This window comes from Galbibacter sp. L-19, assembly GCF_056857615.1.
Genome location: NZ_JBSXNL010000031.1, coordinates 1 through 57,671, shown reverse-complemented (window position 1 = coordinate 57,671; position 57,671 = coordinate 1). Strand labels below are relative to the sequence as shown.

52 protein-coding genes and 1 riboswitch (1 of these 53 running past the window's edge) are annotated in these 57,671 nt (G+C 33.1%); of the genes, 6 read left to right on the top strand and 46 right to left on the bottom strand.

From position 1 onward, the window contains the following. The 12 genes from ftsA to mraZ all read right to left on the bottom strand — a co-directional run. On the bottom strand, nucleotides 1-1,160 hold the 5' portion of the coding sequence (ftsA, locus tag AC13CQ_RS02795) for a cell division protein FtsA (protein ID WP_008612394.1). It extends 175 nt beyond the left edge of the window; only the first 1,160 of its 1,335 coding nucleotides appear in the window; the start codon lies at nucleotides 1,158-1,160; the stop codon falls past the left edge of the window. 3 nt (nucleotides 1,161-1,163) lie between these two features. Then, nucleotides 1,164-1,787 carry a cell division protein FtsQ/DivIB gene (locus AC13CQ_RS02790; RefSeq protein ID WP_335588463.1) on the bottom strand — a complete coding sequence of 208 codons (624 nt, stop codon included), beginning with the start codon at nucleotides 1,785-1,787 and terminating at the stop codon, nucleotides 1,164-1,166. Nucleotides 1,788-1,866: 79 nt separating this feature from the next. Next, nucleotides 1,867-3,222, bottom strand: a complete 1,356-nt coding sequence (murC, locus tag AC13CQ_RS02785) for a UDP-N-acetylmuramate--L-alanine ligase (protein WP_474506966.1) — start codon at nucleotides 3,220-3,222, stop codon at nucleotides 1,867-1,869. 12 nt (nucleotides 3,223-3,234) lie between these two features. Beyond that, nucleotides 3,235-4,332: an undecaprenyldiphospho-muramoylpentapeptide beta-N-acetylglucosaminyltransferase gene (murG, locus tag AC13CQ_RS02780; protein WP_335588465.1), complete on the bottom strand. Its 1,098-nt coding sequence runs from the start codon at nucleotides 4,330-4,332 to the stop codon at nucleotides 3,235-3,237. Further along, complete coding sequence (locus AC13CQ_RS02775) at nucleotides 4,319-5,515, bottom strand: FtsW/RodA/SpoVE family cell cycle protein (RefSeq protein WP_337900331.1); 1,197 nt, start codon at nucleotides 5,513-5,515, stop codon at nucleotides 4,319-4,321. The genes murG and AC13CQ_RS02775 overlap by 14 nt, the downstream gene beginning before the upstream one ends. A gap of 13 nt (nucleotides 5,516-5,528) precedes the next feature. Continuing rightward, a complete protein-coding gene (gene murD / locus AC13CQ_RS02770) occupies nucleotides 5,529-6,863 on the bottom strand; it encodes a UDP-N-acetylmuramoyl-L-alanine--D-glutamate ligase (protein WP_474506967.1) in 1,335 nt (444 codons plus the stop codon). A 9-nt stretch (nucleotides 6,864-6,872) separates the two neighbouring features. Further along, nucleotides 6,873-8,105: a phospho-N-acetylmuramoyl-pentapeptide-transferase gene (mraY, locus tag AC13CQ_RS02765; protein WP_337900329.1), complete on the bottom strand. Its 1,233-nt coding sequence runs from the start codon at nucleotides 8,103-8,105 to the stop codon at nucleotides 6,873-6,875. A 38-nt stretch (nucleotides 8,106-8,143) separates the two neighbouring features. Beyond that, entirely contained in the window at nucleotides 8,144-9,607 is a 1,464-nt protein-coding gene (locus AC13CQ_RS02760; RefSeq protein ID WP_008612383.1) for a UDP-N-acetylmuramoyl-L-alanyl-D-glutamate--2,6-diaminopimelate ligase, read from the bottom strand. Then, nucleotides 9,604-11,613 carry a penicillin-binding protein gene (locus AC13CQ_RS02755; RefSeq protein WP_474506968.1) on the bottom strand — a complete coding sequence of 670 codons (2,010 nt, stop codon included), beginning with the start codon at nucleotides 11,611-11,613 and terminating at the stop codon, nucleotides 9,604-9,606. The genes AC13CQ_RS02760 and AC13CQ_RS02755 overlap by 4 nt, the downstream gene beginning before the upstream one ends. A 3-nt stretch (nucleotides 11,614-11,616) precedes the next feature. Beyond that, nucleotides 11,617-11,934 carry an FtsL-like putative cell division protein gene (locus tag AC13CQ_RS02750; RefSeq protein WP_008612381.1) on the bottom strand — a complete coding sequence of 106 codons (318 nt, stop codon included), beginning with the start codon at nucleotides 11,932-11,934 and terminating at the stop codon, nucleotides 11,617-11,619. A gap of 7 nt (nucleotides 11,935-11,941) precedes the next feature. Further along, nucleotides 11,942-12,838 carry a 16S rRNA (cytosine(1402)-N(4))-methyltransferase RsmH gene (rsmH, locus tag AC13CQ_RS02745; protein ID WP_008612379.1) on the bottom strand — a complete coding sequence of 299 codons (897 nt, stop codon included), beginning with the start codon at nucleotides 12,836-12,838 and terminating at the stop codon, nucleotides 11,942-11,944. Continuing rightward, the gene (gene mraZ / locus AC13CQ_RS02740; protein WP_008612377.1) at nucleotides 12,825-13,304 is read right to left on the bottom strand and encodes a division/cell wall cluster transcriptional repressor MraZ; all 480 of its coding nucleotides are present in this window, start codon (nucleotides 13,302-13,304) and stop codon (nucleotides 12,825-12,827) included. The genes rsmH and mraZ overlap by 14 nt, the downstream gene beginning before the upstream one ends. A 289-nt stretch (nucleotides 13,305-13,593) precedes the next feature. Between mraZ and AC13CQ_RS02735 the strand changes: the two genes are divergently transcribed. Beyond that, the gene (locus AC13CQ_RS02735; RefSeq protein ID WP_008612375.1) at nucleotides 13,594-14,358 is read left to right on the top strand and encodes an alpha/beta fold hydrolase; all 765 of its coding nucleotides are present in this window, start codon (nucleotides 13,594-13,596) and stop codon (nucleotides 14,356-14,358) included. A gap of 17 nt (nucleotides 14,359-14,375) precedes the next feature. Then, complete coding sequence (gene yihA / locus AC13CQ_RS02730) at nucleotides 14,376-14,984, top strand: ribosome biogenesis GTP-binding protein YihA/YsxC (protein WP_008612374.1); 609 nt, start codon at nucleotides 14,376-14,378, stop codon at nucleotides 14,982-14,984. A gap of 3 nt (nucleotides 14,985-14,987) precedes the next feature. On the opposite strand, the gene AC13CQ_RS02725 is transcribed toward yihA, so the two are convergent. From AC13CQ_RS02725 to gldB, 3 genes are all read right to left on the bottom strand, one after another. After that, on the bottom strand, nucleotides 14,988-15,458 hold the full coding sequence (locus tag AC13CQ_RS02725) for a DUF4252 domain-containing protein (protein ID WP_008612373.1): 471 nt from the start codon (nucleotides 15,456-15,458) through the stop codon (nucleotides 14,988-14,990). Between the two features lie 386 nt (nucleotides 15,459-15,844). Continuing rightward, nucleotides 15,845-16,180, bottom strand: a complete 336-nt coding sequence (gene gldC, locus AC13CQ_RS02720; RefSeq protein ID WP_008612372.1) for a gliding motility protein GldC — start codon at nucleotides 16,178-16,180, stop codon at nucleotides 15,845-15,847. Beyond that, nucleotides 16,180-17,136, bottom strand: a complete 957-nt coding sequence (gene gldB, locus AC13CQ_RS02715; RefSeq protein ID WP_474506969.1) for a gliding motility lipoprotein GldB — start codon at nucleotides 17,134-17,136, stop codon at nucleotides 16,180-16,182. The genes gldC and gldB overlap by 1 nt, the downstream gene beginning before the upstream one ends. Before the next feature lie 167 nt (nucleotides 17,137-17,303). On the opposite strand from gldB, the gene nadE reads away from it, so the two are divergent. Continuing rightward, the gene (gene nadE, locus AC13CQ_RS02710; protein WP_474506970.1) at nucleotides 17,304-18,095 is read left to right on the top strand and encodes an NAD(+) synthase; all 792 of its coding nucleotides are present in this window, start codon (nucleotides 17,304-17,306) and stop codon (nucleotides 18,093-18,095) included. A gap of 159 nt (nucleotides 18,096-18,254) precedes the next feature. After that, on the top strand, nucleotides 18,255-18,884 hold the full coding sequence (locus tag AC13CQ_RS02705) for a response regulator (RefSeq protein WP_008612366.1): 630 nt from the start codon (nucleotides 18,255-18,257) through the stop codon (nucleotides 18,882-18,884). A gap of 63 nt (nucleotides 18,885-18,947) precedes the next feature. On the opposite strand, the gene dnaG is transcribed toward AC13CQ_RS02705, so the two are convergent. The 20 genes from dnaG to AC13CQ_RS02605 form a co-directional block, all read right to left on the bottom strand. Beyond that, nucleotides 18,948-20,951, bottom strand: a complete 2,004-nt coding sequence (gene dnaG / locus AC13CQ_RS02700; protein ID WP_335588522.1) for a DNA primase — start codon at nucleotides 20,949-20,951, stop codon at nucleotides 18,948-18,950. Between the two features lie 653 nt (nucleotides 20,952-21,604). Then, nucleotides 21,605-22,129 carry a hypothetical protein gene (locus AC13CQ_RS02695; RefSeq protein ID WP_474507868.1) on the bottom strand — a complete coding sequence of 175 codons (525 nt, stop codon included), beginning with the start codon at nucleotides 22,127-22,129 and terminating at the stop codon, nucleotides 21,605-21,607. A 121-nt stretch (nucleotides 22,130-22,250) separates the two neighbouring features. Continuing rightward, a complete protein-coding gene (locus AC13CQ_RS02690; protein WP_474507869.1) occupies nucleotides 22,251-23,246 on the bottom strand; it encodes an IS110 family RNA-guided transposase in 996 nt (331 codons plus the stop codon). A gap of 632 nt (nucleotides 23,247-23,878) precedes the next feature. Beyond that, complete coding sequence (locus AC13CQ_RS02685; protein ID WP_482882697.1) at nucleotides 23,879-24,085, bottom strand: hypothetical protein; 207 nt, start codon at nucleotides 24,083-24,085, stop codon at nucleotides 23,879-23,881. Then, nucleotides 24,069-24,302 carry a hypothetical protein gene (locus AC13CQ_RS02680; protein ID WP_335588524.1) on the bottom strand — a complete coding sequence of 78 codons (234 nt, stop codon included), beginning with the start codon at nucleotides 24,300-24,302 and terminating at the stop codon, nucleotides 24,069-24,071. Before AC13CQ_RS02680 ends, AC13CQ_RS02685 begins: the two co-directional genes overlap by 17 nt. Before the next feature lie 344 nt (nucleotides 24,303-24,646). Beyond that, entirely contained in the window at nucleotides 24,647-25,126 is a 480-nt protein-coding gene (locus AC13CQ_RS02675; RefSeq protein WP_335588525.1) for a hypothetical protein, read from the bottom strand. 185 nt (nucleotides 25,127-25,311) lie between these two features. Continuing rightward, a complete protein-coding gene (locus AC13CQ_RS02670; protein ID WP_474507151.1) occupies nucleotides 25,312-26,289 on the bottom strand; it encodes a polyprenyl synthetase family protein in 978 nt (325 codons plus the stop codon). 39 nt (nucleotides 26,290-26,328) lie between these two features. After that, the gene (locus AC13CQ_RS02665; protein ID WP_008612356.1) at nucleotides 26,329-26,736 is read right to left on the bottom strand and encodes a hypothetical protein; all 408 of its coding nucleotides are present in this window, start codon (nucleotides 26,734-26,736) and stop codon (nucleotides 26,329-26,331) included. A gap of 50 nt (nucleotides 26,737-26,786) precedes the next feature. Further along, nucleotides 26,787-27,827 (bottom strand): dual-specificity RNA methyltransferase RlmN, encoded by a 1,041-nt coding sequence (rlmN, locus tag AC13CQ_RS02660; protein ID WP_008612355.1) that lies wholly within the window; start codon nucleotides 27,825-27,827, stop codon nucleotides 26,787-26,789. A gap of 303 nt (nucleotides 27,828-28,130) precedes the next feature. After that, nucleotides 28,131-29,180 carry a tRNA preQ1(34) S-adenosylmethionine ribosyltransferase-isomerase QueA gene (gene queA, locus AC13CQ_RS02655; protein WP_008612354.1) on the bottom strand — a complete coding sequence of 350 codons (1,050 nt, stop codon included), beginning with the start codon at nucleotides 29,178-29,180 and terminating at the stop codon, nucleotides 28,131-28,133. Nucleotides 29,181-29,704: 524 nt separating this feature from the next. After that, nucleotides 29,705-30,931: a 3-phosphoshikimate 1-carboxyvinyltransferase gene (gene aroA, locus AC13CQ_RS02650; RefSeq protein ID WP_474507152.1), complete on the bottom strand. Its 1,227-nt coding sequence runs from the start codon at nucleotides 30,929-30,931 to the stop codon at nucleotides 29,705-29,707. 39 nt (nucleotides 30,932-30,970) lie between these two features. Then, a complete protein-coding gene (locus AC13CQ_RS02645; RefSeq protein WP_008612352.1) occupies nucleotides 30,971-31,297 on the bottom strand; it encodes a nucleotide pyrophosphohydrolase in 327 nt (108 codons plus the stop codon). Between the two features lie 2 nt (nucleotides 31,298-31,299). Further along, complete coding sequence (locus tag AC13CQ_RS02640) at nucleotides 31,300-33,321, bottom strand: DUF3857 domain-containing protein (protein WP_335588528.1); 2,022 nt, start codon at nucleotides 33,319-33,321, stop codon at nucleotides 31,300-31,302. A 2-nt stretch (nucleotides 33,322-33,323) separates the two neighbouring features. Then, complete coding sequence (locus AC13CQ_RS02635; RefSeq protein WP_474507768.1) at nucleotides 33,324-35,243, bottom strand: DUF3857 domain-containing protein; 1,920 nt, start codon at nucleotides 35,241-35,243, stop codon at nucleotides 33,324-33,326. Nucleotides 35,244-35,311: 68 nt separating this feature from the next. Continuing rightward, nucleotides 35,312-35,764, bottom strand: coding sequence for a D-aminoacyl-tRNA deacylase (gene dtd / locus AC13CQ_RS02630; protein ID WP_008612347.1), 453 nt, complete (start codon nucleotides 35,762-35,764; stop codon nucleotides 35,312-35,314). Nucleotides 35,765-35,921: 157 nt separating this feature from the next. After that, the gene (gene rsgA / locus AC13CQ_RS02625) at nucleotides 35,922-36,869 is read right to left on the bottom strand and encodes a ribosome small subunit-dependent GTPase A (RefSeq protein ID WP_474507154.1); all 948 of its coding nucleotides are present in this window, start codon (nucleotides 36,867-36,869) and stop codon (nucleotides 35,922-35,924) included. Nucleotides 36,870-36,955: 86 nt separating this feature from the next. After that, nucleotides 36,956-38,038 (bottom strand): bifunctional 3-deoxy-7-phosphoheptulonate synthase/chorismate mutase type II, encoded by a 1,083-nt coding sequence (locus AC13CQ_RS02620; protein WP_008612341.1) that lies wholly within the window; start codon nucleotides 38,036-38,038, stop codon nucleotides 36,956-36,958. Nucleotides 38,039-38,049: 11 nt separating this feature from the next. Further along, nucleotides 38,050-38,910, bottom strand: a complete 861-nt coding sequence (locus tag AC13CQ_RS02615; protein WP_008612338.1) for a prephenate dehydrogenase — start codon at nucleotides 38,908-38,910, stop codon at nucleotides 38,050-38,052. 219 nt (nucleotides 38,911-39,129) lie between these two features. Then, nucleotides 39,130-40,275, bottom strand: a complete 1,146-nt coding sequence (locus AC13CQ_RS02610; protein WP_008612337.1) for a pyridoxal phosphate-dependent aminotransferase — start codon at nucleotides 40,273-40,275, stop codon at nucleotides 39,130-39,132. Beyond that, entirely contained in the window at nucleotides 40,272-41,099 is an 828-nt protein-coding gene (locus AC13CQ_RS02605; protein WP_337900382.1) for a prephenate dehydratase, read from the bottom strand. The genes AC13CQ_RS02610 and AC13CQ_RS02605 overlap by 4 nt, the downstream gene beginning before the upstream one ends. A gap of 883 nt (nucleotides 41,100-41,982) precedes the next feature. Here AC13CQ_RS02605 and pncB point away from each other — a divergent pair. Both pncB and gldA read left to right on the top strand, forming a co-directional pair. After that, nucleotides 41,983-43,170 carry a nicotinate phosphoribosyltransferase gene (gene pncB, locus AC13CQ_RS02600; protein ID WP_337900383.1) on the top strand — a complete coding sequence of 396 codons (1,188 nt, stop codon included), beginning with the start codon at nucleotides 41,983-41,985 and terminating at the stop codon, nucleotides 43,168-43,170. A gap of 103 nt (nucleotides 43,171-43,273) precedes the next feature. After that, nucleotides 43,274-44,170: a gliding motility-associated ABC transporter ATP-binding subunit GldA gene (gene gldA / locus AC13CQ_RS02595; protein ID WP_337900384.1), complete on the top strand. Its 897-nt coding sequence runs from the start codon at nucleotides 43,274-43,276 to the stop codon at nucleotides 44,168-44,170. On the opposite strand, the gene AC13CQ_RS02590 is transcribed toward gldA, so the two are convergent. The 11 genes from AC13CQ_RS02590 to AC13CQ_RS02540 form a co-directional block, all read right to left on the bottom strand. Further along, the gene (locus tag AC13CQ_RS02590; RefSeq protein WP_474507155.1) at nucleotides 44,171-44,635 is read right to left on the bottom strand and encodes a hypothetical protein; all 465 of its coding nucleotides are present in this window, start codon (nucleotides 44,633-44,635) and stop codon (nucleotides 44,171-44,173) included. A gap of 163 nt (nucleotides 44,636-44,798) precedes the next feature. Beyond that, the gene (locus AC13CQ_RS02585) at nucleotides 44,799-46,076 is read right to left on the bottom strand and encodes an NAD(P)/FAD-dependent oxidoreductase (RefSeq protein ID WP_335588907.1); all 1,278 of its coding nucleotides are present in this window, start codon (nucleotides 46,074-46,076) and stop codon (nucleotides 44,799-44,801) included. Between the two features lie 206 nt (nucleotides 46,077-46,282). After that, nucleotides 46,283-47,536 carry a DUF4331 family protein gene (locus tag AC13CQ_RS02580; RefSeq protein WP_474507156.1) on the bottom strand — a complete coding sequence of 418 codons (1,254 nt, stop codon included), beginning with the start codon at nucleotides 47,534-47,536 and terminating at the stop codon, nucleotides 46,283-46,285. Nucleotides 47,537-48,072: 536 nt separating this feature from the next. Continuing rightward, nucleotides 48,073-49,059 carry an ankyrin repeat domain-containing protein gene (locus AC13CQ_RS02575; protein ID WP_040879611.1) on the bottom strand — a complete coding sequence of 329 codons (987 nt, stop codon included), beginning with the start codon at nucleotides 49,057-49,059 and terminating at the stop codon, nucleotides 48,073-48,075. Further along, entirely contained in the window at nucleotides 49,022-49,792 is a 771-nt protein-coding gene (locus AC13CQ_RS02570; RefSeq protein ID WP_335588909.1) for a head GIN domain-containing protein, read from the bottom strand. The genes AC13CQ_RS02575 and AC13CQ_RS02570 overlap by 38 nt, the downstream gene beginning before the upstream one ends. A gap of 116 nt (nucleotides 49,793-49,908) precedes the next feature. Beyond that, nucleotides 49,909-51,009 carry an acyloxyacyl hydrolase gene (locus tag AC13CQ_RS02565; RefSeq protein WP_008612326.1) on the bottom strand — a complete coding sequence of 367 codons (1,101 nt, stop codon included), beginning with the start codon at nucleotides 51,007-51,009 and terminating at the stop codon, nucleotides 49,909-49,911. A gap of 33 nt (nucleotides 51,010-51,042) precedes the next feature. Then, the gene (gene metF / locus AC13CQ_RS02560) at nucleotides 51,043-51,996 is read right to left on the bottom strand and encodes a methylenetetrahydrofolate reductase [NAD(P)H] (RefSeq protein WP_008612324.1); all 954 of its coding nucleotides are present in this window, start codon (nucleotides 51,994-51,996) and stop codon (nucleotides 51,043-51,045) included. 123 nt (nucleotides 51,997-52,119) lie between these two features. Beyond that, nucleotides 52,120-52,359: a hypothetical protein gene (locus tag AC13CQ_RS02555; RefSeq protein WP_337900390.1), complete on the bottom strand. Its 240-nt coding sequence runs from the start codon at nucleotides 52,357-52,359 to the stop codon at nucleotides 52,120-52,122. A gap of 67 nt (nucleotides 52,360-52,426) precedes the next feature. Then, entirely contained in the window at nucleotides 52,427-55,144 is a 2,718-nt protein-coding gene (gene metH / locus AC13CQ_RS02550) for a methionine synthase (RefSeq protein ID WP_474507157.1), read from the bottom strand. A 71-nt stretch (nucleotides 55,145-55,215) separates the two neighbouring features. Then, nucleotides 55,216-56,223 carry a homocysteine S-methyltransferase family protein gene (locus tag AC13CQ_RS02545; protein WP_008612319.1) on the bottom strand — a complete coding sequence of 336 codons (1,008 nt, stop codon included), beginning with the start codon at nucleotides 56,221-56,223 and terminating at the stop codon, nucleotides 55,216-55,218. Between the two features lie 99 nt (nucleotides 56,224-56,322). Beyond that, nucleotides 56,323-56,452, bottom strand: a riboswitch (SAM riboswitch). A gap of 163 nt (nucleotides 56,453-56,615) precedes the next feature. Continuing rightward, a partial coding sequence (locus AC13CQ_RS02540) for an NAD(P)/FAD-dependent oxidoreductase (RefSeq protein WP_008612318.1) occupies nucleotides 56,616-57,671 on the bottom strand: 1,056 nt, incomplete at its 5' end.

Genomic DNA, 57,671 nt, shown 5'->3' with positions numbered 1-57,671 from the left:
TCTAATTGAATAGCATTCATTACTAATCCAACTGCTGTGGCATATACAGGACTTGCAACTTCAGCATCAGAATCTCCTGCCAAATGTTCGTTTGGATATCCAATTCGAGTATCCATGCCTGTTATATATTCAACAAGTTGCTTTAAATGTTTAAGCTGACTCCCACCTCCTGTTAATACAATTCCAGCGATTAGTTTTTTCTTCTGATCGTCGTGACCGTAATTTTTAATTTCCATATAAACCTGCTCTACAATCTCCACTACTCTAGCGTGAATTATTTTTGACAGATTTTTTAAGGTGATTTCTTTTGGTTCTCTTCCTCTTAATCCAGGTATGGAAACAATCTCGTTGTCCTTATTTTCTCCTGGCCATGCAGAACCAAATTTAATTTTTAAGAGTTCTGCCTGCTTTTCAATAATTGAGCATCCTTCTTTAATATCTTCTGTAACCACATTTCCTCCAAATGGAATTACTGCTGTATGCCGAATTATTCCATCTTTAAAAATGGCTAAATCGGTTGTCCCTCCTCCTATATCTATAAGTGCTACTCCTGCTTCTTTTTCTTCCTGACTTAGCACTGCATTTGCTGCTGCCAAAGGTTCTAGTGTAATTCCTGCTAAATCTAATCCAGAACTTTTTACACATCTTCCAATATTTCTAATAGAAGAAACCTGCCCCACTACTACATGAAAGTTGGCTTCCAACCGCCCTCCATACATTCCAATTGGCTCTTTTATTTCTGCTTGTCCATCTACCTTATATTCCTGCGGAAGTACATGTATAATTTCTTCTCCAGGTAGCATTACCAATTTATATACTTGGTTGCAAAGTTTATCTAAATCGGCTTCACTAATTACCTCTTCAGAATCTGGACGCGTTATATAATCGCTATGCTGTAAGCTTCTAATATGTTGCCCAGCAATTCCTACTACACAATCGTCTATTTTTAATCCAGAAATACTTTCTGCCTCTTGAACTGCTTGTTGTATTGATTGAATGGTTTGCGTAATATTATTAACCACTCCTCTATGTACTCCCAAACTTTTGGATTTACCAATACCTAAAATTTCAATCTTTCCGTAGTCGTTTTCACGACCTATCATAGCCACAATCTTTGTGGTTCCTATGTCTAATCCTACCGCGTATTTAGTATTTTCCATAACTTATTTTTTGGTACACACCACTTGATTATCAAATCCGAGATTAACAACTTTATAACTATCTAAAGTTTTATCATGCAATCCTTTTTGATAAAAAGCTTTAAAATTATTGAACTTAGCCGATAAGTTCTTCATCTCACCAAGGTCTACTACAAAACTTTCCGTTCTTAACTTTAATTCAAAATGATTTTTATTTTGATGAATTCCAATAATGTTCTTTTTTAGAAAATCATCAAAGTATATATATTTTGCAAGCTCATATAAATCTGACATAGATTTTTTCAGTCCAGTTCCAGTAATTAATGGAACTCGAGCTGAATGAACTGGAGATAATGGCATCATTTCTCCATCCATGTCTATATAAAATGACTGATTGCCCGCTACTCGCGCTATTGGCGTGCGCTGGCGAATTTTTGCCCCAATCTCCCCAGTAATAGATACATACACATCTGCAACTTGAACCATCGCATTTGCATTGAGAGACTCCTCTATATTATTCAAAGCTAATTTTTCTTTTGACACGCTCGTAAGCGAGTCCTGATTTTGTATCAACAATTTATTAACTGTATTTCGGGTAATAAAATGTCCGTCATCATTTAAAAATTCAATGCGACAATTCTTACTCAAAACACGATTTTCATTTCTTTTATTCGAAAATGAATACAAGAAAATCAATGCTATCAGCACAATAATTATTTTTATATGATTAACATATTTTTTCACTTAACGTTTTTTTTATGGTATTAACTTCTAGTCCAATATCTCCAGCTCCTAATGATAAAAACACTTCTGAATTACTTTCTGATAAAACTTTAGGTAAATGACTTTTGGCTACCTTCTGTTTTTTATCATTGGGTATCATTTCTAATAACCAATTTGAGGTAATTCCTTCAATAGGTTCTTCTCTGGCTGGGTAAATGTCTAATAAAATTATCTCATCAAAACGGGCTAAGCTCTTTGAAAATTCTGGGGCAAAATCTTTCGTTCTTGAAAAAAGATGGGGCTGAAAGATTACAGTTACTTTTTTATTTGGGTGTGCACTTCTTACAGCTTCATGTGCTGCTTCAATTTCTGTTGGATGATGCGCATAATCATCTATATAAATAAGATTCTCTTTATTTATTTGATATGAAAATCTACGTTTTATTCCTTTAAATGTGGCAAGGGCCTCGGCAAGGCGACTTAGAGGGGTGTCTAGGGTTGTCGCCATTGCCAATGCTGCCAATGCGTTTAACAAATTGTGTTTTCCTGGCTTGTTAAACCTAACTCCTCTGATAGTCTCAGTAGGAGTAAATAAATCGAATAGGTAGGTCGAGTTTGTTATTGTTATATTTCTGATTGAAAAATCAGAATCATCTTCTATTCCATAGGTTATACCTGCTATTGGCAATCCGTTTTTAACAAACAGTTTCCCCTCAGGTTTTACCTTTTTTGAAAACTCAACAAAAGTTCGCTCCATTTCTTCTGCATTGCCATAAATATCCAAATGATCGGCATCAATTGAAGTAATACAAGCTACTGTTGGAGATAAGTGTAAAAATGAACGATCAAATTCATCGGCTTCTACCACCGTAAATTCATCTCCTTCTATTAAAAAATTACTATTAAAATTCTCTGAAACACCTCCCAAGAAAGCAGTAATAGCTGTTCCTGTTTCTTTTAAAAGATGCGCTAAAATAGCACTCGTAGTAGTTTTCCCATGCGTTCCAGCTACTGCAAAACAATAGGAATCTTTTGCTATTAAGCCTAAAACAGCAGCTCTTTTTTGAACCTCATAGCCGTTTTCAGTAAAATAAACATATTCCTTATGGGTAACAGGAACTGCTGGGGTATAAACTATTAAAGTGTTTTCTATGTTTCTAAATGCTGCTGGGATTTTATGAATAGCTTCATCAAAATGAATTTCTACTCCTAACATTTCTAACTCTCGAGTTATATCGCTTGGTGTTTTATCATAACCTGCAACTTCCTTACCTATGAATTTAAAATAACGCGCTAAGCCAGACATCCCAATGCCGCCTATGCCTAAAAAGTATACGTTATTTATAGTATTTAAATTCATAATTAAAATTAATTAAGCTGCTTTTTTTAATAATTCTTCAATAGCATCAACAATATCTTTAGTTGCATTTGGAAGCGCTAACTTTTTAAAATTACTTCCTAGCATTTCTCTTTTTTCTTCTGAATTCCATAGCGTTAAAAATTCATTTTCAAACTTTTCATCCAGCTCATTTTCTTTCAATAACACAGCTGCATCTTTGTTTACAACTGCCATAGCATTTTTAGTTTGATGGTCCTCCGAAACATTTGGCGAGGGAATAAAAATTGTTGGTTTCCCTACAATAGCCAATTCAGAAACCGAAATAGCACCCGCTCTAGATATAATTATATCGGCAGCGGCATACGCTAGTTTCATATCGTTTATAAAAGCATTTACTTTTACCAAGTCGCTTTCATACTTTTTATACTCCTCATAATATAACTTCCCACATTGCCATATTAGTTGTACGTTATTTTCCTTAAAAAAGTTGAGTTCTTTTTCCACTAATTGATTAATTCTTCGTGCTCCTAAACTCCCCCCCATAACAAACAACGTTTTACGATTTTCATCTAGGTTGAAAAATTTAATTCCAGCTTCTTTTTTATCCGCTATTTCTAACAAATCTTGCCTTACTGGATTCCCAGTTTTCTCAATTTTATCAGCTGGAAAAAAGCGCTCCAAATTATCATAGGCTACAAAAATTTTTCTTACCTCTTTTGCTAGCCATTTATTAGTAATTCCTGGAAAGGAATTTTGCTCTTGTAATACGCATGAAATTCCTTTTCCTGCAGCCGCTTTTAATAATGGACCGCTTGCATACCCTCCTGTACCTATTGCAACATCTGGTTTAAAAGATTTTATAATTTTCTTAGCTTTCCAGATGCTACTTATCAACTTAAAAGGAAACATTAAATTTTTCAATGTTAATTTCCGTTGAATTCCAGAAATCCACAACCCTTCTATTTTATATCCTGCTTGTGGCACTTTCTCCATTTCCATTCTATCTTCTGCTCCTACAAACAAAAATTCAGCATCAGGAAACCTGTGCTTAAGCTCATTAGCTATAGCAATTGCAGGATATATATGCCCTCCTGTTCCACCTCCAGATAATATGAATTTATAATTGCTCACTTAAAATATCTAATGGATTTTGATTTTCAACTTCTTCTAATTCTATGTCTTCTTGTCGTTTTGCACTTACACTTAAAATAATTCCAATAGCTAGACAGGTCATCCAAATAGAGGTTCCACCACTACTTATTAACGGTAATGTCTGCCCAGTAACGGGGAATAACTCTACAGCTACAGCCATATTTATAAATGCTTGAACTATTATTGGTAAGCCAGCGGCTAGCACCAACAATTTCCCAAAAGACGAATCTGCCTTATGCGCCACAACCACTATTCTAAAAAGGAGCAACAAATAAATAAATATTAATATTAGCCCTCCTATTAAACCGTATTCTTCAATTATAATTGCATAAATAAAATCTGATGAACTCTGCGGAAGAAAATTCTTCATTACACTTTTTCCGGCTCCAACACCAACTATTCCTCCGGTAGCAATGGCTATTTTTGCTCTTTCAATTTGATAATCTGCCTCTGTATCTCCTTTATCTGTAAAACTTTCAATTCTGCTTATCCAAGTATCTACACGGTTTGGAAGCAATCCTGGAAATGCTTTTGCCGTTAATATAAACATGGTTAAACTTAAAAGTCCAGCTCCAACAATCCCCATTAAATATTTCCATGGATAACCTCCAATAAAACATAAAACCAATACCATTAAAAATATAATTGCCGTTGTGGAAAAGTTTGCTGGTAAAATAAGCGCTAATACTATAAAAACAGGTGCCCAAAGCGGAATTATAGTTTCTTTAAAAGTAACTACCTTATCTTTTATTTTGGAAAGATATCTAGCAACATGAATTAGTAAAACAATAGAAGCAAAAGTGGACGTTTGAAATGTAATTCCTACATAAGGAACCTGGATCCACCTACTTGCATTAGCTCCTCCAATTGTAGTTCCTTGTGCCAAAGTATAGATTAATAAAAGTATTACTATTGGCATTGCCAAAATAGATAATGCTTTAAAATATCTATATGGAATTTTATGTACAGCATAGATTACCCCGATTCCTAAAAATAGCAAAACAGCATGCTTTAATAGGTAACCAAAAGTAGTTCCGCTACCAACTACATACACCAAATTTGTACTGGCGCTATAAACTGGCAAAAAAGAAAATAGCGCTAATATGGCCACTACTGCCCATATAGCTTTATCTCCTTTTAATTTGTTAAATAATTGCTGCACTTAACCTCTTTTTTTATAATTTCTGAACTGCTTCTTTAAATTGATTTCCTCTATCCTCGTAATTAGTAAACAAGTCAAAAGACGCACAAGCTGGCGATAATAATACAGTATCTCCCTTTTCTGCCACCTCTTTACTAATTTTTACTGCATCTGCCATTGAGGTGGTCTCTACAATAAAATCTACAACCCCTCCAAAAACCTCAATTATCTTAGCATTATCAAGCCCTAAACACACAATTGCTTTTACCTTCTCTCTTACAAGGGGCATTAACGATAGATAATCGTTTCCTTTATCTTGCCCTCCAACAATCCATACTGTTGGTGTTTTCATACTATCCAAAGCATAAAAGGTTGCATTAACATTTGTTGCTTTGGAGTCGTTTATATACTGAACATTTTGAATTTTCAATACATTTTCAAGTCGGTGTGAAGCTCCTTGAAAGTTCTCTAAACTTTCTCTAATTGTAGCCTTTCTTATTTTTAATAACTGCGCCACAGTTGAAGCGGCCATAGCGTTCTTAGTGTTATGTTTTCCTTCTAAAGCTAATGTATCTGTAGCCATTTCTAAATGCTGTTTATCTAGGTTAATTATTATTTTATCTTCTTTTAAATAAGCTCCATATCCTAATTCTTTTTGAACAGAAAATGGAATAAGTTTTGATTTTATAGGATGCTTTGTTAACCAGTCTTCTATAACTTCATCATCGGCATCATAAATCAAATAATCCTTTTCAGTTTGATTCATAGCAATTCTAAATTTAGAAGCAATGTAATTTTCAAACTTATAATCATATCGATCGAGATGATCGGGGGTTATATTGGTAATTATTGCAATATGTGGCGCAAACTTTTTAATTCCATCTAATTGAAAACTACTAATCTCCAACACATAAAAATCTTTGGTTTGCTCTGCCACCATCTGTGCAAAACTATCGCCTATATTTCCAGCCATTCCCACATTCAAACCTTCACTTTTTAAAATGTGATTTGTTAACATGGTAGTGGTAGTTTTACCATTACTTCCTGTAATTCCAATAAGAGTTGCATCTGTATAAAGCGATGCAAACTCAATTTCAGAAATTACCGAAATTCCAAGCTCCACCAACTTTTTAATCATCGGAACTTTATCTGGAATTCCAGGACTTTTTACAACAAGGTCTGCATTCAATATTTTTGGTTCAGAATGCATTCCTTCCTCCCAATCAATCTCACTATTTTTAAGAACGTTTTTATATTTTTCTTTTATACTTCCTTTATCAGAAACAAAAACTTCAAACCCCTCCTTCTTCCCTAATACAGCGGCACCAACACCACTTTCTCCACTTCCTAAGACTACTAATCTTTTCATTTTCTAGGTTTATCTTAATTTTAATGTCACCACAGTTATTACGGCTAATAAAATTCCTATAATCCAGAAGCGGGTTACAATTTTACTTTCGTGATATCCTTTTTTCTGATAATGATGATGCAATGGCGACATTAAGAATATGCGTCTTCCTTCTCCAAACTTTTTCTTGGTATACTTAAAGTAACTCACCTGCATTACCACCGATAAATTCTCTGCTAAGAAAATTCCACACAGAATAGGTATTAACCATTCTTTACGAATTGCAATTGCTATTACCGCAATTATCCCCCCAATTGTTAAACTCCCTGTATCTCCCATAAAAACTTGTGCAGGAAAGGTGTTGTACCATAAAAAACCAACTAAACCTCCAGCAAAAGCAGCTATAAAAACTGTAATTTCTCCAGCACGGGGGATGTACATAATATTTAGATAATCTGAGAAAATTATATTCCCAGACACCCAAGCAAAAATCCCTAATGTCAATACTATTATTGCAGATGTTCCTGCAGCCAAACCATCAATTCCATCGGTTAGGTTTGCTCCATTGGAAACCGCTGTAATTATAAAAACCACAATCGGTATAAAAATCAACCAAGCATAGGTTTTATAATTATCTCCCATCCAAGTGAGTAAATCTGCATAATCAAACTCATTATCTTTTACAAAAGGAATTGTTGTTTTTGTTGACTTTTCTTCTTTCCCATATTCTTTTGAAACATCTCCCCCTGCAACAATTTCTATACTATTTGGAGCTTTCAACTCTTCTTTCACCGTTACTTCTGGATGAAAATATAAAGTAGCTCCAACTATAATTCCGATTCCAATTTGCCCTAAAACTTTAAATTTTCCTTTTAAACCTTCTTTATCCTTTTTAAAAATTTTGATGTAATCATCAACAAAACCAATTGCTCCCATCCAAAGCGTGGTAATTATTAAAAGAATGATGTAAATATTTTCTAGCTTAGCAAATAGCAACACAGGGATAAGCGTTGACATTATTATAATTATTCCTCCCATTGTTGGAGTCCCCGCTTTTTGTGACTGCCCTTCCAATCCTAATTCTCTAACACTCTCTCCTACTTGTTTTGCTCGCAAATAATTAATAACTCTTTTCCCGTAAATTGTAGAAATTAACAAGGATAAAATAACTGCAGCAGAAGCTCTGAAGGTGATGAATTGAAACAATCCAGCTCCAGGCAATTGGTAATTTTTCTCTAAAAATTCAAATAAATAGTATAACATATAAACTTCTATTTACTCCTAATTTGGAGTCGACTGCATTATTTTTTTACGTTTATCAATAATTCTTTTACAACTTTCAAATCATCAAAATCATTTTTAACTCCATTTACCTCCTGATAGGTTTCGTGACCTTTTCCAGCAATTAGAATAATATCATTTGATGTTGCAAATTGACAAGCTGTTTTTATGGCTTGCTTTCTATCTTCAATAGAAATGGTTTTATTATAATTTTGTGGCTCTACTCCTGCCTCCATTTCTTCTATAATTTTTTTCGGATCTTCCGTACGTGGATTATCCGAAGTAAAAATGGCTTTTGTGCTAAGAGTTGAAGCAATATTTGCCATTACTGGTCGCTTTGTCTTATCTCTATCTCCACCACAACCAACAACTGTTATTAAATTCTCATTTCCTGTACGGATGGTGTTTATAGTTTCCAAAACATTTTTCAAAGCATCTGGAGTATGCGCATAATCCACTATTGCTGTAATTTTTTCTTCTGAAATAAAATACTGAAAACGCCCTCCTACACTTTCTAATTCACTCAAATACTGAAGCGTTTCAATTGTTCCTAATTCAAAAAGATCTGCCACCGCATAAACAGCCAGCAAATTATAAGCATTAAAACTTCCTATTAATCTTGACCAGACTTCATTATCATTCACCTTCAGTAATAACCCTGTAAACTGATTTTCTAGAATCTGTGCTTTATAATCGGCATACGACTTTAAAGCGTAACTCACTTTCTTAGCTTTGGTATTCTGAATCATTACCGATCCATTTTTATCGTCCACATTCACCAATGCAAATGCCGATTTTGGGAGTTCATCAAAAAATACTTTTTTAGTATCTCTATACTCCGCAAATGTTTTATGATAATCTAAATGATCGTGACTAAGGTTTGTAAATACGCCCCCTGCAAAATGTAATCCGGCCGTACGCTGTTGATGAATTCCGTGAGAGCTCACTTCCATAAAGCAAAACTCAACTCCTTCATCATTCATCAACTTTAAATACTTATTTATTGTTAAAGAATCTGGTGTAGTATGCGTTGCTGGATACTCTTTAGCCCCCACCATAACTTTTACGGTAGACAATAACCCTACTTTATAACCGGCCTTTTTAAACAAATTATACAAGAGTGTGGTTACTGTGGTTTTTCCATTGGTTCCTGTTACTCCTACTAATTTTAAATTTTCAGAAGGATTTTTATAAAAATTTGAAGCCATAATAGCCAAAGCCTTATGGGCATTTTCAACTTCTACATAGGTAATTCCATTAACCAATTGCGCAGGAAGCTTCTCACAAATTACTGCAATAGCCCCAGATTCCACCGCCTTTGTAATATAATCATGTCCATCTACTACAGTTCCAGGAATTGCAACAAACACATCATCCAACGATACTTTTCGCGAATCAAAATGAATATCATTAACAAAAGCAACCGTGTTACCAGCCACTGCGTTGATACTAACTTTATACAATATGTCTTTTAATAACATCATGACAACTGCAATACGATTGTTTGATTCGACTCTATTTTTTGTCCACTTTTTATAGACTGACTTTTAACTTTCCCTATTCCATCTCCTTCAACTTTTACTCGAACGCCTAAGTTTTCTAAAATAGAAATAGCATCCATTCCACTCATCCCTTCTACATTTGGAATTATTTCGTTTCGCTTCTTCACTTTCGCATAATAAGCTTTGTAGTCTTTTTCTGTTTGCTCACTCTCGTTATCCAATTCTTCAATTGTATCTATTAATGGCGAATTGGTATATATTTTCTGAGCAACACTTTTAAACACAGGCCCAGAAACATCTGCTCCGTAATACCCAACACTTTTATCAGGATTATGAATTACTACGATGCAAGAATATTTAGGCTCATCAGCTGGAAAATACCCTACAAAACTTGAGATATAATTCATCTTACTTTTGTCCGCATAATCCTTTTGAGCAGTCCCTGTTTTTCCTGCCATGGAAAAATTAGGAGAGTACAACCTATGTCCTGTACCGTGCTTATCTTCAACCACATTTTTAAGCATAGCCTGAACTTTAGAAATAGTTTCTTTTGAACAGACAGAAGGATTAATAACGTCTTTATCAAACTTATAAATTACCTTATCCCATTCCCTAACCTCTTTTATTAATCGTGGTTTTACCATTTCCCCACCATTTGCCACTGCATTATAAAAAGTAAGTGTTTGTAAAGGTGTTAGTGAAACTCCGTAACCATAAGCCATCCATTGCAAAGCAATTCCACTCCATCTACTTTTATCATTCGGATGTGGAATAATTGGCGCTCCTTCTCCCTTTATAGACATTCCTAATTTTTCATTAAGTCCCATATTATATAGGCGATTAACAAATTTTTCAGGCTGATTCTTATAATAATTATCTATAATTTTTACGATTCCTACATTGGAGGAGCGTTCCAAAACTTCAGATACTGTTATTTTTCCATACCCCCCTCTTTTAGAATCGCGTACTTTTTTTCCATAGAAAGAAATTATCCCATTTTCAGTGTCAACAACATCACTAGTATCTACCGCTTTATCTTCAAGCGCCGCAATCATCGACATCAATTTAAATGTAGAACCTGGCTCATGAGATTCTCCTACAGCATAATTTAATCGCTCGTAGTAATTCCCTCCTTTTGTTCTCCCTAAATTTGAAATCGCTTTTATTTCTCCAGTAGCTACTTCCATAACCACAACAGAACCATGATCTGCATTATATTTCTCTAACTGAGTTAACAATGCATGATGCGCAATATCCTGAATATTAACATTAATGGTTGACACCACATCATACCCATCTTTTGGCTCCACCTCATTATAATCTGTAATGGGTTTCCATTGTCCTTTTGCTATTTTTTGCTTTAATCGATGCCCTTCTGTTCCTCGTAAATAACTTCCAAAAGCCCCTTCCAAACCAACTCTTGTATAATAGCCTTTATCATCTACTCGCTCGTAACCCACGCTACGATGCGCCATTCCTCCCAAAGGATATTCTCTTTTAGTTTCTTGCTCTACAATTACCCCTCCTTTATAAGGCCCTAAATTAAAAAGTGGGAAACTTTTAATTCTCACATACTCCGTATACCCCAAATCCTTAGCAATTAGCAAATACCTATTTTTATTAACTCTTGCTTTACGAAGTAAATTCTGATAATACGAAGAAGACCTCCCCAACACTTTAGATAAAGAATCGGAAAGTGGTTTTATATGCTGTTCAAAAACTTTATGTTGCGGAGTAATTGCATCAAAACGAATATCATATTTCGTTACAGAAGTAGCTAACAAACTCCCATCATCCGAATACAAATTCCCTCTTTTTGGTTCAATTGTAAAATTCTTAATGGTACGCTGCTCCGCCAAAGCTCTGTATTTTTCTCCATCAACCATCTGAATGGTAACAAGTTTTACCACTACAGCCAAAGCGAAGAAAAACATACACCCGGCAACGAAGTACAAACGGCTTAATATGTTTTTATCAGTTATTGGCATAATTTATTTTTTTTTGGCGACCATTATTTTTTTTGGCGGAATTAACGAGGGTCTCAATCCCGATGCGGCTACTTGACTTGTTACATTAGATTCTAATTTTACTTGCTGCACTTTAGTTCTTACATCTACAAACTCACTCCTTAATTCTAAAACTTCATTATTAATTTTTGCTAACTCATGCACTTTTTTATCTGCATGATGCGCGCTAGAAATCATTATTACAGCCAAAATGGATATAAAAAGTATAAACCTCCAGTTTTTAACCGAGTCCTCACTAACTAAAAATCTACCTTTCAATAAATCTAAAATCCCTTTCTTCATAATACGCTTACAACTTTTCTGCTATCCTCAACTTTGCGCTACGCGCTCTATTATTCTCTTTTATTTCTTCTGAAGTAGGAGTTATTAAACCCCCTACTTTTTTTAATGGAACTTCAATATTTCCATAAAAATCTTTTTCAGGCTCTCCTTCAAACTTTCCACTTCTTATAAACCTTTTTACCAATCTATCTTCTAAAGAATGATAACTTATCAAGCTTAACCTTCCGCCTTGTTTTAACAACTCAGGAGTTTGTTCTAAAAATTCTCTCAAAACTTCCACCTCCTGATTTACCTCTATTCTAATAGCCTGATAAATCTGCGCTAATATTTTATGCTCTTTATATTGTGGCAAAAACTTTCTAAGTGCAGTTTTTAACTCTTCGGAAGTTTTTATTGGCGCCTCCGCTCTTTTCTCTACAATAGCTTTTGCTAAAGAACCAGCATTACGAAGCTCTCCATACAAACCCAACACACTTTTAAGCTGCCCTTCATCATAATCATTCACCACCTCAAAAGCAGAAATCGGATTTTTCTTACTCATTCGCATATCTAAATCAGCATCAAAACGTGTAGAAAAACCACGTTCAGCCACATCAAATTGATGCGAAGAAACTCCGAAATCGCCTAAAATACCGTCAACTTCTTTTATTCCATAGAATTTCAAAAAACGTTTAATAAACCTAAAATTCTCTTCAATCAACGTAAACCTTTCATCTTGCAGAGCGTTATTCACCGCATCCTCATCTTGATCAAAAGCTATCAATCTTCCGTTAGGCCCTAATCTTCTTAATATCTCTTTGGAATGCCCACCGCCACCAAAAGTAACGTCAACATACACCCCATCTTCTTTAATATTCAAACCCTCCACGGTCTCCTTCAACAATACTGGATTATGATACTCCATCTTCGTCATCATTTAATTCAAAACCACCCATTACATCCTCAGCTAAATCAGAAAAAGAATCTGCACCTTCATCAAGCACATCATAATATTTCTGTTTATCCCACACTTCAATTCTATCAATAGACTCCGAAAGCACCACTTCTTTTGCAATATTTGCAAACGACATTAAGTTTTTAGGAATAGAAAGCCTTCCGCTTGCATCGATTTCCACTACACGAACTCCAGCAGTAAACTGACGAATGAAGTCATTATTTTTCTTAACAAAACGATTTAATTTTCCCACTTGCTTCATTTCTTTCTCCCAAGCGGCCATGGTATAAATTTCGAGGCATTTTTGAAAAATAGAGCGTTTTAACACCAAACCGTCCTGCAAAACAGGAGCTAATTTAGCGCGCAAAGTAGCAGGGACCATAATCCGTCCTTTGCTATCTGCCTTACACTCATACTCTTCTGAAAACTGAATCACCCCAATCCGTTTTTACTGTTAACTTTTCAAATATAGAGAATTATTTACCACTTTTTACCACTTTTTGTCACTTTTTACCACTTTGTTAATAAATTCATGTCGTTATCGCTTAAATAGCAGCAAATCCAATAGTTATAAAATTGTTAATAACCTCACGACTGAGATTTTGCTTGAGAAAAAGCTTAATTTTGCGGTTTATTAAAGTTCAAATATTAGCATTGAAGAGAAATCGTTTTTTATAAATTCGAAATGCCTATATTTGTTTCCAAAGAAATGTAACAACCCCTTAATGGCACACGATTTAAAGAAGGAAGGTAAATTTACTTATTTAGAAGTTGGAGAAGGAACCCCCATGATAGTTTTACACGGATTAATGGGTGGATTGAGCAATTTTAGTGATGTTGCCAACTATTTTTCTAAAAGAGGATACAAAGTATTAATTCCTGAATTACCGATCTACAGCATGTCTTTATTAAAGACTAATGTAAAGAGTTTTGCAAATTACGTAGAGAAATTTATAGAGTTCAAAGGTTTAGAAGAAGTTATCTTATTAGGAAACTCCTTAGGAGGACATATCGGTCTTTTACACACTAAATTATACCCACAAAAAGTAAAAGCTTTAGTTATTACTGGAAGCTCTGGCTTGTATGAAAATGCAATGGGAGACGGCTATCCAAAACGTGGGGATTATGAGTTTATAAAGAAAAAAAGCGAAGATGTTTTCTACGATCCTGCTGTTGCAACTAAAGAAATTGTAGATGAAGTATTTGCAACGGTAAACGACCGACATAAGTTAATAAAAACATTAGCAATTGCTAAGAGTGCTATTCGTCATAATATGGCGAAAGACTTACCTCATATGCACACACCTACTTGTATAATTTGGGGAGAAAACGACTCCGTTACTCCTCCAACAGTTGCCAAAGAGTTCCACGAACTACTTCCAGATTCAGATTTATTTTGGATTGAGAAATGCGGACACGCACCAATGATGGAGCACCCAAATGATTTTAATGCTATTTTAGATGAATGGCTTAAAAAGAGAAGTTTATAAACAACAAAAAGAAGACCATGCACATTAAATCCGCCACTTTTGTAATGAGTAATTCGGATGTAAAAAAATGTCCTAATGAACCGCTTCCTGAGTATGCGTTTATTGGTCGGTCTAATGTAGGAAAATCTTCTCTCATTAACATGCTCACTGAGCGTAAGAGCTTAGCTAAAACCTCTGGAAGACCTGGGAAAACACAACTTATTAACCATTTTAAAATAAATGAAAATTGGTTTTTAGTAGATTTACCTGGTTATGGATACGCAAAAGTTTCTAAAAAAGTAAAGAGTACATTTCAGAAATTTATCACTAAATATTTTGAAGAAAGACAGCAATTAGTCTCTGCCTTTGTATTGATAGATATCCGGCATGATCCACAAAAAATAGACATGGAATTTATGCAATGGCTCGGAGAACATCAAATCCCGTTTTCTATAATATTTACAAAAGCCGACAAGTTAAAGCCAAAAGCCATTGAACGTGACGTTAAGAAATACTTAGACGTTTTAATAGCAGATGTTTGGGAAGAAGCTCCTAATTATTTTATCACTTCTTCTACGTCTGGCACAGGAAAAGATGAACTTTTAGAATATATCGATCAAATAAATAAAGAGTACAATAACGCTTAATTTTTAATTCAATTTTACAATTGCCTTATTCATTAATCCGTCTATATCTTTAATTTTAATATTTCCTTCAGCACTAATAATTACGAAGTCTTTATCGTCTTTAACCTTCATAATTACCTCTTTAATTTTATTTCGTTTTTCAAAATAATACAGTCCAACTCTAGCACCATCACTATTTACAAACATTAAAGACTCATAGCCTTTTTGACTTACAAATTTATTAAATTTACGCTCTAGATTTTCTGTCCCAACTTCTGCTCCCACCAATACACGGTAACGAGATATCCCACTTACCACTTGATTCAACTCTTTAAAATCGTCATCATCTACAAACATATTTACTAAAAAATTAGACGCACTTAAAGAAAAGGCAATATCTTCTTTATTTTCTTTTCTAAAGGAATCATAAGGAGTAGACGCCCCACATGAAGCAAAGAATGTAGCTACAACTGCAATAATTAAAACTTTTTTCATCTGTTTATTTTTTTTATTGTTGTCCGATAAAAGCAGACCGCGTTTATTGCATTCCACATATATCAAGGGTTAATAGAGGTTTTTAAAATAGCCCCCTTACTATTAAGAAAAATGAATAAAAAGAGGAGTTTAGTAATGTTGTTTCTTTAAGCTACTCATTTTGTAATAGTTAAGATTTATTCTTTGTTCTTTTCTCTTACAGCGAAGCGGTCTTGTATTTTTACTCGGACATTAATGTTTTTTTATGCTCTAGTTTAGAATTACGTTGATTATACTTTACAGACGAACAGCAAGATTTTTTGTTACAGCATGGACAAAAGTTTTTTTATGTCTCTAAAAAAAATGCCCCGATATAAATCGAGGCATAAAAAATATAGTATTTTATATTATTTTTTGAGTTCTAGTTTTTCTGCAAAATAATCGCAAAAGTCGCGCATCGTAGCTGTCATTTTCTCATCTTGTGTGGCCCGTTGGTAAGTATCACTCAAAGAAACTAATGTTTGATGCATAAATTTCTTCATTTCATCCACAGGCATATCTTTTGTCCACAGATCTATTTTTAACGTTTCTTGCTGCTCGCTATCCCAAACTGAGAGTAAAAAAGCTTTTGCTTTTTCATTTTCAATTCCACCATCTTTTGCTGTCCAATTTAGTTTTTCAGGAACTTTATTTTCGTCAAGTTCAATATGTAATTTTATATCTGAGCTATGTGTTTTAGCCATTACTTTTCAGGTTTATATTTTGATTTATTAAAAATTTCTTCTGCTGAAGTGTTCAGCATTTGCTGCAAAGATACTTCATTATTTTGCATATAGGAATTTACAATTTGCCATCCTATAAATTGCCCTATTCTTCCAGGAGATTCATTGTCTAATTCTAAATAAAATTTAGAGAATGGAGCTGGATTTATAAAGCGTTCTCCCAGTTTTGCATCCGTAGAAAAAAGCAATTCTTTCTCTATAAAATACCGCCAAATATAATTTTCATTAGCCAACGCCCAATTATATTCAGACTCATTATATCCAATAACACTCTCTTTCTCTGCTGAAGGATAAAACAAATCTAAAAGATAATACAGCTTTCCGTAATAAATTAATTGTGCTAAAAAACTTCTATTACTTGGCGCCTTTACCTTACTCCTAGCAATGGTTCTTGCTATATCTACAGGAATTTTGGAAGCTTCAAAATTTTTCTTTAAATACTCTTGAATTCCGCCATAATACCTATGTGTAGCTCCTAAATAATTATCTAAGCCTAAGAGCAACAAACTATCAGCATAAATAACCCTGTTCTTGTAATCCACATCTGAGATTACAGTAATAATTTTAGGCGATTTAAAGTCGTTAAAATAATAAGTAACATGCTGAAAAACCGATTTTATCTCAGAGGAATTATCTTCAAAATTTTTAAATTTTTTCTGAATCTCAGCATACATATCCCTCTGCAAAGAATCGTTCATTCTTTGCACCCAAATACTATCGTTATAAGATTTTGGAAACAAATAAGGATATTTATTTTTTAAATCGGGAAGCGTTAACGGACTAGCATTTGCAAAAGCCTTATCGAATCTATCAATTTTTACATTCAAATCTATTTTAGCTACCTCCCTTTCAACTTTCGCCTCATTGGAGCATGCAATTAACAATATAACAAGAAGTAAGCACAAAAATTTACTCATACACAATATTTTAAAACCTTTAGTCTTTTCGTTTTTTAAAAATTTAAGAATCTGTTACATTTGTTTGCAAAGTTAACCGAATGTAAAATTACACCTAAATTTTTAAGGTACACAAATTACATTTTTCTTTACACTTACTTTTTAATAACCCATTATACACACAAATTATGAATACAGAAAAAGTAATAACTCATATTGTAGATTGGCTTAAGGATTATGCTACCAATGCAAAAATGAATGGTTTTGTTATTGGAATTTCTGGAGGAATTGACTCTGCAGTTACCTCTACCTTATGCGCTAAAACTGGATTGGATGTTTTATGCTTAGAAATGGCTATCCATCAAGCCGAAAACCAAGTAAGTCGTGCTTTAAACCACATTAGTTGGTTACAAAAAAATTATTCTAATGTGGACACCAAACAAGTTAATCTAACTACTGTTTTTGATAGTTTAGTAGCTTCTTTCCCAAAAGTAGAGAGTGAAGAGGAGCGTTTTATGGCTTTAGCAAACACTAGAGCTCGTTTACGAATGACCTCTTTATATTATTTTGCTGCCCTAGAAAAATATTTAGTAGCTGGCACTGGAAATAAAGTGGAGGATTTTGGGGTTGGTTTCTACACAAAATATGGTGATGGCGGAGTAGATTTAAGTCCGATTGCCGACCTATTAAAGACAGAAGTATATGAAATAGCAAAAGTCCTTGGCATTAATCAAGACATACAAAAAGCAGCTCCTACTGATGGTTTATGGGGAGACAATAGAACTGACGAAGACCAAATAGGAGCATCTTACCCAGAATTGGAATGGGCAATGGAACAGACTGAAAAAGGAAAATCAACAAAAGATTTCGACAATAGAGAGAAAATAGTCATGGAAATCTATACTCGCTTAAACCGAGCAAATAAGCACAAAATGGATCCAATCCCAGTGTGTATAATCCCTGCGGAATTAAAAAAATAAATATTTTTAAGAAAGTTTTTTCCTATACTTGATTATAAGACTAATTTTTACTATATTTACTTACAAATAGAGTAAAATCCCCCAAGCTCATATGACGTATATTATCTACGAGAAAATTTGTTGTGGCTTATTTGAAACAAACTTTAAAATACCTCAATTATGATTAAAGTTTTAGTTGCTGATAACCACCCTATCGTAAGAATAGGATTAGAGACAGCCTTGAACAACAATGGAATTACCGAAGTAATTGGTAGTGTAAGTACAACAACAGAATTATTCAACGCACTTTCAACAAAAAATCCTGATGTGATTTTATTGGAAATGGATATTCCTGAAGTAAACGGTATCACTGCCCTTCGAAGACTTAAAAAGGACCAAAGTGATATAAAGGTTCTTATTTACAGTACACAAGCTGAGGACGTTTACGCCCTAAGCACACTAAGAGCTGGAGCTTCTGGCTATGTATCTAAAACAGCCTCTTTAGACACCCTAATTGATGCTATCAAAAGAGTAGCTAATGGCGGTATGTTTATTACAAATGAACTTGCGCAACGATTAGCATTTGACGAGAGCACAAACAAACCTAGAAAATTATTTAGGAAATTATCGACTCGCGAAATCGAAGTTTTAAAACTTCTAGCTTCTGGTAGAAGGAATAAGCAAGTAGCAGAGGAGCTTGGACTGAATGAAAAAACAGTAAGCACCTACAAAGCTAGACTTATGAAAAAGCTAAATGTAGATAATATGGTCGATATGCTTCAACAAGCTAAAGCCCTAGAATTATACTAAAAAATATAGGCTTTTTACGCTACAAAGCACTCTTTGATAGAGTGCTTTTTTTATGACCGATTCTTAACTATAAAATGTAGTATTGGTTACCAATCCAAATCTATCTGACAGTGTTTTTCTTAAATCCCAGTAGTTTTTAATGTCTTCTAGCTGTTCTGTAGTTGCATTATTATTAGCTCCAATTACTTCATGGATACTATCTACCAGCATATTTAATAACTTTAAACGGAGCATAGATATGGTTTGAAAAACTAATAAGTGAACAGACATACTTTTGTCTTTTACTAAAATATCTTTACTCTCCCAGTTTGAAAGTGCATACTTTTCTTCGTTCATCAAAATATCTACTACAGATGCATTTTGTTCAAATGTTAATTTCTGAAGGAAACTATCCATTTTCAATACCCCTTCAACGTTAAACATTTCTATTAATATTGTATAAATAGCATGAAAATCTTTATTTGCAAACTCAATTTCATCGGCTTGTAAATCCAAAAAAATCTTTTCATAAACCTTCATGTCTACTTTAATTTCTTTCTGAATCATATCTCCATTTTCATCATCTTCCAAAACAATATCATTAAATGTTTCGGTTTTATCGCCATGAAATAATAAAATACCAATAATAGATTTTTCTAGTTCATTTAACTGGTTTACTTTTTTCGAGCTAGTCCCCTCTCCAGGTCTAACAACATTAAAGTTATTTTTCTTACGCTCTTCTTTATGCTTTTTATTAGCATCTGCCACTTCTTTATTACCCAATTGAGCTAGGGTATTATAAAGCACATCTTCAGAAATATCCATAATTCTAGAACATTCCTGAACATAAATTTCACGCTGAATCCGATCTGGGATTTTAAAAATACTATTTACAATTTCTCTAATAGTGTCCGCTTTTTTTATAGGATCGTTTTGAGCATCTTTAACAAGTAACGAAGCTTTAAAACGGATAAAATCTGTAGCATTTTCTTCTAAAAAAGAAACTAGATCTTCCTCGCTATTGGCACGGGCGTAACTATCGGGATCCTGACCTTCGGGGAAGGTACAAACTTTTACATTCATCCCCTGCTCCAAAATAAGATCAATACCCCTCAACGAGGCACGTAATCCAGCTGCATCCCCATCAAATAAAACAGTTATATTTTTTGTTAACCTATTAATTAACCGAATCTGATCTGGTGTTAATGCAGTTCCACTAGAGGCTACTACATTTTCAATTCCACTTTGATGAAATTGAATAACATCTGTATAACCCTCAACTAAAAAACAATTATCTTGTTTAGCAATAGCCTGTTTAGCATGGTAAATTCCATAAAGCACTTTGCTTTTATGGTAAATGTCACTTTCAGGAGAATTTAGATACTTAGCTGCTTTTTTATCAGAAGTTAAAATACGACCTCCAAAACCTAAAACACGACCACTCATAGAATGTATAGGAAACATAACCCGCCCTTTAAAGCGGTCGAACATCCTCTTATCATCAGATCCCTCTTTCTCCTTAACAATAGTAAGTCCAGTTTTTTCCAAATATTCAAGTTGATACCCAGCTCCTAAGGCCTCTTTTGTAAAAGCATCCCATTGATCTAAAGAATATCCTAGCTTGAATTTATCTATGGTTTCTTTGGTAAAGCCACGTTCCTTAAAATAAGTACCCCCTATTGCTTTTCCTAATTCTGAATTTTTTAATGTTTTTTGAAAATAAGATTGTGCAAATTCAGACACCAAATACATACTCTCCCGTTCGCTAGACTTTTCCTTTTCTTCATTAGTCTGCTCGGTTTCTTCAACTTCAATTCCGTATTTTTTTGCCAAATATTTAATAGCCTCTGGATAGGTATAATGCTCATGTTCCATTAAAAAAGCAACAACATTTCCTCCTTTTCCACTACTAAAATCTTTCCATATCTGCTTAACTGGAGATACCATAAAACTAGGGGTACGCTCATCCGAAAAGGGACTTAAACCTTTATAATTTGACCCTGATCTTTTTAACTGAACGAAATCGCCAATAACTTCCTCTACTCGGGAAGCATCAAAAACTTTATCTATGGTTTCTTTTGCAATCAAAATCTTAATGCCTTTTTATAAAAATAACAATTCCCACTGGAAAAAGTGGGAATCAAAAGTAAGTAATTATTCTCTCAAAGTAATATTGAAGATGTTTTATTCATGCTGAGGCCATTGTAATTATCCCTAAGGATGATAGATAAGATTTATATCAAAAAATTTGTCAGGAATTTAAGAAAAAAGTTAGGAAAAATAAAAGACCGCTTCACTACAAGAAATAAGAATAAAGATTGAATATTATAAGGCAGGTAAATACTTATCGTCAATTTTTAAAAATAGTAGGGCTACTCCTTTATTTTGAAAATTGATAATTATTAAGTAGAAATAGGTGAAATTATTTTCGAGGTGAAATTCATTTTTGTCAGCACAAGAAAATAACTCCGCTCTTGAATTTTCATCATTGCGGCTAAAGTTTAGTACAGGGCATTAGAAAGCGATTTACTTTCAAGTCTACGTAAGCTAAAACATTGTTTTTTATACCGCGTGGCTGTTGCACAAGCTTTCTTTTAACCAATTTTCAAATTAAAAGCAGTTCTTTAAAACAACATATGCCTAGAAAACAACAACTTACCTATTATTAAAATTTAGGATAATCCTCTTTTCTTATAAATTTAGAGTTGTGCAACGGTTACCAATGTTACCCATAGTATTTATCAGTCGTCAAATCGTAAGTATACATTTTTTCTACACCTGACAATCCATTCGTTATTTTTCTTTACCAATACAAATAATGTTTCTTCATTTTTTTTATTAGTCAAATACACTATTGCTTTATCATTATAAATTAGCGGAAGAGTAATTGCTGGAATTGTATTCTCCAAGTCAGCCACAATTTTAAAATTGTCAGAAACCATTGTCGAGTCAATAGTTCGATAATAATTATACCAATCTATTTGGTCACGCATTTTTGAGATTTCCTCCGAACTTACTATTTCAGAGAATGAGTAAGTTTCTCTTTTTTCCATATCAATGCAATGTCCGAGTAAGTTGTCAATCATTTCAGGATTGCTAATTAAATTTCCAATGCCTAAATACTGAAGAAAATGTTTGTCCAAAGTCGGTTTTCCGTTTTTGTAGAGTGCCTTTATTACTTCATATCTTTCTTTTTGGATACTGTCATTTTGAGCATAAATTCCGCTCGATACAATTAGAGAAAGAAGTAGTAGTTTAATTTTCATTTCGGTTTTTGTCAAATTGTGGGCAAAGTTGTTGTGGTCGAGTAGACAGGGGGATTTTCACCCGAGCCTCTCACAGTATTCTATGACTAAAACAAATTATATTTCATATTTTTTAATTAGTTTATGCTGCATATTTCATTAAATCTACATAAGGGGATTTTCTGTTAATAACAGCAAAGATTCTAGCCAGTATTTTATTCCTGATAATATTTATTGTAGACATCTTGTTTTTTCCCAAGGCGATTCTTTTCTGGTAATATAATTTCATCTCTTCGTTGTATTGGATAGAAGATTTAGCACATAAATCCAACAAGCTCTTCAATTTTTTATTTGCTAAATGGCTTACTTTGGTTCTTCCTCTTATACTTGAACCAGAGGTATTAGGAAAAGGAGCTATACCGCAATAAGAAGCAAATTTCCTCCAACTGTCAAACTTTCTAAAACCCTCTGTAAATACTATCATATAAAGTGCAGTTTGTTTACCTACACCTTTAATGGTGACTATTAAATCATACTGGAATTTAAGATTGTCGTCTTCCGAAATAATAGTTTCTATTTCTGTTTCAAGAATATCTATTTCTTTAGTGAGACATTTAATAAGTCTTTTCTGAATTTTTAGAAGTAGTTTATTTTTACTTTTTGACAGTATTTCCGATTGCTCCTTTAAACTCATTTTGTAGCCAGCTCTTTGTTTTACCATGCGTTCACGTAGCGAGAACAAGCGTTTTAATTTAACAATGCTCTCAGAACTTGGAATATTAGATTTTAGCCGATCCCGTTTTTCATAGGCATAAAGAGCTATTCTTTTAGCATCTGCTTTGTCATTTTTCCCTCTGGTCATTCCCATGGATTGTTTAATTTCCAAGCCAGGCAATATCACATAATTAAAGTTTTCTTCAAACAGAAAGAGAGATATACTGTGACAGTATATCCCAGTATGTTCCATAGCGAACAAAAGGTTTTCCGTAGGGACTTTACTACTCTTTTCTAACCACTTAACCATTTGCTTAAAACCTTTTTTATTGTTTTCAAATTGCTGAAATAGGTTTTCTTTGTGAAGATGGGTATCGATTACTTTTTTGCTGATATCAACACCAAGGGTTTCTAAAATTTCCATATTTCAAATTTTTAAATTAATGGTTACTTTGACTAAAACCTTTAGTAATTATTACTAATTAGTATTCTATCTGGTCCTTTGTAACCGTGAATAAAAAAGCGGGGACTAATACTGTGATTAGAGATTTAAGCTCTAGAACCGTACAAAGTTCACCCCACTCTTCCTGATAAAAATATGAACAATTTTAATAAGTTATTAGTCTCCCCCAGACCCCCTCTTTTCAACAATATCAATAATATAATTATAGATTGTTTCTTATTTCAAATCTAAAGGAACCGTATGTGATAGTCTCCCATCATACGGCTCTTGTTATACAAATCTAATATACTAATTTACCAAACATACCCATTTAATAGTGGAGAAATAAGTCAGATAAAGTCTCGTATTCTTTTTTAAAAGCCCTTCAAAAACATATTCTATGCTGTTTAAAGCTCCCTAATTTTAACATACAACTTAATTAGATTGTAAAATAAAAGCCCTTAAAAGGGCTTAAATCTATCTTGTTTTTATAAAATTAATGGCTTGTGCAACGGTTTTATAGTTTTTTCTTATTTGAATTCTTTCTATTTGAAAATAAAGAAACAATCTCAATTGTATTTTTATTGATTCTATAGTATAGATTGTTGTTCTTTTCAACGACAGCTTTTTGGATATTCTTTTATTTCGATTGATTCAAGAAAAATTTCAGGCATTTTTGAAATCAGTTCGATTGTGTGATCTAATTTTGCAGTAAACTTTCTTAATTCTTTTTCAGTCCAATTGGTTTCAAGGTATTCAATAGTTTCTTTAAGTTCAGATATTTCGTGGTCAGTCCACAGTATTTTATAACCACTTTTCATAAATCCCTTTAACGGTTGAGTGAGAAGTCAATTTTCCGTTGTCAGCATCTTGAATTCCTTTCTCAATAGATTCTCTTTCGTCCGCTGAAATTTCGTTCCACCAATCAGTTTTTTCTTTTTCTCTTAACTCCATCAGTTTATCAATCAAAGACTTATCGTTTAATGTTGACAACCATTGAATTAACTCGATTTTTTTATTTTCTAAACTTAAATCCATAATATCAAAGTTACAAATTTAATTCTATCATTCAATTTTTACGTGAATTTTTTAAAACTGTTGTACAACGGTTTTGTATAACTGTCAGTTGCGTTGGTTTAGGATACTAATTTAGTTAAAAGTCACGAATGTTTGGTGTTCGCGAGGATTTTCCGAAGCAATTGCGGTTATACATTGTGGCTGTTGCACAAGCTCTTTTTTAACCAAATTTCTAATTAAAAGCAGTTCTTTAAAATAACATATGCTTAGAAAACACCAACTTACCTATTATTAAAATTTAGGATAATCCTCTTTTCTTATAAATTTAGAGTTGTGCAACGGTTACCGTTGTTGTCATAGTATTTTTATTCCTTGCATATTATTCCGTCTTGCGAAATTTTTTGTCCTTCGTTTGTAGTCATCGTTGCTGTATAATACAGACACTTATTTTCAATTTTTGTTTTCGAGACAATAATTCCGTTATTATCATTTACCCATTTTTTTCCTTCGTCCAATTCGGATTTTGAAGAATCGTAAGTCAGTCGGTAAGTACAGTCGTCAATCCACTCAATTATTTCATATTCAGGATTTCCGTTTCCAATTCCGTTTTTCCATTCTATTTGAGTTCCTTTTTCTCGTATTACAATATATTTTTTTATCGTTTTGTCTCTTTCGGGCGAAAATTCCGAAATGCTGTCATTTTTAACGATTGTATATTTTGCCATTTCAGGTGATTCGGGAATATAAAATTGTCCGAGTTTAAAGTCTTCACAAGTCAATTCCTGCGCATTGATTTTAAGTCCGATTAGCAGAAATATTCCAATTAAGAATATAGTTTTTTTCATTTAGCGTTTTGTTTGTCAATATTATGCGCAACATATATATAAACACAATAGCACTTATCTTTCTCCCTTAAAAAAAACTCCTTGCTAAAAAGTTATAAGAAAATACATACTATTGGTTATCAATTATAATTATATTCTTTTATACTATTTCAACACCCAACAGTTTACTTAGAGAATAAGTAATTCTACTTTTTCCTTTCTATTACATAATTCACCATTAACTCTAATGAATCTTTGTAAACGGAGTCTGGAAAGTTGGACAGTAGTAAAAGTGCTTCTTTTTGGAAAGAAATCATTTTCTCTTCAGCATATTGCAAACCTCCTTTTTCTTTCACAAAAGCAATAACTTCTTGAACACGCTTTTTGTCTTTATTATATTTCTTTACAGAATTAATAAGCCATTTTTTCTCCTCTTTACTAGCATTATTCAAGCTATAAATTAGAGGCAAGGTCATTTTTTGCTCTTTTATATCTATACCAGTAGGTTTTCCAATAGGGCCATCTGTATAATCAAACAAATCGTCTTTTATCTGAAAAGCCATTCCTATAAGCTCTCCAAATTTTCGCATCTGCTCAACTTCTTCGGATTGAGGTTTTACAGAACAAGCCCCCAAACTACAACAGGCTGCTATTAATGTGGCTGTTTTTTGTCGGATAATCTCGTAATAAACCTCTTCTGTAATATCTAAACGTCGTGCTTTTTCTATTTGAAGTAACTCCCCTTCGCTCATTTCTCGAACTGCTACTGAAATGATTTTAAGCAAATCAAAATCTTCATTATCTATAGAAAGTAATAAACCTTTTGAAAGCAGGTAATCTCCCACCAAAACGGCAATTTTATTTTTCCAAAGGGCATTGATAGAAAAGAAACCTCGTCTCCGATTGCTATCGTCCACCACATCATCATGCACTAAGGTGGCGGTATGAATAAGTTCAATAACACTTGCTCCACGGTAAGTGCGCTCGTTTACTTTTCCTCCAGAAACCATTTTGGCAACCAAAAAAACAAACATTGGTCGCATTTGCTTTCCCTTTCGATTTACTATATAATAAGTAATCCGATTAAGTAAAGCTACTTTGGAAGACATCGATTCATGGAACTTTTTTTCAAAAAGTTCCATCTCGGCACGTATAGGTTCTTTAATTTGTTCTACTACCTTCATAAAGAGCATAAAGATAATGAAGTTATAAAAACCTCCTCTTTATTTTTGAAGAAAACCTCTATCTCTAAATATAGAAATTAATTCTTGGGAGTCTGTTTTATATTTTGGAAGGAGAATTTCTCTTTTTCGTCCAGATTTTAAATAAATAATAAAAGATTTTCGTTTTAATAGCTTCTTAAGCTTTACCTTTTTTATTTCTTCAAAAGCTATAATCTCTTTATTGGAGAATTGAAAAATCCAAATCAATGCAAAAGCACAAATAAGCCCAATTACAATAAGTAAAAAACTATAATGTGTTTCTCCTTTAAAATAATGGTATAAATTAAGAGTTCCGTTTATTAATCCCAAAGACAATACTATTTTCAGAAATATATATTGGCGTTTTTGTCCGTCATTTATATGAAGTGCATTGTCAATAATTTTTAATTCTCCTATTTGTAATTGCATGACTATAGAGTTAGTTTCTACAATTTAAGAATTTTTAAAGACTATATCAATTACGATTTATTGGCTAGTTGCCCGCATGCCGCATCAATATCCTTGCCTCGAGAGCGTCTAACGGTGACTGTAATTCCGTTCCGTTCTAATATTTGCTGATACATTTCTATTGCACTAGTATCGGCCTGATTAAAAACTTCATCTCCAATTGGATTGTACTCTATAATATTTACTTTAGAAGGCGCAAACTTGCAAAATTTAACTAAGGCATCTGCATCCTTACGGGTGTCGTTTATTCCTCTCCAAACTACATATTCATAGGTAATTCTACTTTTAGTTTTATCGTACCAATATTGTAATGCCTCTCTTAAATCGGCTAACGGAAAAGTTGCATTAAACGGCATTATTGAAGTTCTAACCTCATCTATTGCAGAATGTAATGACACTGCCAATTTAAACTTCACTTCGGTATCTGCCATTTTTTTAATCATTTTTGGCACTCCAGAAGTAGATACTGTAATTCTCCGTGGAGACATTCCTAAACCCTCTGGGGAAGTTATTTTTTCAATAGCAGCTAATACATTATTGTAATTCATGAGCGGTTCTCCCATTCCCATAAAAACAATATTAGAAAGTGGTTTATCAAAATACAACCTACTTTCATTATCAATTGCTACTACTTGATCATAAATTTCATCAGGATTTAGATTTCGCATCCGTTTTAACTTAGCAGTAGCACAAAATTTACAGTCTAAACTACATCCAACCTGACTAGAAACGCAAGCTGTAGTTCTAGAAGCTGTAGGAATTAAAACCGATTCTACAATTAAATCATCATGAAGACGCACTGCATTTTTTATAGTACCATCATTACTGCGCTGCATTTGATCCACTTTGATATGGTTAATAACAAAGTTATCTTCTAACATCTTTCTAGTTTCCATAGAAATATTTGTCATGGCCTCAAAAGAGTATGCTGCTTTTCCCCATAACCACTCATAAACCTGATTACCACGAAAAGCTTTATCTCCTTGAGAAACGAAAAAATCTCTAAGTTGTTCTTTTGTTAGTGCGCGTATGTCTTTTTTTGCTGCTTGCATAGGTGCAAAGATACGTTTTGATTATAATTTATTACTAATAAACCCTCATAGAAGGTTTTACAACAATCAAAGTAGCTACTTCTAGAAAAGAAGCTGAATAGCGTTAATAAAGTGTCCCAATCAACTACCTCGAGGCAAGCCTATGAGGTATTCAAAAGGAAAAATAATATAATCCATTTCGACGTAGAACACTTCGATATACTCAGAACAGGCTCTGGGAAATAAAACCCTCAATGAGGAATTAAAAACGCAAAAAAGTCCTGCTCAATAAAAAACAGGACTTTTTTAGATACTAATCTTTAATTATAAAATAAGCATAGCATCTCCGTAAGAATAGAATTTATATCCTTCTTTGATGGCTTCTTTATATGCTTTCATTACAAAATCATGACCTGCAAAAGCAGAAATCATCATTAATAAAGTAGACTTTGGTGTATGGAAGTTTGTTACCATACAGTTTGCAATACTAAAATCGTATGGAGGGAAGATAAATTTATTAGTCCATCCTTCATATGGATTTAATTTAAGGTCTGAAGAAACCGAACTTTCCAATCCACGCATTGCAGTGGTACCAATAGCACACACTTTACGTTTGTTCTTTTTAGCACTATTTACAATTTCTACTGCTTTATCATTAATAAATAGTTCTTCGCTATCCATTTTATGCTTAGAAAGATCTTCAACCTCCACTGGGTTAAAAGTTCCTAAACCAACATGCAAAGTAAGTTCAGCAAAATCAATTCCTTTAATTTCTAAACGCTTTAATAAATGTTTAGAAAAGTGAAGTCCCGCAGTTGGCGCTGCAACAGCCCCTTCTGTTTTTGCATAAATAGTTTGGTAACGCTCCTCGTCTGTTTCTTCAACTTCTCTTTTGATGTACTTTGGAAGTGGAGTTTCTCCTAAATCGTTTAATTTTTTTCTGAACTCTTCATAAGATCCATCATATAAAAAACGAAGCGTTCTTCCTCTAGATGTTGTATTATCTATAACCTCAGCAACTAAACTCTCATCATCTCCAAAATAAAGTTTGTTCCCAATTCTAATTTTTCTAGCAGGATCCACTAAAACATCCCAAAGACGTTGCTCTTCATTCAATTCTCTTAAGAGAAAAACCTCAATACGAGCTCCTGTTTTTTCTTTGTTCCCAAATAATCTAGCAGGGAAAACTTTGGTATTATTAAGTACCATTACATCTCCTTCATCAAAATAATCGATCAAATCCTTAAACATTTTGTGTTCAATTTTTTGCTCTTTTCTATGAAGCACCATTAAACGAGATTCATCTCTGTGCTCCGAAGGATATTCTGCTAATAATTCTTTAGGAAGTTCAAAATTAAAATGTGATAATTTCATCTGTAAATATTTATCTTTTTTTCAGAAGTCTAAAGAGCACAAATAAAAAACCGACATCCTACACCTACATTGATTATAGAAAAATCGGCAATTAATTTAAACGTATTCTTTTAGATTCAAATCTGTTATGAATTATAAGGAATTCTTATTTTTTAAATACTAAATTCCAACCATCGCATTTTTGCGAGCTGCAAATATACAATATGGAGATAGGGGTTGTCAAGTAAATCGACAATTATTTCTTGTTTTCAAGGAATTAGCTCTTCAAAAACTAAAAAAAGACTCTTTTTTTTTATTATTGTCCGATAAAAGTTAACAAAATTTATTGGACTCCACTTATATCACGGTTAAAATGAGGTTTTCAAAATAGCTCTCTTATATTAATAAAAATGAATATAAAGAGGATTTTAGCAATATTATTTCTTTTAGACTACTTATTTTACGATAGTTAATATCTGTTCTTTGTTCTTATAGTGAAGCGGAATTACATTTTTACTCGGACACTAATAGTTTTTTATAGATTTTTAACCTTGAACCTTAATTTTAAGAGATTCCATGTCTTTCCAAAAATCTGGATATGATTTAGAAACCACTTCGGCATCGTTAATTACAATTGGAACTCTTAATGCTAATGGCGCAAATGCCATTGCCATTCTATGATCATTGTAAGTATCTATTGCTATTTTTTCTTTTATAATTTCTGATGGTTCCAAAAACAGTTCTTTATCGGTTACAAAAATGTTTGCTCCTAGCTTGGTTAGTTCTGTTTTTAAGGCTTCCAATCTATCTGTTTCTTTAATTTTTAAGGTATGAAGTCCAGAAAGCTCACATTTTAATCCTAATCCAAAACAACTTACCGCTATTGTCTGTGCAATATCTGGAGCATTTGCCAAATCTATATTTATAACTGTTTCCTGCGGAATTTCTTTTACTTTTTTAAGTTTAACAACATTTTTATTAAAAGAAGTTTCTACACCAAATTGCTTATAAATTTCTTGTAAGACACTATCTCCTTGCAAACTTGTAGCCTTATAACTCGCAATAGAAATTTCCGAACCTACTTCTACCAATGAAGCAATACTATAAAAGTAAGAAGCCGAACTCCAATCGGATTCTACCACCAATGTTTTTTCTGATATTTTAGCAAGTGGATTAACAGAGATAACATTGCCATTAAAACTGGTTGAAACCCCAATTTCTTCAAGCAAAGCCAAGGTCATTTTAATGTATGGAACAGAAGTAATTTTACCCTCTAAAGTAAGCTCCAATCCGTTTTCTAAAGTTGGTGCTACTAATAACAAAGCAGAAATATACTGACTACTTACATTGGCAGCCAATGAAACCTGGTGCTTTGTAATTTTTTTTCCTTTAATTTTTAATGGCGGATACCCCTCATTTTTTTCATAAGTAATATCGGCTCCTAATTGACCAAGTGCGTCTACCAAAATCTTTATAGGGCGTTCGGTCATTCGTTGAGACCCTGTTAAAACTACATCTCTTCCTTCTTGGGTTGCAAAAAAAGCAGTTAAAAAACGCATAGCAGTACCCGCATGATGAATATCTACCGTTCCGTTATGTACCTGAAGTCCTTTTTGCATTACTTGAGAATCATCAGAATTTGATAAATTCTCAATACTAATAGTTGGATATAAGGCCTGTAAAAGCAATGCTCTATTACTTTCACTTTTAGAACCTGTTATGGTTATATGTTGATGTATGTTATGCTGATTGGAAGATAAAAGTAAGTTCACTATTATAAAATTTCTGATGGTTTTTATTGATGAAATAAATTATTTCAATTTTTGGTTATTATGGTGTCTATCGTGGTCACGCTCTGTTTTAATGCCCATTTTTTTATCAAAAGAAGCTTGTAAGTCGATTCCTGTTTGGTTTGCTAAGCACAAAACTACAAAAACAACATCGGCAAGTTCTTCACCTAAATCTTTATTTTTATCGCTTTCTTTCTCGCTTTGTTCTCCATATCTACGTGCAATAATACGAGCTACTTCTCCTACTTCCTCTGTAAGTTGCGCCATATTGGTAAGTTCATTAAAATAGCGAACTCCATGCTCTTTTATCCATTTATCAACTTCGAGTTGTGCGTTTTTTATGTCCATTATTAACTTTGACTTAATACTACTTTTTCTGATTCTTTTTCAATTATTTTGCTAAAATACTGCTTTATTGAATCATAATAAAGCGATGGAACAATTGCTGATGAAATTTCTAATTCAACACTAAGTTGCAAATTGCCTGTACTTGTTCCAGCCATATAAGAAAAACTACCTATTCCGTCTGGTAAAACTAACTTTGTTGACTCTGGCAACGATTCAACCTTATAACCTTCTGGTATAGCAATATTAATAGCATATTTTTCTTTATGAGGATAAGAAAAATCAATTGGAAACTCTCTTTTTTCTAATTTAAATGGGTTTTCTAATTGTGTAAAGAAAAACAATGGCGAAACATATATCTTATCTGCAATTTGATCATAGGCATTTTCTTTATAAAAACTATATTGTTCAATAAGTGGTTTATTAACATCATATTGGTTTTTAACTTCGTATTCATCTATCTCAACCCCCAAATACGTATCTTCAATACTTTTTATTAAATCATCCTTGCTCTTTTGATCATTTTTCACTCTATAATTATAGGCATTATAATCTAAATATTGTCCTCTTACTTTACCTTTTACCGAACCATCATCATTTAATTCCACATTCATAAAAACCATTTCATTAGAAATTGTATGAGGAGCCAAATCTACTTTCAAAGATTCTCCCCCTTTTTTTATCAACCTTCCATTCCAATTTAAAGCTCTAGTTGGCAATAAATTAGGTTTTGAGTATTTACTTGTAGCGTCCAACAAGATTACATCCTCTCCAACAACGGCTGCAGTAATTACATAGTTAAAGCCTTCACGTGTTGGAAAAAGTGGGATTCCATTTGAACGTGTACTAACTAAAACTGGATATGCTTCTATCCCAGAATATTGAAGCATTGCTGTAAACATTAAATTAATCTCAGCTACATTACCTGTATTATCTTTATAAGCATTTCTCACCCCATCATTACATGTATAACCGTAAACACCATTCCATGACATTTTATTCTTTACAAACTCAAAGACTAATGCCATTTTATCTTTTACATTAGATGTTTGATTAATGAGTTGATCTATTTCATCCTCAAAATAACCTGTCTTTTTTAATTCTGTACCAAAATCTGGATCCTCATATATTTTCTTTGTAACATCCTCCCATGTGGTGCTATAACTTTCTATTGAAGAATTAGGATATTTAATATAAGACAATTCATAATCTAAACTTGCTCTATAATTATCTATATTATTTACAAATGGCTCATCTTTCATGCTAGGAATATCTGTAAGACTTATAGAACTTATATTAACTAAGTAATCTATTTTGCCACTTTGATAGCTAGTTCTTACTTGATCGTAAGCAGAAGTACCTCCCGATCTTTGTTTATTCATATAATTTACAGATTCACTACCAGAACTAGTTTTCAATCCTATATCTAAATACCCCTTTACTACAGGCTTAAAATAGTAATACTCTGGAAATTCATAAGTAGCTTCTATAAAATCCACAGGAACTTCTTTTTGTATATTTACCGTTTGAATATTAGAAACGTAAGGCGATGTAATAGTATACTTATACTCTATGATACTCCCTTCTTTTATATCTGGAAAAGTAAAAGTTTGACTCTTCCAATATCTGGATTCATCATTCTTAAAAATGGCATCTCTTGATAGTTTAGATTCCTTGATTTTTCCATCTTCTAAATTATAGGTATACCCTCTTAAACTTGATAAATTTTCTTCATCTGTTCCGCCTGTATACAAATAAACTTTGGCTACTCCATAACCAAATCCTTTCTCATCAAATATTTTTACCCTTTTTTGAATATAAGTAACCAATACAAATCCGAGTCCATCTTTATATTCAATAGTAGAATTTTGTTTTTCATAAAGAACAGATGCTACAGCAGAAGAATCTAGTTTATGATTTTTTAAGGCCAACTCTTCTTCGGATATCTTTCCAAATTCATAATCTTGAGCAAATATTCCGTTTAAAGTTAAGAGTAGTAGTAATAGTAGGTAATAAGTTTTGGTCATGTTTAACTGTTGTTGATTAATACTATTTTAGCGTTTTCAAGTTTTGATATATTTTTCCTAAAATCTCTATATTGATTGTACTTTTCTTTAGGATAAATACCATTTTTCAAAAAAAACTTCTTTTTATATAAAAGATTATTGTCTTCTGTTTTTTCTAATTCAAATGAATAACTTCCAAATTCATTCTCAAATGATTCGTTACTCGGCATTGCCTCAATTTGATACCCTTCTGGAATTTTTATTTTATATGTATCGGAATGTTGAAATCCTCGTTCTATTTCAAATGGTGATTTTCGATCTCTATATCGAGATGGGATGTACATGTTTCTGTCAAAAGAATTCAAATTAAAAATTATACGACTTCCCGATATTGATCCATATTTTTTAGCAGAAACATCTACTTTCTCAGTAAAAACTACATTGTCTTTATCGTTTTCAAAACTGATGTTTTCTAAATTCAAATTATTTACATAACCCCAATACTCTTTATAATAATTTAATAAATCTTCATGATTATTTCCTTCCAATATAAAATGATTATCATAAACAATCCCTTTGGACACTATCTCTACTTGTCCTTTAATCCCGCCATCTCCCATTAATTCATACGCACCAATAGTTTCCTTAGAGTTATGTTCATTTAAATAAGACACTGTTTTTACTATTTCCCCTCCTTCTGGCTTCATTATTAACACATTCCTATTATCGGTAAAATCTCCCACAAAGTTAAATGGATGAATTCTTGAGGTACAATCTATCCATAAGTATCCATTATCAGAAGGAATAGCTAAAATTGCATGATTCCCTTGTGCTAAAGAAGCAAATTCTTTATCAAAATCTACTAAATTACTTCCAGCTTCCACATGGGTATAATAAGCCTCTACACCTACTTTTTCCAATAACGCTTTTGTATAATTTGAAAGCCCTTTACAGTCGCCATACTTTACCATATCAACCTCTTCTGCCGCTATTGGCTGAATTCCCCCTATTCCTACTTGAACACTTATATAACGTGTTTGCTCTTGCACATATTCATATACCTTTTGAGCCTTTATGAGAGGATCTTCAATTCCTGCAACTAATTGTTTTACATTCTGAACAGAAGCTTCTGATAGGTTAGTTCTATCCGCCAAAATCTTGTCGTACATCCATTGCCCCAACTCATTCCAGTTTGAAGCATTTCCCTCTATTCCATTTACACTAAAATGATTCGATGCAACTTGAATTTTAGGAATTCTATTTAATAAACTTGGCGCTAATTCTTCCCTTTCAATGGCAGGCAAGGAATTGGCTTTATATGTAATTATATTATCATCTGATATCTTTTTAATATCATACCCATCAAAATTATCTTCTTTAAACCTCAATTCTGTATCTTTTTGATAAGCAATATGGTATACACTTTTTTCTACGCTTAAATTATACCCAGTGATAAAATACCAAGAAGGAATATAAGCTGTATTGGAAGTTTCAATTTCAGATACAAATTTTAAAGTATATGGATATGTTGTAGGCGTATAATCGACATAAAGCATTCTATGGTCAGAATAAAGTGTTCCATTCGGAACCGCACTTTTGTCTATAAAATCTCTTTTTTTATATTTCTTTATCTCTTGCCCTAGTTGATTATAAATACTTATTTCTAATGAATTAATTCTTCTACCCTCATTATAATATTCATACGTATCAATATGGCTATTCCCTGCCTTATTGAGTACTGTTATGGTATATTCCTTATATATTTTCATCTCATCAAAAGATGACATGTTTACAGAGATGCTATCATACCGTACTACAGCATCAGCATTTTTTAGAGATTCATTTTGAAGTAATACAGATTGTAATTCAATAGATTCTTGTGAATAAGAAGCACTTAGCGATACAAATAGACATATAAAGCCTAATAGGTTTTTTAACCTCATTTGGTTGTTTAGGATTAGTTGGGGAATAAAAATATAAAACTTCTTTAAATAAGCAACATTTTCATTGATTAAATCCTATTTTTAGAATCAATTATAATCGTTACAGGGCCATCATTTAGTAAAGAAACTTTCATATCTGCACCAAATTCTCCTGTTCCAACTTTTTTTCCTAATTCATTTTCAAGCTGATTAACAAAGGCTTCGTACAAAGGAATTGACACCTCTGGTTTTGCTGCTTTTAAATAGGAAGGTCTGTTTCCTTTTTTTGTAGAAGCATGCAAGGTAAACTGACTCACAACTATTGCATCTCCATCAACATCTTTTATTGACAAATTCATTACGCCTTCTGCATCGTTAAAAATACGGAGTCCTACTATTTTCCGACAAAGCCATGCTATATCTTCTTGTGTATCGGCATCCTCTATTCCTAAAAGAACAAGCAACCCTTTTTTAATTTCAGATTTTACTTTGCCTTCTATGGTAACACTAGCTTCTGTAACTCTTTGTATAACTATACGCATGTTTTGGTTAATAGTTGATAGTTGTTAGTTATTGGTTATTGGTTATTGGTTATTGGTTAATAGTTAATAGATGATTGGTTGTTAGTATTGATTTGAAACTTATTTGGCTTTACCATGCAACAAAAACTAATTATTTAGCATTTTTCAGCTTCCAAAATCAATCGCCGTAAATATCGGTTCTATAATTTTCTTCTTCTCCTTCTATTATTTGTAAATAACTTTTATAACGACTCCAAGCTATTTTATCTTCTTCTAAAGCATCTTTAATAGCGCACTTTGGCTCGTCTATATGCAAACAATTATTAAACTTACATTCACTTTTCAGCTTAAAAAATTCTGGAAAATAATTTCCTACTTCATATTTTTCCATATTCACAATTCCAAAACCTTTTATTCCTGGCGTATCAATAATACGTGCATCAAAACTAAGATCAAACATTTCGGCAAAGGTTGTAGTATGCTGCCCTTGCTTATGTTGCTCTGAAATTTCAGAAGTTTTTAAGTCCAACGCTGGTTCTATTGTATTTATTAATGTAGATTTCCCTACCCCTGAGTGCCCAGAAAAAATACTTGTTTTACCAGTCATTAAAGACTTAACTTCTTCTATATTTAATCCAGTTTTGGCAGAAACTTCAATACACTTGTACCCTATTTGCTCATATACACTTATTAAGTAACGAACGTCTATTAATTCCGCTTCGGTATAGGTGTCTATTTTATTAAAAAGCAATATAGGAGTTACATGGTATGCTTCTGAAGTAACCAAAAAACGATCTATAAAATCGGTAAATGTAGTGGGATTGTTAAGTGTTATTAGCAGAAAAGCATTATCAATATTAGCGCCAATAATATGGGTTCTTTTGGAAAGATTAACCGATTTACGAATGATATAATTTTTTCGTTCGTGGATATCTTTAATTACCCCTAAAGTTTCATCGCCAATAGTTTCTAGGTCTAGCGTAACAATATCTCCAACAGCAATGGGATTAGTACTCTTTATACCTTGAATTCTAAACTTCCCCTTTATTCTACAATTGTAAAACTTGCCATTTTCCGTTTTAATACTATACCAACTTCCTGTTGATTTATAAACAATTCCCGTCATATTAAAAAGTAAGAAGTCAAAAGTACAAATTTAGAAGTTAGCGATCTTCTTCGTCTGTACTTTTGACTTCCATTTATACAATTTAATTATCCTTTTACTACCTTTTCTTGGTGGTTAATAGATTCTTGGTGAATTGCTTTAAAAATACGTAAAATAAATTCTTCACTTAATCCTTTTTCTTCTCCATCCATTATCATTTTTCCAAGAATTTCATTCCATCTTTTAGACTGAAGAACGGCTACGTTACGCGATTTTTTAAGTTTTCCAATTTCATCGGAAACCTTCATTCTTTTTCCTAGCATTTCTACTAATGAATTATCGATAACATCAATCTGAGCACGACAATTAGTTAATTTATTATTATAATCTGCTTCTTCGTCTGTCTCTTTTCTAATTTTTAAATCACGCATAATCTGTTTTAAAGACTCTGGAGTAACTTGTTGTGCAGCATCACTCCATGCTTTATCAGGATTATTATGAGTTTCAATCATTAATCCATCATAATTTAAATCTAAAGCAGTTTGAGAAACATCAAAAATCATTTCTCTATTTCCTGTAATATGAGATGGATCTAAAATTAAAGGCAAATCTGGAAATTTATTCTGAAGTTCAATAGCCAATTGCCACTCTGGATTATTACGGTATTTAGATTTCTCATAAGTTGAAAATCCTCTGTGAATAACTCCTAAGTTTTTAATGTTTTTGCTGTACAAACGTTCCACCCCTCCTAACCATAAAGAAAGGTCTGGATTAACTGGGTTTTTTACCAATACAATCTTATCGGTTCCTTCAAGTGCGTCTGCAATTTCTTGAATAATAAACGGACTTACGGTAGAGCGTGCTCCAATCCATAACAAATCTACATCGTTCTCCAATGCTAATTCTACGTGTGCTCTATTAGCAACCTCGGTAGCTGTTTTTAAACCCGTTTCTTCTTTAACTTTCTTTAACCACTCTAAACCAATAGCACCAACACCTTCAAAATTTCCTGGGCGAGTTCTAGGCTTCCAAATTCCAGCACGGTAGTAGTTTACATCGCTGTCTTTAAGCTCGTGAGCAATTTTTAATACTTGTTCTTCTGTTTCTGCGCTACATGGGCCTGCTATTACTAGCGGATGATCTAAGTTCATCTTGTCTAACCATGTTCTTAATCCTGCTGAATTTTCCATTTTAATTTTACTTATGAAGTTTTGATTGAAATTCCTTTTAATATTTCTTTTATTCTATTTGTTTCTGCCATTTCTTTATAAATAGCTTCAAAATCATCTTCTTCCATCAATTGCTTAAATCTCAGAAGATTGGTAATATATTCGTCTAATGTTTCTATTACATTTTCTTTATTATGCTCAAAAATAGGGCTCCACATTGCGGGCGAACTCTTGGCTAAACGTACTGTACTCTCAAATCCACTGCCTGCCATATCGAAAATATCTCGTTCATTTTTTTCTTTTTCAATTACCGTTTTCCCTAACATAAATGAACTTATGTGCGATAAATGCGATACATATGCAATGTGCCTATCATGTGCTTTTGGTTCCATATACCTAATTCGCATTCCTAAATCGTTAAAAATTGTAAATGCACGCTCTTGCAACTTAAAAGCCGTTTTTTCAACCTCACAAATAATATTTGTTTTGTCTTTATACAATCCTTTAATTGCTGCTTTAGGTCCAGAAAATTCTGTCCCAGCAATTGGATGTGTTGCTAAAAAATTTCTTCGCTTTGGATGATTTTCTATAACACTACAAATATTAACTTTTGTGGAACCAACATCAAAAACCAAAGTATCGTCTTTTACGATGTCCAACACCTTAGGAGTTACATCTATAGACACATTTACAGGAATAGAAATTATAACTACATCGGCATTCTTTACATCTTCAAAAACTCCCTTCTCATCTATAAAACCAAGCGCTAAGGCTTCTTCCATATGGTTTTGGTCTGCATCAAACCCAATAATTTTAATATCGTTATTGGCAGCTTTCATGTCGATTGCCATCGACCCTCCTATGAGCCCTAACCCTATTATAAATACATTCATTTTGAATTTTTATTTACAAGTTCTGACACACAATTTAGAATTAACAAATCCATCATTTTTTCTCTTTTTCCATTCTCTTTACTCTCTTCTATCTTCTCTATTTTCATTACTCTTCAATCTACTCCCTCCGCACACTCTTCTCTCTTCTCTATCCTCTCTTCTCTATTTTCTATTTTCTATTCCCTCTACTCTATCTTTTTGACCTTCTTTCCCCCTCCTCTAAAATCTATCTATTGCTTCCTTTATTTTGTCTTCTTTTACACAAAGTGAAAACCGGATATATCCTTCTCCATTACTCCCAAAAATGGTTCCTGGAGTTATAAATATGCTTTTATCATACAATATATCATCAATAAATTTTTCTGCGGAAGTTACTCCTTCAGGCAATTTAGACCATACAAACATCCCCGAAGCATTTTTATCATACGTGCAATTTAAAGTCTCAGCTAATTGAAAAATTAAATCTCTACGTCTTTTGTAAACCTTATTTAATTCGGCATACCAGTCCATTGAAGACTCTAAAGCCTTAACAGCTCCTTTTTGCAAGCCATAAAACATCCCGCTATCCATATTACTTTTCACTTTTAAAACAGCATCCAAATGTTGAGCACTTCCTAAAACAAAACCTACTCTCCAGCCTGCCATATTAAAAGTTTTACTCAACGAATTAAGTTCTAAAGCTACCTCCTTTGCTCCTTCAATTTCTAGAATACTCAATCTGTTGTCATTCAATACAAAGCTATATGGATTGTCGTTTACCAATAATATATTATTACGCTTTGCAAAAGCCACCAAATCTTTAAAAATCTGTTTTGAAGCGTTTGCTCCTGTTGGCATATGCGGGTAACTAAGCCACATCATTTTTACTTTAGAAAGATCGGTAGCTTCCAATTCCTCTATATTTGGCAACCAATTCCCCTTTTCAGTCAAATTGTAATACTTAGGATTAGCTCCTACCAATTTTGTAACCGAAGTATATGTTGGGTATCCAGGATTTGGAATTAAAACCTCATCGCCTTCATTTAAAAAAGCCATACTAATGTGCATAATCCCTTCTTTAGAGCCCATTAAAGGTAAAATCTCTTTTTCACTATCTATAGCAACATTAAAATGCTCTTGATAAAAATTAGCTGCAGCCGTTCTTAACTCTGGCAACCCCTGATAACTTTGATATTGATGCGCTTTATCTTCACGAAGTGAAGAAACTAACGCCTGCAATACCTCCTCAGAAGGCGCCATATCTGGACTCCCTATTCCCATATTAATAATAGGTTTCCCTTCAGCAATTAAACCCCGTACTTCTCTTAATTTTTTTGAGAAATAATATTCTTCAACACTATGTAAACGCTTGGCTACTTGTATCATTTTTTTGCATTTTTATATTCGCCATGCACCTTAAAATGAGATGCCATAATGGCTAGTAACGATTTTGCTTTTTCAAAATCATCATATTGTTCAAAAGTTAAATCCACAAAGAAGGAATACCTCCATGGAGTTTCTATTTTTGGCAACGACTGAATTTTAGTAAGATTGAGCTTACAATCGCTCATTACATTTAAAACCGTTGCTAAACTCCCTCGCTTTGTTCCCAATTCAAACATTAGAGAAGCCTTATTAATTTCTTCCTTAGGAATAACAGAGTTTTTTGTTTTTACAATAACAAAACGTGTTTCGTTATTTTTTATCGTTTGAATATCCTCAGCTAACATCTCTAATTCAAAAATGGATGCTGCAGCCTTACTTGCAATGGCTCCAATTCCTTTTATTTGTCCATGATGAATCCGCCTAGCAACCTCTGCGGTATCGGCATCTTCAATCAATTTAATATGTGGATATTGCTTAAAAAACACTTTACACTGAAGCAATGCCATTGGGTGTGAATACACCTCTTTTATATCTTCTATAGATTGCCCTTTTAGCGCTAATAAATTATGATGAACATTAATATAGTGTTCTCCAATTATGTGCAAATTATTAGCATCTATCAACGCATAATTTGGTATAATAGAACCTGCTATTGAGTTTTCAATAGCCATAACCGCCACATTTGTATGCTTGTTCAGCAAGCTATCCACCAAAGCATCAAAAGACAAACATTCGTCTACAATTACCTCTTTTCCAAAATATTCCTGTGCCACTTGGTGGTGAAAAGAACCTAATATTCCTTGTATTGCAACTTTATTATTCATTCAAATTTTGCATAAAAAAAAGTCCCGAAAATAATTCCGGGACTCTATATAATTTACTTTAACAATAACCTATAACTGTCCCGTTCCTTTATTAAAGAAATAAAAGAAGAAAAAATAAAAGTTCCAGATATAAGCGTTTGTTAACATGTGTTTTTTTCGTTTACGTTGCTAATGTAATTATTAATTTGAAATATAGAACCTCTCATTTAATTTTTTTTGAAAAAAATATAATTTCTTAACTTTTTTTCAATATTTAATTTCAAAAATCACGTTTTATTGATAATCCTCCATTCAGTTTTTGGCTACAAATCTATTCTGTCCTAAAAAATTGAATGTAAGGGAACAACCATGTAAAGTAAAAAATGTTTAGAACGATAGCTTAAATATAATTCTCCACATTATACTCTTCTTAGGTTTTTGTGTTTAAGGAAAAATAGTGCTTTTATCTTTTAATGTCATTAATGTCCGAGTAAAAATACAAGACCGCTTCGCTATAAGAAAAAAGAACAAAGACTAAATCTTAAATGCCAAAAAATAAGTAGTTTAAAGAAATAACATTTCAAAAATCCTCTTTTTATTTATTTTTATTAATAGCAAGGGGGCTATTTTGAAAACCCTATTTGAACCTTGATATAAGTGGAGTTCAATAAATTCCGTTAACTTTTATCGGACAACAATATTTTAATGTAGTATTTTTGGTATAGAACTCGGGTAAAATAAGTTTAATCAACTACCTCGGGGCAAGCCCACAAGGTATTCAAAGGAAACAAATTTATCTCATTTCGACGCAGAGCCCTTCGGTAAACTCAGGACAGGCTCTGGGGAATTAGACCCTCAATGAGGACTAAAAAATATATAATAACTTTCAGCATTAATAAAGCATATGTTAAAAGAGCATAACCATACTGTTTTCAATTCTATTTTAGATAACGACTTCTATAAATTTACAATGCAATGTGCCGTTGTAAAACTATTTCCAAATACACAGGCCAAGTATAAGTTTATAAATAGAGGTGCACATAAATTCCCTACAGGATTTGATAAAGCGCTTCGAACTGCTGTAGATAATATGGCATTATTGCAACTTACGAAAGACGAGAAAAAGTTTTTACGTGAAAATTGTCAATACTTAAACCCTGCTTATGTAGATTTTTTAGAAGGATACAGATACGACCCATCCGAAGTATCAATTAGACAAACAGGGGAAGACTTAGAAGTGTATGTTTCTGGATATTGGTATCGAACCATTTTGTGGGAAGTACCACTTTTAGCAATGATTAGCGAATTGTTTTATGAACTGACCCATCAAGAAGGTTGGAAAAAAGAAAAGGTAGTTTCTAATACACTTGATAAAATAAAACTCTATAATGAATTAGGAGTAACTTTTGCTGAATTTGGAACTCGCAGAAGGCATTCCTACAGAACACACCGAGAGGTGGTACACACACTTTCTTCCTACAAAGGAAAAAGCTTTATTGGTTCTAGTAATGTGCATATGGCAATGCTATATAATGTAAAACCAATTGGAACACACGCCCATGAGTGGTTTATGTTCCATGCGGCGGAGTATGGTTTTAAAATGGCAAACGCCATGTCTCTAGAACATTGGGTAGATGTTTACCGAGGCGACTTAGGAGTGGCGCTTTCTGATACATACACTACAGAGGTTTTCTTTAAGCAATTCGACACCAAGTTTGCTAAACTGTTTGATGGCGTTAGGCATGATAGCGGCGATCCAATTGAGTTTGCCGAAAAAACTATTGCACATTATAAAAGTCATGGAATAAATCCACTCTACAAATACATTATTTTTTCTGACGGATTAAACCCTAGAAAAGTCGAATCTATTACAAAAGCTTGCAAAGGAAAAATAGGACTTTCCTTCGGAATAGGTACGAATTTAACTAACGATGTAGGTCTAAAACCAATGAATATTGTAATTAAGCTTACAGATGTGTTGACGAGCGACCAAGAGTGGTTGCCAACAGTAAAATTGTCGGACGAGCCTAATAAACATACTGGTGATCCAAAAATGATAGCTCTAGCAAAAGAATTATTACGAATAAAGTAATTTCTTTATTACAAGTAGCGCAGGTATTAAACCTTATGAAAGATTAAAAAAGCTTTCAAAAATTACCCTTTCTACTTTCAAACTTTACTACTACATTTGAAATATGTCTATAGAAGTTTTAAATATCACAAAAAAATATGGAGCTCAAGAAGCTCTAAAAAATGTTTCTTTCAGCATTAAAAAAGGAGAAATAGTTGGTTTTTTAGGCCCAAATGGTGCTGGAAAATCTACTATGATGAAGATTTTAACCACCTACCTTACTCCAACAGAAGGAGATGCTAAAGTAAATAATTACGATATTAAAACACATAAAATAGGAGTTCAAAAAAGTGTTGGCTATCTCCCAGAACATAATCCGCTACATTTAGATATGTATGTAAGAGAATACCTAAGCTACACAGCAAGCCTATATAAGGTTTCTAAAGACACTATTGCAACTGTAATTTCCCAATGCGGTTTATTGCCAGAGGCTAATAAAAAAATTGGCACCTTATCAAAAGGATATAGACAGCGCGTTGGATTGGCCGCATCTCTAATTGGTAATCCTGAGGTTTTAATTTTAGATGAACCTACTACAGGATTAGATCCTAACCAATTGCTAGAAGTTAGGAAATTGATTAAAGATATTGGTGGAGAGAAAACTATTTTACTTTCTACACATATTATGCAGGAAGTGGAAGCAATTTGCGACCGTGTTATAATTATTAATAAAGGAGCGATTGTTGCTGATAAAAAACTCACGGAACTTAGAGAAGCCAAAGAACAAATTATTGAAGTTGAATTTGATTACCGTGTAGAAGAAGCTTTTCTTCTTAAATTACCAAATGTAAAACACGTTAAAAACAAGATAGGTTTTGTTTACGAAATTACTTTTGAAACCAATAAAGATATGCGCGCATCTGTTTTTGATTTTGCACACGATAACGGTTTAAAAACCCTACAACTAAATCAAAAAAATAAAAATCTAGAGAGTTTATTTGTAGAGTTAACTAATCAATAATTATTTAGAAATTCGAACAAATTTTTCAATATTTAGATGGTTTACATTTAACTTTTCTATCTTTTCAATAGCAGTTGTATAAAGTGTATCTCCCTCTATTCGGTATTCTAAATCAAAGCTGTGTCCTTCCCAATCTCTATTATTAAAATATTCAAGGTTTTCAGTATAAATATTCCCGTTTACTGTATAAGAACCTCCTCCGGCTGCGTATATAGCAGTGCTGTCCTTACCATGGTTTAAGTCGTGACGCAAAAAAGCAAAATGAGTTTCGTTTATAATTTTAATCATTTCTTGTCCAGTGGTAAAATCGGTTACCGAGGTATCCTTTTCCTGAATTACTGTAGCAGAAACCAATTTCCAAGTTCCCATTAAATCTAGCTTATCTTCTTTTTTTATACCTTTTTTAGAGTTACAGGAATATAGTAAAGCTGTTACTATAATAAATAGCAATGATGTTATTCTCATGTTTTTGGTTGGTTTAATTAATTTGATTGTTTTTATCTAAAAATAACTACCTAGGAAGCAAGCCCACCAGGTGGTCAAAGGAAACAAATTTTAACTCATTTCGACACAAATCCCTTCTATAAATTCAGGGGCAGGCGTTGGGGAATTAGCCCCCTATAAGGGATTAATTCTTTGTATCTCTAGGTTTAATAATCATTCTAAACGATTGATCTTTTTTGAAATAATATCCTGTCCAATCGTACAATGCACGAAGTCTATTTTTATAATTAACAAGCGACATGATATGTACAAAAATCCATATAAACCATGCAGGAAATCCTTTCAAAAAGAAGCTTTCATTAGGACCGTCTGTAACCGCTTTATTACGCCCAATAATTGCCATTGAACCTTTATCGGCATATTCAAAAGCCTTCCAATCTCCTTTATTTTTCAATAAGTTTTCTCCTAAATTTTCCGCTTGTTGTATTGCAACTTGAGCTACTTGAGGATGCCCGTCGGGATATTTTTTATCTCCAGCCAAAATAGCTGTATCTCCAACAGCATAAATATTGGTATAACCATCTACAAGGTTAAATTCATTTGTTTTTAATCGGCGACCTCTTCCATAGTCTTCTTTCTTAAAACCGTCAAATACTTTTGCCGATACTCCTGCGGCCCAAATTAAATTTTTAGAATCAATAGTAGTATCATCAGATAAGTAAACAACATCCTCTTTAAAATCAGTAACAAGTGTTTTAAGCTTTACTTTTACTCCCAAACCTTCCAATTTCTCTTGAGAATACTTTTGGGATTTCTCAGACATCGGAGCCAATACTGCATCCAGTCCATCTAATAAATAAACTTCTCCTAAATCTTCTTTAACCAGTTCTGGATAATCTTTTGTTATAATATGTTTACGCATCTCTGCCAAAATTCCAGAGAGTTCAACGCCTGTAGGACCAGCTCCAGCTATTACAAAAGATAATAATTTTTTTCTGTGCAATGGATCTTGTACACGCGTGGCTCTTTCTAAACGTGTAAAAAGTAAATTCCGTAAAGCCAGTGCATCCCCAATTGTTTTCATTGGTAATGAGTGCTTTTTAACATTCTCATTCCCAAAAAAATTGGTTTCTGTTCCCGTTGCCATTATCAGTATATCATAAGACAACTCCCCATTGCTAAGCACTATTTTATTTTCTTCAGAAACTACTTTTTGCAAAGCTCCCAATCGGAATCTAACATTTTCTTTCCCTCTCAATATTTTCCGAAATGGGTAACTAATTGCAGATGGCTCCATAAAACCAGAAGCTACTTGATAAAGCAAAGGTGGAAAAAAATTATAATTATTTAAGTCGACTAAAACTACCTCATAAACATCAGATTTTTTCAGCTTATTAATGAGTTCAATCCCTGCAAAACCACCTCCTACAATTACGATTCTCTTTTTTTTATCTACTTCCATCTCTTGCTACAACTTTTTTATTTCAAAGTTAGGTTAAACTATTAAATTTAAGTTAGTGTACTAGAATAAGTTTATAGTGCTTTTATAAAAAAATCCGAAGAACTAAGCACTAGCTCTCCGGATTTACTTATTAATCTATATAATTTAGTCTTTACTCTTATAACGGCACGGTCTTGTATTTTTACTCAGATATTAATGTTTTTTAATTACTTTTTCTTACTAAAAAGTATAAAGACCCCAAATAACACTACCATCCCAATTAAAATATAACTCCATATATTAAAAGGCTCTCCCTCTAATTCGTTCGCATCTTTCTGAGGTAAATACTCATAGTTTTTTTCATTCTCTTTTATTGCATTTACCGTTACCACCTTAACTCTTTTATCTAAGGCATCTATATATGCTTTATCTATTGGTATGGTATAAGGGAAGTTGGGTTGGTAACGCTCTAATTTAATAGCTACTTTATCATCTATTGGAGTTTCAGAGCCTACCATAAGTCCTAAAGTAACATTCATTGCGTCTTCATGTAATGGCCTTCCATTAAATTTTTCCATTCCGTAATGCGCCTTGGTTCCAATTTTATAGGGTACAATATCTGGATAAATTCGTTCCATTAATTGTTTTAAATATGCATCTGTATCTTTTTGAATTCCTGCTGCATTAACATAATTACTTAGATTTTCTATTACATTTTGCTTTATTTCTTCATCTACCACTGCTCCTTGAGAACCATATTTAGACCTTAATTTATCGTCATATCCCATATAAAAATGAGGAAATAATACATTAGCAATATGGTTTACTTGATGCCAGTGACCTGGTTCTTCCTCAAGCGAAGTTGATGCGTAATAAAAAATATCTTCTGGCAAAAACTCATTTGGAATTTCAAACACTATGACAGCAGCATTTCCTTTCCCGAAAAAATTCCCTTTTTCTCCAACATCAAAAGTAGACAAATCATACTCTTTTTTTTCAAGCACTTTATGCTTAAACGCTTCTGCTCCCACTGCATTCCCCTGAAAATTATCATGTGTAGTTCCAGTCCATATTTTAATACCGTTATCTAATTCTAAAACTCTATTAATTGGCCCCTCGGCAATTAAAGTTCCTGTTTCATGTAAACTATTTTCTGGTTGATCGTCCCAGTACATCTGTACCTCATTGTTTTTAAAGGTAAAACTGAACAGCTGTCCTTTGTCAAACTCTTTATTTTTAGCTATATGAAATTTATATATTCCTTTAGACGAAAAATTAAAACTATCTTTTTTTGATTTAGGATTTATATCTGCTAGAAGCACTGTTTTGTTAGATTCTGTAGATTTAAACACAAATAGATCTAACAAATCCATCTCAGGATATTTCTTTGCCAAATCGGTTTCGAAATGATGTCCCGCAGTTAAAAAAAACAATGCTATTGGAGCTAATAAAAGTACTATAATTCTATTTTTTATTTTCATGATTAATTAAGCTATTTATTTTAATCTATTATCTTATATTTTTACTTCAACACCTTTTAGTATTTTCTTTATAATTAAGATTAATTCATACTAAAAGATATAATTTAACCTTCCTTTTATTGAAGAAACACACTTCTGCTCTTATTTCCATTTCTTCTTCATAGCTAAGACTGTATCAAGCTTAACTTCGAAATAGAAGTATACGATTTTTAAATATGTAGTTTCGGAAATCAACTACCTCGAGGCAAGCTTACGAGGTATTCAAAGGAAAAAATAATTTAATCCATTTCGACGCAGAGCCCTTCGGTAAACTCAGCACAGACTCTGGGCAATAAACCCCTCAATGAGGGATTTATAAAAAGAGTTTGATACTTTGATAGATTATTCCGATTCATAAATTAGATTAAATATAGAAAATTATTTACAATAAATGATTTTTTTAGATTATAAAATACTAAATTGATACTATAATCTATTTTTAAAACTGTTCATTGCCTTAGAGGAAGTTAAAAACAAAGCTGAATTCTAAAAAACAATCATTTTGAGCGAGAAATAATTTTAATAAGGGTAGGATCGCCTAGCTTATCGGCTTTTTGAAGAACACTAAGACTATCAGAAATAGTAATTGCATTAGGATTTGCACCAGCCTTTACAAGGGATTTTGCTATTTTATAGACTTGTTTTTTATGGGTATTATAAGATTCTGAATTATGAGTAGCCAGATATAACACATAATGTAAAGGAGTTATATTATCATTATATTCTTTACGGTGAAACAATTCAAACATTTGTTCACTTTTAATAGGCTTATTGACGTTGGCTCTATTTTTAATCAAAAAGTTAACCGCATCAATATTAAAGCTCTCTATAGCATTATGCAAAGCAGTTTTCCCTTTTTTGTCAGATAAATTAACGTTAGTCCCCGCTGTTATGAGTCGCTTTGCAAGAGTAAAGTCTCCTATACTGTCGTAAAAAATAGCGGCTGTAAGTATTAATGGATCACTTGGATCTGTATATGCTGTATAAGGAAGGTCTGTAATTGGGAGTTTATTTTTAGCTACATAATTAGTGAGCTTTTTCATTAATGGAGGGAGCGAATCCTTTTCATTAAATTGTTTCATCCAGTATGCTAATGTTTCTTTTTTTGGATCAAAACCATAATCCAACAATAAATTAATAGTCGCTAAATTTCCACGCTCAGCAGCCCAATTAGCAGGCATTCCATATCTTGAAACTGAATTTGGATTTGCACCTTGTTGTAATAAGTATTCAATAATCTCTAAATCCCCTCCACTACAAGCAGGGAATAATAGCGGCACTTCTCCTATTTCAACACCAACTGTACCTACATTTATTTCATTACTAGAAACAATTTCTTTTAATTCCTTGATTTTACCCTCCTTAATTAAGTGTTCTAATTCTTGATGGGTTACCTTTTGGGCTGTGGCTACAACACTAAAAACCAATAGAACAACAATCTTAAGATTAATCTTCATAAATAAGCTTCCCTTTGTAATGTTCATTTACTTGCACAGATTCTGGTGTTCCAACAGAAATAACATCTCCTGTACTATAGATATCTCCTTTTAAGGATTTGGATGCTTTTACAATTACATCATTAGAACTCCGATGGTAAATAGTTGCATTTTCTACGGAAAAATTTCGCCCTTCAAAACGACCATTTCCCGATGCCATATTAACATTCAAATTGGTTGCTGTACCATCTATGAAAATATTAGAAATACCATTAAATATTATTTGAAAAGAAGTAACATTTACATCCAAATAAATATTAGCACTTGTTAGATATTCATTATTCTGATAATTTTCAGAATAAACTACTAATCTTTCTCCTTCAATTACACCATCAGAATAAATCTCTCTTTGAGTAGCGCTTCTAATTTCAGAAATAGTTGGTGCGGTTACATAAATATTTGTATTGTCGTACTCTCTAACATAATTACAAACATTAGTATCGGTTAAGATTAATTGGTTGTCTACTACTTCTACTTTGATATCGTTTAATAAGTTTTCTCCAGATTCAATTTCTACTTTATAAACATCGCCTTGTTTGATAATCATGGAAACGCCTTCATTTACCAAAATTTTAGAAAAAGGAGTTACTGGTCGTTCTTCCTTAACTACAGTTCCTGAAGCTTGAATACAATCGTTCGCATCTTTACTATCGCAACTAGTAAAAATTAACAAGAAAATTATACCGAAGAAAGCTATACTATTTTGTATGTTTTTATTCACACGAATAAATTTAAATTAAACGCCTTATCTTGAAAATCTTTAATCTATTCATTTCCTTTTTTACAGTATCTAATTTGGTTCTAATGAATCTTTCCACGAAAGTTTCATCTAAAAAATTATAACCTATACCCAATTCCAACTTCTACAGCTTCTGCTTGTGCTGCATGGGCTTTAACTGCAACCACTGCAAACAACTTTTTCTTTTTAGTTAAGTATCCTTTTACACCGCCACGCAAATACATTCTGCCTTCATAATCTATAGGATAATACAGGTAATAGCCCGCTTGCGTAACCACGGAAAGCCGATTGATAAACAATTCGTGACCAACAAAAATCCCAGCACGTTTATAATCTTCTGTTCCATCCAAGCCCCTTTCAGGGTAGGCAATACTACTATATTTTATATATTCCTTTAAAAAATTAGAATAGAAAACATCGGTTCCTAATTGTATGGCACTTTTTTTATTGATTCGCTTATCAGCATAAAAAGAAAAAATATAGAAAGGAAATTGCCCGCTATCGATAACATCACTTTGGTTAACACCAGTTCTAAACACAAAATTATATCGAACAGGCTCATTAAATCTATTGGTTAAACCTTCGGTTACTTTGTATTCTGGCTCTATTGTTTCTAACTGATAATTAATCCCAATATTTAGTGTAATTGAATTGATACTAGTATTTGGCGCTTTGGTATTTCCGTTGGAATAATGAATAAGAGACAATCCCCCCTGCACTCCAAGTCGATTAAAAATGCGCTCTTTTTTATAATTCAGCATTAAATAAGTACTGCTAAGTACTTTTGAACCAAAAGCTACATTTCTGTAGTTCTCTTCTTTATCATATGGTTTCCCTGCTAAAGCAATACCTTGACCAATCCTCAACATCAAATTTCTATTAAAAAAATAAAAATTATAATGCCCATAAATGGCGAGGTTATCTCCCATGTATTCATTTTTAAAGTCTTGAAAACTTAAGGAAACACCATAATCTGGATAATTATACAATTGCTCCCATTCTTTATTTCCATATGTTTTTTTATTCCAACTCAGAATAAAACCTTCAGGATGACCTGTAATAAGATGTAGAATATCGTTATTATGTCTAGAAATATTTCCATAGAAATAACTCAGATCTACATAGGATGAATTTGGCTTTTCCTGAGCATTACAAACAACGGAAAGGGCTACTAAAAGAATGACAACTACTCTTTGCATAAAATTTATTTCGCAACAAAAGTAACCTTATTTTTAAAATAAAGCGGAGGCAATAGCCTTAATATTGTCCGATTTTCCCATAGAATAATAATGCAATAATGGAACACCTGCGTCTTTAAGTTCTTTAGATTGTTGAATACACCATTCAATTCCTACTTGGCGAACCTCTTTATTGTTCTTACAGCTATCTACAGCATTCACTAAATCTTCTGGTAAATCTATTTTAAAAACCTGAGGTAATAATTGCAAGTGCTTTTTAACAGCAATTGGTTTGATTCCAGGAATAATTGGCACATTAATTCCGGCGGATTTAGCTTTTTCTAGAAACTCAAAAAACTTACTATTATCAAAAAACATTTGTGTTACAATATAATCTGCACCCGCATCTACCTTTTCTTTTAATTTTTTAAGATCAAAATCTAATGAAGGAGCTTCCAAGTGTTTTTCAGGATACCCTGCTACCCCGATGCAAAAATCTGAGCAATTACTTGCTTCTATAGTTTCATGAAGGTATTTTCCTTCACACATATTTCTTATTTGCGTAACCAATTCGGTAGCGTAGGTATGTCCGCCATCTGTTGGTTCAAAATAGCGTTGATGTTTCATTGCATCTCCCCGAAGTGCCATAACATTTTCTATTCCTAAATACTGGCAATCTACCAATAAATACTCCGTTTCTTCCTTTGTAAATCCACCACAAAGTACATGTGGAATGGTATCTACATTGTATTTATGTTTTAAAGCAGCGCAAATTCCTACAGTTCCAGGACGCATACGAGTAACCTTACGATCAAAAAGCCCATCTCTTTCAATGTAAACAAATTCTTCTCTAGAGGTTGTTACATCTATAAAAGGAGGATTAAACTCCATTAATGGATCTATATTATTATATAATTCCTGAATATTTTTACCCTTTTGAGGTGGGATAATTTCAAAAGAAAACATTGTTTTCCCGTTGGCTTTTTTTATATGATCGGTTACTTTCATTTTTTACTAAATAGGTTTTATTTTATACGAACCTGAAGCAAATTCAGATTAACATATTTTAGTGTTTTTTTACTTTATTACTTTCAACTTTATAACTTAAAAACTTTCAACTTTACAACTTTATTACAGCAATAGCTTCTTAACATCTTCAAAATCTCCTTCATATTCCCAATAAATCCATCGCCCATCAAGATAATCTGTTAAAATATATTTTTCACTCAAAGATTTTACTCTTGAAACTGAAACCAGCTTTTTTGAAAATCCTTCTACTGAAACTACTTCAGTAATTTCTCTATTATTTTCATCATAGCCATGAGATATAAGATGACTCCCTAAAGCTAACTCTATAAATTTTGGTTTCATATCTTGGTTATTGCTGCTTCGTAGTTTTTACTTTCTAATTTTATAAACTTTCTACTTTTAACTTTTTCTAATCCGCAATATTAGGATTTAGCCATTTTGTGGCCTCTTCAATACTAATATTTCTACGCTTTGCATAATCGGCAACTTGGTCTTCTTTAATTTTCCCTAAACCAAAATATTTACTTTCAGGATTAGCAAAATAGTACCCTGATACTGATGATGCTGGCCACATGGCAAGGCTATCTGTTAACTTCACTCCTATTTCCTCTTCTACATTTAGAACTTCCCAAATTACTTTTTTCTCCAAGTGATCTGGACAAGCAGGATATCCTGGAGCCGGACGAATACCTTTATAATTCTCTTTAATAAGCTCTTCATTAGACAACTTCTCATCAGAATCATACCCCCAAATTTCTTTACGAACTTGCTCGTGTAAATACTCTGCAAAGGCTTCTGCTAATCGGTCGGCAAGTGCTTTAATCATTATCGAATTATAATCGTCTAAATCTTTAACATATTTATCAGATATTTCGTCTACTCCAAAACCAGTTGTAACACAGAAAGCTCCCACATAATCTTGTTTTCCAATTTCTCTTGGTGCTATAAAATCTGCCAATGCTATATTAGAAGCACGCTTATTTTTTTCTGATTGCTGACGTAAGGTTAGGAATTTATTCAACTCTTTCCCTGCTTCGTCATACAATTGTATATCGTCATCATCTACTTGATTTGCAGGAAAAATCCCTAAAATCCCTTTTGCGGTAAGCCACTTTTCATCAATAATACTATTTAGCATTGTTGTAGCCTCTGCAAATAGTTTTGTAGCTTCGGTACCAACTACCTCATCTTCTAAAATAGCAGGATACTTTCCATGTAATTCCCACGATCTAAAAAAAGGAGTCCAATCTATATATGGTCTTAATTTATCTAAAGAAATTTCCACCTGTTTCACCCCAATAAAATTTGGTTTTTCAGGCGTAAATTCCTCCCAATTTAATTGTAATTTATTCTTTCTAGCCTGTTCAATGGTTAAGAAGTTCTTCTCACGAGAACGATTCAAAAATCCTTCTCTGAGTTTATCATATTCACTTCTTAATGAAACACCATAAGCTTCTTTCAGCTTCGGATTCATTAGGCTTCCTGCTACATTTACAGCACGAGAAGCATCGTTTACATGGACTACAGTTTTAGAATATTCAGGAGCAATTTTTACAGCCGTATGCGCACGTGAAGTTGTAGCTCCACCTATCATTACTGGAATATTTAAATTTAATTTCTCTAACTCTTTAGCCAAATAAACCATTTCATCCAACGATGGCGTTATAAGTCCGCTAAGCCCTATAATATCCACCTCTTGGTCTATAGCCGCTTGAATTATTTTTTCTGGCGGCACCATCACTCCAAGGTCTACAATTTCATAATTATTACAACCTAAAACAACGCTTACAATATTTTTTCCTATATCATGAACATCTCCTTTTACGGTTGCCATTAAAACCTTTCCGGCTGATCGAGACCTCTCATCTTTTTCTGCTTCGATATATGGTAATAAATAAGCTACTGCTTTCTTCATTACACGAGCAGATTTTACTACCTGTGGCAGAAACATTTTCCCACTTCCAAAGAGGTCTCCAACTACATTCATTCCATTCATTAAATACCCTTCGATAACCTCAATGGGTTTATCTACTGCTTGGCGAGCCTCTTCTGCATCATCCTCTACAAATTCTAAAACTCCTTTTACTAAGGAGTGCGTAATTCGTTCCTGTAAAGTACCACTACGCCATTCTTGCGCTTGCTTTTCGTTTACTTTTCCATTGCCTTTTACCGTTTCAGCATAATCAAGTAAACGCTCTGTAGCATCCTCTCTTCGATCAAGGAGTACATCTTCAATGTAAACTAATAATTCTTTATTTATCTCATCATAAATCTCTAACATTTCAGGATTTACAATCCCCATAGTCATTCCATGCTGTATTCCATGATACAAAAAGGCAGCATTCATTGCTTCTCTTACTGTATTATTTCCACGGAAGGAAAACGACACATTACTCACCCCTCCACTAATATGCGCATGAGGAAGGTTTTCCCGAATCCATTTAGTAGCACGAAAGAAATCTACCGCATTTTGACGGTGCTCTTCCATCCCTGTTCCTACTGGAAATATATTTGGATCGAAGATAATGTCCTGAGGAGAAAACTTAACTTTCTCAACTAAAATATCGTAAGAACGCTTACAAATTTCAATTCGTCTTTCGTAAGAATCTGCTTGACCAACTTCATCAAATGCCATTACAATTACAGCTGCTCCGTAACGTTTTATCAATTTTGCTCGCTCTATAAACTCTGGCTCTCCTTCTTTTAAACTGATAGAATTTACTATCCCTTTACCTTGCGTAACTTGAAGTCCAGCTTCTATGATGTCCCATTTAGAACTATCTATCATAATTGGAACACGTGCAATATCTGGCTCCGCAGCAATCAAATTTAAAAACTTCACCATTGCCCATTTCCCATCGAGCATCCCTTCATCCATATTTACATCGATGATCTGTGCTCCTCCTTCCACCTGAGCTCTTGCTACTTCTAATGCTTCGTCAAAATTTTCTTCTTTAATTAACCGAAGAAATTTTCGAGAACCTGTAACATTAGTTCGCTCTCCAACATTTACAAAATTGGTGTTCCCATCAATTACCAAAGGTTCTAAACCAGATAAAACTAGCGGTTTTCGTTTTTCGCTTTTCGGTTTTCGTTTATCGTTATTCGTTATTCGTTCGTCGTTCATCGTTTATAGTCCTTCCTTATTCTTTATTCATGACCCTATGCTTCGACAAGCTCAGCATGACAATTATTCATTTAATTATAGCTCTCAACTACTACTTTTCTTGGCTCAAATTCCGAAGCTATTTCCGACAATAACCTTATATGATCTGGAGTAGTTCCACAGCATCCTCCTACAATATTCACCACATATTCTTCCATATAATTACGCACCAATTTTTGCATTTCTTTAGCTGTTTGATCATATTCTCCAAAATGATTTGGTAAGCCTGCGTTTGGATAAGCTGAAATATAGAAAGGCGATTGCTGCGATAATCGTTTTACATATGGCAATAATTGATCGGCTCCAAGGGCACAATTAAAACCTACACTTAAAAGTGGAATATGAGATATACTTATTAAAAAAGCCTCTGCAGTTTGTCCTGATAGAGTTCTCCCCGAAGCATCCGTAATTGTACCACTTACCATAATTGGAATATCAATTCCTCGCTCTTCTTTTACTTCTTCAATTGCAAATAAAGCTGCTTTAGCATTTAGAGTGTCAAAAATAGTTTCTACTAATAAAACATCCACTCCACCATCTACCAACCCTTCTACTTGTTGCTTGTATGCAATACGAAGTTCATCAAAAGTAACTGCTCGATACCCTGGGTCGTTAACATCTGGAGACATACTTGCTGTTCTATTTGTAGGTCCCATAGCACCTGCTACAAAACGAGGTTTCTCAGGATTCTCTGCAGTAAATTTATCCGCTACTTGCTTAGCAATTTTAGCAGATTCGTAATTTAATTCGTAAACAATGTCTTCTAAATGATAATCGGCCATTGCAATAGTAGTCCCAGAAAATGTATTGGTCTCTATAATATCTGCTCCAGCCTCAAAATATTTTGCATGAACTTCTGCAATTGCCTTTGGTTGGGTTAAAGACAACAGGTCATTATTCCCTTGCAAAGGGTGTTCAAAGTCCTTGAAACGCTCTCCACGAAAATCTTCTTCAGTAAATTTATAGCGCTGCAACATCGTTCCCATAGCTCCATCGAGCACTAAAATTCTCTTTTCGAGTTCTTTTCTAATATCCTTCATTCAGTTCTACTTAAAATAGTATAAAATAATTATACGCTTCAAAGCGTAATTTGTAATATGTATATCAAGAGGGTGTGAAATAAAAAAAAGGAAGTCTTTTTGTTATCTGTCCGTATTATCTACGGTAGAACGTAGCACCTTCTCTAAGAAAACTTCCTTGTTAATTGAAGTACATAAAGGGTTGCTAAGGCTTCTGCGGGTCTAATCCCTACACCTTTCTTGATAACGTTCAATAAAATTATGAACAATTTTGATGCAAATATAGCGCACATTTTACTGTTAAGCAAATGCCTCTTGTTTAATTTATTCTGAAAAAAATGTCTCTAAAAAACAAAAGCAAATCTGTATCTTTCAACGGATTTGCTTTTTATAAATTCTAAAAGAAATTGCTCTTAAACAATACTTTTAATCACTTCTTTTTTAGCTTCTTTTTTAGTTCCATCAAATCCTTGAACTCCACCAACAGTTGTATATTTCATTACATATTTTTTGTCTGGAAAAATACGTTGGTAAGCACTCTGACACATTACTGCTGCTTCATGGAAACCAGAAAGAATTAACTTTAATTTCCCAGGGTATGTATTTACATCGCCAATAGCATAAACCCCCGGAATATTGGTAGAATAATCATACGCATTATTCACCTTTATAGCATTCTTTTCTATCTCCAAGCCCCAATTTGCAATTGGTCCTAACTTTGGTGACAATCCAAAAAGTGGAATAAAATTATCTACCTCCACATGAGATTCGCCATTTTTAAGATGTTTTACGGTTACCGCTTCCAATGTATCTTCTCCATGTAGCTGCGTTACCTCTGCTTCGGTAATTAACTCTACTTTTCCTTTTTTAGAAAGTTCTGCTACTTTTTCAACAGAATCTAAGGCACCTCTAAATTCATTTCTGCGGTGTACTAAATAAACTTCCGAAGCAACATCGGCTAAATAAATAGACCAATCCAAGGCAGAATCTCCACCCCCAGCTATCAATACTTTTTTATCTCTGTAAACTTCTGGGTCTTTTATAATGTAAGAAACCCCATTATCTTCATACTTATCTATATTTTCTAACTGTGGCTTTCTAGGCTCAAAACTTCCTAATCCTCCAGCAATTACAACTACTGGCGCATGGTGTTTTGTTCCCTTATTGGTGGTTACAATAAAGCTTTCGTCTTCTAATTTTTCAATCGTTTCCGCTCTTTCTCCCAAGGTATAAGTAGGTTCAAAAGATTTAATTTGCTCTAAAAGATTTTTTACCAAATCGCCAGCCAAAATCTCTGGAAAACCAGGAATATCATAAATTGGTTTTTTTGGATAAATCTCAGAACATTGCCCTCCTGGTTGTGGTAAGGCATCAATTAAATGGCACTTCAATTTTAATAATCCCGCTTCAAAAACAGTGAATAATCCCGTTGGCCCTGCTCCTATTATTAGTATATCTGTTTTAATCAT

Excerpts from the sequence above, each read along its gene's own strand:
- murC (WP_474506966.1), bottom strand. The coding sequence starts at position 3,222 with ATGAATTTAAATACTATAAATAACGTATACTTTTTAGGCATAGGCGGC.
- murD (WP_474506967.1), bottom strand. The coding sequence starts at position 6,863 with ATGAAAAGATTAGTAGTCTTAGGAAGTGGAGAAAGTGGTGTTGGTGCC.
- mraY (WP_337900329.1), bottom strand. The coding sequence starts at position 8,105 with ATGTTATACTATTTATTTGAATTTTTAGAGAAAAATTACCAATTGCCT.
- AC13CQ_RS02760 (WP_008612383.1), bottom strand. The coding sequence starts at position 9,607 with ATGATGTTATTAAAAGACATATTGTATAAAGTTAGTATCAACGCAGTG.
- AC13CQ_RS02755 (WP_474506968.1), bottom strand. The coding sequence starts at position 11,613 with ATGCCAATAACTGATAAAAACATATTAAGCCGTTTGTACTTCGTTGCC.
- AC13CQ_RS02750 (WP_008612381.1), bottom strand. The coding sequence starts at position 11,934 with ATGAAGAAAGGGATTTTAGATTTATTGAAAGGTAGATTTTTAGTTAGT.
- rsmH (WP_008612379.1), bottom strand. The coding sequence starts at position 12,838 with ATGGAGTATCATAATCCAGTATTGTTGAAGGAGACCGTGGAGGGTTTG.
- AC13CQ_RS02735 (WP_008612375.1), top strand. The coding sequence starts at position 13,594 with ATGGCACACGATTTAAAGAAGGAAGGTAAATTTACTTATTTAGAAGTT.
- yihA (WP_008612374.1), top strand. The coding sequence starts at position 14,376 with ATGCACATTAAATCCGCCACTTTTGTAATGAGTAATTCGGATGTAAAA.
- AC13CQ_RS02725 (WP_008612373.1), bottom strand. The coding sequence starts at position 15,458 with ATGAAAAAAGTTTTAATTATTGCAGTTGTAGCTACATTCTTTGCTTCA.
- gldC (WP_008612372.1), bottom strand. The coding sequence starts at position 16,180 with ATGGCTAAAACACATAGCTCAGATATAAAATTACATATTGAACTTGAC.
- gldB (WP_474506969.1), bottom strand. The coding sequence starts at position 17,136 with ATGAGTAAATTTTTGTGCTTACTTCTTGTTATATTGTTAATTGCATGC.
- nadE (WP_474506970.1), top strand. The coding sequence starts at position 17,304 with ATGAATACAGAAAAAGTAATAACTCATATTGTAGATTGGCTTAAGGAT.
- AC13CQ_RS02705 (WP_008612366.1), top strand. The coding sequence starts at position 18,255 with ATGATTAAAGTTTTAGTTGCTGATAACCACCCTATCGTAAGAATAGGA.
- AC13CQ_RS02695 (WP_474507868.1), bottom strand. The coding sequence starts at position 22,129 with ATGAAAATTAAACTACTACTTCTTTCTCTAATTGTATCGAGCGGAATT.
- AC13CQ_RS02690 (WP_474507869.1), bottom strand. The coding sequence starts at position 23,246 with ATGGAAATTTTAGAAACCCTTGGTGTTGATATCAGCAAAAAAGTAATC.
- AC13CQ_RS02685 (WP_482882697.1), bottom strand. The coding sequence starts at position 24,085 with ATGAAAAGTGGTTATAAAATACTGTGGACTGACCACGAAATATCTGAA.
- AC13CQ_RS02680 (WP_335588524.1), bottom strand. The coding sequence starts at position 24,302 with ATGGATTTAAGTTTAGAAAATAAAAAAATCGAGTTAATTCAATGGTTG.
- AC13CQ_RS02675 (WP_335588525.1), bottom strand. The coding sequence starts at position 25,126 with ATGAAAAAAACTATATTCTTAATTGGAATATTTCTGCTAATCGGACTT.
- AC13CQ_RS02670 (WP_474507151.1), bottom strand. The coding sequence starts at position 26,289 with ATGAAGGTAGTAGAACAAATTAAAGAACCTATACGTGCCGAGATGGAA.
- AC13CQ_RS02665 (WP_008612356.1), bottom strand. The coding sequence starts at position 26,736 with ATGCAATTACAAATAGGAGAATTAAAAATTATTGACAATGCACTTCAT.
- rlmN (WP_008612355.1), bottom strand. The coding sequence starts at position 27,827 with ATGCAAGCAGCAAAAAAAGACATACGCGCACTAACAAAAGAACAACTT.
- queA (WP_008612354.1), bottom strand. The coding sequence starts at position 29,180 with ATGAAATTATCACATTTTAATTTTGAACTTCCTAAAGAATTATTAGCA.
- AC13CQ_RS02645 (WP_008612352.1), bottom strand. The coding sequence starts at position 31,297 with ATGGACATAAAAAACGCACAACTCGAAGTTGATAAATGGATAAAAGAG.
- AC13CQ_RS02640 (WP_335588528.1), bottom strand. The coding sequence starts at position 33,321 with ATGACCAAAACTTATTACCTACTATTACTACTACTCTTAACTTTAAAC.
- AC13CQ_RS02635 (WP_474507768.1), bottom strand. The coding sequence starts at position 35,243 with ATGAGGTTAAAAAACCTATTAGGCTTTATATGTCTATTTGTATCGCTA.
- dtd (WP_008612347.1), bottom strand. The coding sequence starts at position 35,764 with ATGCGTATAGTTATACAAAGAGTTACAGAAGCTAGTGTTACCATAGAA.
- rsgA (WP_474507154.1), bottom strand. The coding sequence starts at position 36,869 with ATGACGGGAATTGTTTATAAATCAACAGGAAGTTGGTATAGTATTAAA.
- AC13CQ_RS02620 (WP_008612341.1), bottom strand. The coding sequence starts at position 38,038 with ATGGAAAATTCAGCAGGATTAAGAACATGGTTAGACAAGATGAACTTA.
- AC13CQ_RS02615 (WP_008612338.1), bottom strand. The coding sequence starts at position 38,910 with ATGAATGTATTTATAATAGGGTTAGGGCTCATAGGAGGGTCGATGGCA.
- AC13CQ_RS02610 (WP_008612337.1), bottom strand. The coding sequence starts at position 40,275 with ATGATACAAGTAGCCAAGCGTTTACATAGTGTTGAAGAATATTATTTC.
- AC13CQ_RS02605 (WP_337900382.1), bottom strand. The coding sequence starts at position 41,099 with ATGAATAATAAAGTTGCAATACAAGGAATATTAGGTTCTTTTCACCAC.
- pncB (WP_337900383.1), top strand. The coding sequence starts at position 41,983 with ATGTTAAAAGAGCATAACCATACTGTTTTCAATTCTATTTTAGATAAC.
- gldA (WP_337900384.1), top strand. The coding sequence starts at position 43,274 with ATGTCTATAGAAGTTTTAAATATCACAAAAAAATATGGAGCTCAAGAA.
- AC13CQ_RS02590 (WP_474507155.1), bottom strand. The coding sequence starts at position 44,635 with ATGAGAATAACATCATTGCTATTTATTATAGTAACAGCTTTACTATAT.
- AC13CQ_RS02585 (WP_335588907.1), bottom strand. The coding sequence starts at position 46,076 with ATGGAAGTAGATAAAAAAAAGAGAATCGTAATTGTAGGAGGTGGTTTT.
- AC13CQ_RS02580 (WP_474507156.1), bottom strand. The coding sequence starts at position 47,536 with ATGAAAATAAAAAATAGAATTATAGTACTTTTATTAGCTCCAATAGCA.
- AC13CQ_RS02575 (WP_040879611.1), bottom strand. The coding sequence starts at position 49,059 with ATGAACATTACAAAGGGAAGCTTATTTATGAAGATTAATCTTAAGATT.
- AC13CQ_RS02565 (WP_008612326.1), bottom strand. The coding sequence starts at position 51,009 with ATGCAAAGAGTAGTTGTCATTCTTTTAGTAGCCCTTTCCGTTGTTTGT.
- metF (WP_008612324.1), bottom strand. The coding sequence starts at position 51,996 with ATGAAAGTAACCGATCATATAAAAAAAGCCAACGGGAAAACAATGTTT.
- AC13CQ_RS02555 (WP_337900390.1), bottom strand. The coding sequence starts at position 52,359 with ATGAAACCAAAATTTATAGAGTTAGCTTTAGGGAGTCATCTTATATCT.
- metH (WP_474507157.1), bottom strand. The coding sequence starts at position 55,144 with ATGAACGACGAACGAATAACGAATAACGATAAACGAAAACCGAAAAGC.
- AC13CQ_RS02545 (WP_008612319.1), bottom strand. The coding sequence starts at position 56,223 with ATGAAGGATATTAGAAAAGAACTCGAAAAGAGAATTTTAGTGCTCGAT.